Here is a 57,671-nt window from a genome sequence, read left to right as displayed (position 1 = left end):
CCTCGCCATTCACCGCGACCAGCTTGGCATCACGGGTAATCCCGGCCTGCCAGGCGGGGCTGCCCCATTCGACATTGGCCAGCGTGCCGCCCTTGCCGAGCATGATGCCCAGCGAGAAGCTGAAATCCGTCACATGGCGCATGGAGGCAACCGACGTGACATATTCGTTCGGCTTCTCGGTATAGACCAGCCGGTAGCCCCCGCGCGTAAACCCGTCCAGCGGCGCATGCTCCGACGTCTTGTCCAGCCGCTGGTGCAGGAACGTGGCCCAGTCATAAGGCTGGATGTCGTTCAGCGCCTTCACCACGTCGTCGAATTCATACGTGCTGGTCACGAAGCTGCCGTCATTGGTGCCGAAGAAGTGGCGGGCGACATCATCCAGCGAATGCCTGCCGCCCGAAAGCTGGCGGATCAGCGTATCGGCATCCAGCCAGACCAGTTGCCCTTCCGAATAATAATCCTCGCTCCGCTGCCAGCTCCGCCACGACAGCGGCGCGCGCCGTGCGATCACCGGGTCGTTCGTCGTGTCCAGCAGCGGCCGCCAGGTGCGTCCGCGCCTTGTGTCGTACATCGCCGCCACCTCCGCCAGCGCCTCGGTCACCTGCGGCACCGTCATCAGGCCCGAACGCGCCGCCAGCACATAGCCCCAATACTGGGTCTGCCCTTCATAGACCCACAGGCCCGACCCGCGCTGGGGCGTGTTGAAGTTCGGCGCCCACAAATCGGCCGGCCGGCGATATTTGCCGTTCCACGAATGGGTATATTCATGCGCCAGCAGGTCACGCGCCGCGAACGTCTTGTCCCAGTCCGTAAAATAGCCGCGCGGACCGCTGTTTTCGCTGGACTGGTGGTGCTCCAGCCCGATCCGCCCCAACTCCTCGGTCAGCGCCAGCAGGAAATCGTAATGGTCGTAATGGTGCGAGCCGTACAGCAGGTTCGCCTGCGTCACCAGGGCGCGATGCACGCCGATCTGCGCCTCGGTCGCCTCCAGTTCCCCCGGCTTGTCCGCCACCAGGTTCAGCGTCACCGGCACGGCGGCCCCCGGCGCCAGATCGATGCGGCGGAAATACCGCCCGGCGAACAGCGGAGAGTCGACCAGCGTATTGAACGGCACCAACTTGAAGGTCACGACATCGCCCGCCGCGGATTGCGCACGCAGCGCCGTCCCGTACTGCCAGCCACGGGGCAGGCGCAGGCTGGCTTCCACCGGAATCTGGCGCGTGAAATACCCGGCCGGGTACAGCGCCACCTGGTTCCACTGCACGTTCACGATCCCGGGCGTCATCACCACGCGCCCTTCCTCGGGCGAGACGGGCGACAGAAGCTGGAACGACACATCCAGCGCATGCGCCCCCTTGGGCACATGAATATGGAACGCGCTGACCGTCACGCTGTCGCGCACCCAGTCGATTGGCGCACCGCCGGCCTTGACGACCAGGCCGCCGAACTGGTCGAGCGCGCCGGTCGGCGAATGGTCGCCCGGCAGCCACATCGGGTAGAACAGCGGCATGTCCCCGCCGGTCGCCGCCAGCGCGGCCGGCACCGGCACGGTCTCATGCACGGTCATGATATGCCGCGCCAGGTCGGTGGCATCGACCGACAGCCGGATGGTGCCGCCGAACGGCACGTCACGCGGTACCGGAATGGAATCCGGGAGTGCCAGAGGCTGCGGCTGGCTGTCGGCCGCCCGCGCGCGCGGCGAGAGCCCCGTCAGGCTGACGGTGGCCAGGGCCGTGGACAGGGAAAGGGCGAGAATGCGTTTGGAAAGCGGACGCAAATGGACAACCTTTCAGAATTTCGGGAAATCGCAGGCCGCGCCGGGACGCATTGCCCGGCAATCACATTCCGCAATGACATGAAATCCATCCTCCGTCACGCGGGCCTCCCGCGGCCGGCCGCATCGGGCGAAAGCCTCTTTCGGAAGAGCACGGAAAAGGGATGTGAAATTTTCATGACAAATGCAGATTCCGCATTCTCTCACGGAACAATATTAAATAACGATCATCTTGCCGTTATGTTTTTGAAAAAAGTTTGTAATATTTAATCGACCGCCATACTGCCTGTCGTGCCCGTCCCTCCTGGCCGCGCGCCTCGGCCGGATCGGCCTGACCAAAAGCGAAAACCGTGCCTGACTTGATGCAGACAAATGTTTTTATGTCCTTTTTTTCACTTTCCCCCGACCCAGATCCAAACCGGCCAGCAAGCCGTTCCGATGCCCGCCACCGGCCGCGCCTCACACCTGCCCGGACCTCACGCACCGACGACGCGGCCCCCGCCGCGCCCCATGGACAATGATTCGGATCATCGCTAGTGGCTGCCCACGGTGTCGTGGCCCGATGGGCCCGGATCGCGCCATACGCCACGAGGGTGCACGCCCTCCATCCCTGAACGCCCCCCGATCCGGTATCCGGCCAGGATGTCAGGAGACGCAACCGCCGGATCGCCCCCTCCCGAAACGGCCCTCTTTTCCCCGTAATTCCATATTCTTGTACAGAAGCGGTCCCGGTCCGTTCCCCCTTCGAGGGATCAGCTCCCGCCTTCTCTGCCAAGATCTCAGGCTCAGGCCCATGCACCAGACCGCGCCCCTGATAAGAGACTGTCCGCCAAACCGCTCCACCGGGGTGCCGACGCGTGTTTCCGGTATCGTGGCCTCCACACGCCGCCCGGCCGCGCGCCTGGTCGCGGCGGGGGCCGTGTGTACCCTGCTTCTCGGGGCCGTCTCCTCCGCCATGGCTGCCGACGCCGCCATGGTCCGTAACGACCATGGCCAGTTGACTGTCGCGCCGGATTCCCCTCTGGCCGCGCGCCTGTCGGTAACGCCCGTGACGCTCGTATCGCCCAGCCGCACGATTCCCGTCCCGGGCGAGATCAGGGCCGAGCCGTCGCAGTCGCTTTCCGTGATGACGCCGGTCGCCGGCGCCATCGTCAGCCTGCCCGTGTCCGCCGGCGATCACGTGACCCGCGGCCAGGTCCTGGCCGAACTGGCATCGGGCGACATGGCCCTGGCCACGGCCGATGCCGGGAAGGCCCGCGCCGCGCTGGACTATGCCCGCCGCGCCCTGGTCCGCGCGCAGGGCGTCGCCAGTGCCGGCGGGGCCGCTACGCGCGATGTGGAATCCGCCCGCAACGCCTGGCTCCAGGCCCAGGCAGAAGATGATCGTGCCACCGCACGCCTGGCCGCCCTGCACGCCCAGCCCGGAGAAGGCGGCGTGATCAGGCTGACCGCACCGATCGACGGCGTGGTGTCGGCGGTCAATACCGGTGCCGGCGCGTTCGTCACCGACCCGACGGCGCCGCTGATGACGCTCACCGGCACGCAGCAGGTCTGGGCCGTCGCCGCCGTGCCGGAAAACCTGGCGGATGCGATCCATGTGGGGCAGCGGGTCGACATCACCGTCCCCGCCCTGCCGGATCGGACGGCGCATGGCACCATCGCCGCGATCGAGCCCGTACTGCGTGCCGATACCCGCACGCTGCAGGCGCGGGTGGTGCTGGCCAATGATGACGGCATGCTGAAGCCCGGCATGTTCGCAACCGTGACCATCCTGACCCCGCAGCCCCCGCGCATCATGGTCCCGCAATCGGCACTGCTGATGAACAACGATACCGTTACGGTGTTCGTCGAGGTCGCGCCCCATGCCTACAGGCGGCGCGCGATCGAGATCATCTATGACGACGGCGATCTGTGCGGGGTCACCTCCGGCCTGTCGGCCGGCGATCGCGTCGTGACCCAGGGCGCGGTGCTGCTGAACGATGATTAACCGCTTTATCGCCACCTGCCTGCGGCAGCGACGCATCGTCTTTGCCGCCATGATGATCCTGACCGCCCTGGGCGCGATCGCGTGGCACCTGATCCCGGTCGAAGCCTATCCCGACCTGGGCGCGGTCAACGTCCAGGTCACCACCCAGGTCCCGGGCCTGGCGGCCGAGGAAATCGAGCAGGAAGTCACGGTCCCGCTGGAACGGCTGCTGGCCAGCACGCCGGGTCTGGTGGACAGCCGCTCCAGCTCGACCTTCGGCCTGTCGCTGATCACCCTGATCTTCCGTGACGGCACCGATGTCTATGCGGCGCGCCAGCATGTCTCGGAACAGCTGGCGCAGGCGACACTGCCCACTGGCGTCGTCCCCTCGCTGGGGCCGATCACCGGGCCGTCGGGCGAAATCTATCGCTATACGCTGGAATCCGACGGCCGGAACCTGATGGAACTGTCCGATATCCAGAAATGGATCGTCATTCCGGCGCTGATGCAGGTCCCCGGCGTCGCGGCGGTCAACAATTTCGGCGGCTTCACCATCGAGTACCAGATCGTCCTCGATCCGCAGGCCCTGTTCCGCTACGGCGTCGGCGTCAACGACGTGATCGCGGCATTGCAGGCCAACAACGCCAATGCCGGCGGCGGCCGCGTCACGCGGGGCGACCAATCCTACATCGTGCGCGGCGTCGGCATGGTCCACACGCTCGCCGATATGGGCGCCATCGCCGTGACCCAGCGCAACGGCGTGCCGGTCCTGATCCGCGATCTGGGCGACTTGCAGCTCGGACACCAGGTGCGCGAGGGCATCCTGGGCCTGAACGGCAATCCGGACACGATCGAGGGTATCGTCACGATGCTCAGCGGGCAGAACCCGTCGCTGGTGCTGCATGACCTGCACGACACGGTCGCGCGGCTTCAGACCCAGCTTGCCTCGTCCGGCGTCAGGATCGTGCCCATCATCGACCGCGACAGCCTGGTGCGGACCACGACCGACAAGGTCACGCACACGGTGATCGAGGGCGTGGGCCTGGTGTTCCTGATCCTGGTCCTGTTCCTGGGCAGCCCGCGCAGCGCCATCGTCGCCGCCGTCACCATTCCGCTGGCCCTGGCCACGGTCTTCGTGCTCATGCACCTGCTGCACATGCCGGCCAACCTGTTCTCGCTCGGCGCCATCGATTTCGGCGTGATCGTGGACGGTGCCATCGTGGTGACCGAGGCCATCCTGCGCATTCGCGAAGAACATCCCGACCACAAGATGGACGAGGGCGATATCCTCGCCGTGACCCGGCATGTCGGCCGCGCGATCGTCTTCGCGACCCTGATCATCGTCATCGCCTACGGCCCGCTCTTCGCCTTCGAAGGCGCCGAGGGCCGGCTGTTCCGGCCGATGGCCTTTACCGTCAGCTTCGCCCTGCTCGGCGCACTGCTCTGCGCAACGACCCTGACACCCGCGCTGGCCTATCTGGCGATGCGCAAGCCGCACCGCCTGTTTCACAACGTGCCGCTGGAAAAGCTGCACCATGCCTATCGCAGGGGGCTGGGCCATATGGTGGACCGGCCCTGGGCGGCCTACCTGGCCGGGGCTGTCGCCTTCTGCCTTGTGGTGTGGCTGGGTGCGCGCACGGGGCGCGAGTTCCTGCCGGACCTCGATGAAGGCTCGCTGTGGCTGCAGATCCAGCTTCCCTCGGGCCTGTCTCTGGAAAAGGCCAGCGCGATGGCCGACGAGATCCGCGACGCGATCCGCGCCTTCCCCGAGACCAGCTACGTGGCCACGCAGATCGGCCGCAACGATTCGGGCACCGACCCGTGGAGCCCCTCGCATATCGAGGCCCCGGTGGGTCTCACCCCCTATGCGACCTGGCCGCACGGCGAAACCCGCGTAAAATTCATCAGCCGCCTGCATGAGCGGCTGGCGCAGATCCCCGGCATCAGCTTCGGCATCAGCCAGCCGATCGCCGACAACATGAACGATCTGGTCGGCGGCGCGCACAGCCCGCTGGTGCTGCGCGTCTATGGCGACGACCTGAAGGAACTGCGCCGGATCGGCACCCATATCGTGGACATCCTGCATCAGGTGCCCGGCACCGCCGACGCCTCGATCTTCCAGGAGCCCGAAATCCCGCAGTTGGACGTGACGGTCGACCGCGCGGCAGCGGCACGCTATGGCGTCAGCGGCACCGACATCATGAACGTGGTCCAGAACATGGTCGGCGACGCCCCGGTCGGGCAGGTCTATGTGGGCGACCGCATCTACGCCATGACCGCGCATATGCAACGGCGGCTGAACAACAATCTGTCCGGCATCCGCCAGATTCCGCTGACGGGCCTGAACGGCGCACGCATCCCGCTCGGACTGGTCGCCCACGTCTCGCTCCAGACCGGCGAGGCCAATATCGCGCACGAGATGAACCATCGGCAGATCACGATCCGCGTCGATAACGGCCAGCGCCCGCTGTCGCAGTATCTCGCCGACGCCCAGGCCCGCATCGCAGGCCAGGTACATTTCGACGCCGCCCGATACCGGCTGGAATGGGCTGGCACCTTCCAGCAGGAAGAACGCGCCCAGGCCCGGCTGAGCATCGCGCTGGCCATCATGTTCGCGGTGATGCTGATATTGCTGTTCGGCCAGTTCGGATGCCTGCGCCAGGCGGTGCTGGTGCTGGCGGTGGTGCCCATGGCCACGCTGGGCGGCCTGGTGGCCCTGAACCTGCGCGGCGAGACGCTGAACATCGCCACCGCCGTCGGCTTCATCGCCCTGTTCGGCGTCGCGATCCAGAACGGCATCATCATGATCTCGGCCATCAACCGGCTGCGCGACGAAGGCATGCCCCTGCGCGACGCGGTGCTGGAGGGGGCCGGCGAACGGTTCCGCCCCGTGCTGATGACGGCGACCGTCGCCAGCATGGGCATGCTGCCCGCGGCCCTGGCGACGGGCATCGGCACCGATGTCCAGCGCGGACTGGCCACGGTCGTCGTCGGTGGGCTGGGCATCGCCACCCTGCTGACGCTGTTCATCCTGCCCACCTATTATTGCGAGCTGGAAGCCTGGTACGCCCGCCGCGCGCCACGCCGGAAAGGAGACCCGACATGACCGCCGCATCCTGCCGCCCTTGGCGGCACCTGCTGTGCGGTGCAGGCCTGCTCGCCATGCTGGCGGATCTGGGCGGATGCGCGGTCGGGCCGAACTTCCACCACCCGTCGGCCCCGGCCACGGATTTCGCACAGGCCGGGCGCCCCACCCGCACCGACAGCGTGGCGGGCGCCGACGGGCAGGCCCAGACTTTCCATCCTGGCGCCGACATCCCGGCCCAGTGGTGGACATTGTTCCACTCGCCGGCGCTGGACCGGCTGGTCCGGCACGCGCTGGCCAACAATCCGAACCTGGACGCCGCGCGCCACGCGCTGCGCGTGGCGCAGGAAAATCGCGCCGCCCAGGCCGGGGTGCTGTATCCCAGCATCTCGGCCAGCTTCAACCCGGCGCGCTTCAAGACATCGCGCACCTATTCGCCGGTGCCCAGCAGCAATAGCTGGCTCTACACCGTCCACACGGCGCAGCTGAACATCTCCTACCAGGCCGACATCTGGGGCGGTCTGCGGCGCGGGATCGAGGCTTCGGGCGCCCAGCGCGACGCCGAACGCTACCAGCTCGAGGCCGCCTACCTGTCCCTGACGGGCGAGCTGGTCCAGGCGGCCATCGCCTATGCCGCGCTGCGCGCGCAGGTCGACACGGTGCAGGAGCTGATCGCCAGCCAGCATCAGATCCTGGATTCCGCAACCCGCCAGATGGCCCTGGGACAGATGGCCGAGGCCGATCTGGCGTTGCAGCGCGCTCAGCTTGCGCAGGACGAGGCCACGCTGGTTCCGCTGCGCCAGCAATTGTCGCAGCAGCACGACCAGATCGCGGCCCTGGCCGGCGACATGCCCGACGACCCGACGCCGGATTTCACGCTCGACGGCTTCACCCTGCCCCAGGACCTGCCCGTCAGCATCCCCGCCCGGCTGATCGACCAGCGGCCGGACGTCAAGGTCGCCGAGGCCGGCTGGCACGCCGCCTGCGCGCAGGTCGGCATCGCGATCGCCAACCGGCTGCCCAACCTGCAACTCAGCGCCACGCCGGGCCTGGCGGCAGCTTCGATCGGCCAGATGTTCGTCCCCGGCTACGGCCAGTGGATGATCGCGGGCATGGTCTCCCAGCCCCTCTTCCAGGGCGGCCAGCTGATGCATCAGGAACGCGCGGCCCGCGCGCAGTATGAGCAGGCCGCCGCCGAATATCGCGCCGCCGTCGTCGCCGCCGTCCAGGACGTCACGGACAGTCTGAACGCCGTCAGCGCCGATGCCACCGCCCTGGTCGCCGACAGCAATGCCGAACGCGCGGCCACGCGCGGCCTGGACATCGCCCGGGCACGCGTGACCTATGGCGACGCCTCGCGGGTGGAAATGCTGATGGCCACCCAGACCACGCTCCAGGCCCGCCTCACCCTCGCCCAGGCCCGCGCGGCGCGCCTGTCCGACACGGCCGGCCTGTTCCAGTCACTCGGCGGCGGCTGGTGGAACCGTCACGATGCGCCGCCCGCACGCACAGGCTGGCCTCCCTAAGGCACCCGCCAACCCTCAACAGGTCAGAACACCGCCGATTTCCCGGCACACGCCCTGGGTCGCGCCTTCCCCGTCACGCACGATCCATGCCCCCGGCCCGGTCGGCGTGACGGTCACGCCCCGGCGCTGCACCGCGATCCGCCGGTCGATGTCGTTCTGCAACGCCTGCTCGCGTTGCCATTGTTCCGGCGTCGCGGGGGACGACGCACCGCGCTGGCCCCGAGACGCATCCAGCGCCGCACGATCGCGTGCGATCGCCTGCTGCTGACGCGTCCGGGCGGCAAGGTCCTGCTGGCGGATCGCCGTCTCCGCCTCCATCCGCCGCCGCGCCCGATCGGCCGCCGACGCCACGCTGTCCCCCGGCACGATCCCGCCCGGTATGAATCCCCCCGGCGGAATACCGGGACGATATCCCTGCGACCACGCAGCCGACCGCCAGGGCAGCAGCGCCAGCCCCACCATCAGGGCCAGCCCATACCGCCGCGACAGCTTCGCCCTCACGGTCGCGCCTCCGCAAAATGCGTCGCCAGCCAGCCGCGCATCAGCTCATAGGATCGCCGGGCCGCATCTTCATTGTACCGGCACATGCCACTGGAAGCGGTCGCCTCGGCCTCGGTGAAGCAATGCACCGCGTGCCCGATCGCCACGAACTGCCACGCGGTGGGCGTCTGGCTCATTTCCCGCAGAAAGGCCGGCAGATCGGGCATCGTCCACTGATCGTCCGCCCCGTTCATGGCCAGCACCGACGCCCGGATACCCCGCGCCAGAGACGGGTCGTCGGTCGCCAGGTCCCCATGGAACGAGATCACCGCCCGCACATCCGCCCCGCTGCGCGCCAGGTCCAGCACCGCCGTGCCGCCGAAACAGAAGCCGATGGCCGCCAGACGCGAGAGATCGATCGGCGCCGATGCAGCCTGGGCCCGCAATTCCGCCAGCGCCCGCGCCATCCGTCGCCGCAGCAACGCCCGGTCGGCCATCAGCGGCTTCACCGCCGCCTTGGCCTGCGCATCGTCGGTGGGGCGAATGGCGGCGCCATACAGGTCGGTCAGCAGGATGACATAATCATGCCCCGCGATCATCCGCGCCTTGTCGATGGCGATCGCATTCACCCCATGCCAGTTGGGCACCATGACCAGCCCCGGCCGATGGCCCGAAACCGCATCGTCATAGACCAGCACGCTATCGAACCGCACACCGTCCTGTGTCCAGGTAACGGGCCGCGTCACCATCCGCGCCACGGCCGCGCCCGGCCTTCCACAGGAACCGGCCAGGACCAGACAGGCCAGCGCAACAAATCCCCACCAGCACCGCATCGTTTTCCTCCCCATGCCAGGCCGTCACCGATCCGCGCGGCGGAAACCCTCGAATTTCCCAAGGCGCCGGCCATAAGCGGCCTCGAGTCGGGCTTTCATGCGCATGGGGCCGCCGACGGAATCAGGATCGCGGCGGGCAGGATGTCCTGCCCGCCGCACGCACTCATTTCGCCGGCCCGACCACCGCGATCAACCGGTCCACGATCGTCGCGTCGGCCAGCGTCGACAGATCGCCCAGCCCCTCCAGTTCATGGCAGGCGATCTTGCGCAGCAACCGCCGCACGATCTTGCCCGACCGGGTCTTCGGCAGGTCGGGCACCAGATAGACCCGTTCGGGCACCGCATAGCGCCCGATCCCCTTGGTCACGGCCAGCGCCGCTGCCTCGGCCAGATCCGGCACGGACGCATCGCGCGCCACCGCGAACACGACCAGCCCCTGCCCCTTGATATCGTGCGGCACGCCGATCGCCGCACATTCGACGAAGCGATGGTCGGTCGCCACCACATCCTCGACCTCCGCGGTGCCGATCCGATGGCCGGAGACGTTGATCACATCATCGATGCGCCCGGTGATCCAGTAATAGCCATCGGCATCCCGCCGCGCCCCGTCGCCCGAGAAATAATAGCCGGGGCTGAAGCTGAAATAGGTATGGCGGAACCGTTCGTGACCACCCCAGATGGTGCGCGCCTGGCCGGGCCAGGAGCGGGCGATGCACAGGCAGCCCTCCCCTTCGCCTTCGATCAGTTCGCCCTTGTCCGTCAGCAGCACGGCCTCCACACCAGGCAGCGGCAGAGTGGCGGAACCGGGCTTCTGCGGCACCGCGCCGGGCACCGGGGCGATCAGGATGCCACCCGTCTCGGTCTGCCACCAGGTATCGACGACCGGGCAGCGCCCCCGTCCGACAGCCTCGTGGAACCACACCCAGGCATCGGGGCTGATCGGCTCACCCACGCTGCCCAGCAGGCGCAGGCTGTCCAGCGCATGGCGCTTCACCACCGCGTCGTCGTCACGCATCAGCGAGCGGATCGCCGTGGGCGCGGTATAGAAGGTCGTGACCTTGTGGGTGTCGATCACCTCCCACCACCGCCCCGGCGCGGGATAGGACGGCAGGCCCTCGAACAGCAGGATCGTGCCGCCATTGGCCAGCGGCCCGTAGACCACATAAGTGTGCCCGGTGATCCAGCTGATATCGGCCGTGCACCAGAACACATCTCCCGCCCGATGGTCGAAGACCAGCTCGTGGGTGAACGAAGCCCAGACCATGTAACCACCGGTGGAGTGGACCATGCCCTTGGGCTTGCCGGTGCTGCCGGAGGTATAGAGCAGGAACAGCGGGTCCTCGGCCTCCATCTCGGCCGCTGGGCAATCGGGCGCCGCCTGCGCCAGCAGCGGGGCCAGCGCCAGGTCGCGCCCCTCCTGCATCGGCACGTCCAGGCCGGTCACGGCCAGCACCAGCATATGGCGCACGCTGGGCACGCCCCGCGCCAGGGCCTCGTCCATCACCGTCTTCAACGCGATCCGCTTCGGCCCGCGCCGCGCCTCGTCGGCGGTGATCACCGCCACCGCCCCGCTATCGTTCAGCCGGTCGGCCAGCCCCTCGGCCGAAAACCCGCCGAACAGCACCACATGCAGGGCGCCGATCCGCGCGCAGGCCAGCATCGCCACCACGCCCTCGACCACCATGGGCAGATGGATCGCCACCCGGTCGCCCTTGCCGACTCCCAGCCCGCGCAGCACGTTGGCCATCCGGCAGACGCGCTCGTGCAGCGCGCGATAGGTCAGGCGCTCGACCTGCGCCGCCTCCTGCCCCTGCCAGATCAGGGCGATCTGCTCGCCCCGCTCGGCCAGATGGCGGTCCAGGCAGTTGACGCTGGCATTCAGCCGGCCGTCCGCGAACCAGCGGATCGACACATCGCCCGCGAAGGACGAGCCGGATGCGACCGTCGGGCGCTGCGTCCAGTCCAGACGCCCCGCCTCGCCGAGCCAGAATTGTTCCGGATCGCGCGCGGCGGCGTCGGTCATCTGACGCAGGCGGCCACCATCGACGCCGGCCTGCGCGGCGAAGGACGGCGGAATCTGGAAAATTTCTTTGTCTGACACTGTATTTTCAATCCGCCTGTCTGATCGGTTCGAATGCCGATTTCTTGGTTGGGGGAATGTACATTTCCCAATATAGAGAATTCATCTCCGCTGCACGAGCCCCATTTCAGAGCCCGCCCGGAAATGTTGTCCAAGGAGCGGGTACAGCCCCTATCACCGTGAGCGCGTCCGTTCTGTCGGGTCACCCTCCTCCGTTCGGGCGTTCCGGCCCGGTATCGAGCGTAAACGGCAGCGCATCCCGCCGGTTGATGTCCAGCGCCAGGCGATGATGCAGCGGCGGATGCGCGCGCGACCGGCATTCGGTCCAGTCGCACAGATGACAGGAAATGCCGACGGGAATGGCCGGCGCCTGCAGATTCAGCCGGTCGGAATACACGATTTCCGACGCGCGGGTAATATCGCACCCCATGGCGATGGCATGGATCGGCTGCACGTCATTCCAGCCGGTCGAAATGCCCGACACCGTCCGCGCGAAGCACAGGAACGTCCGCCCGTCGGTAAACTGGGCCACCTGCGCCTGCGTCACGCCGGGCGTGGCAAAACAGGTATTGGCATTCCATTGCGGGCAGGAATGTCCCTGCCGGGCCACCGGAAAACCACAGGCGGAAAAGCTCTTGGTGATATTGCCGGCCGGATCGGTGCGCACGAAGAAGAACGGCACCCCCCGCTCGCCCGGCTTCTGCAATGTCGACAGGCGCTGCGCCGCCTGCTGGTACGACACGCCGAACCGCGCCGAAAGCAGGTCCAGATCATAGCGCAGCCCCGCCGCCGCTGCCAGGAAGGACGAATAGGGCATCAACAAAGCGGCGGCGGCATAGTTCACCAGCCCGATCTGGATCACGATGCGCGCATCCTCGGTGCTGGGCGCGATCTCGTGCAGCAGCGCCTCGATCACCTCCCGCCCTTCCAGCAGCATCAGCTGAAAAGCCAGCTGGAATCCCCGGCTTTCCCGGGGCAGCAGGTCGGACAGCAGCAGCAGCCGGCTGTCCGGGTCATAGCGGCGGAACGCTCCGTCCAGCGCCGTGATGCGCACCACGATGCCGTGATGCTGGCGCAACCGGGTCGCGATCATGTGGTTGCTTTCCGACGGCGCCACACCCTCGCCATCCGGCAGGCGGGCCGTCCGCGCCATGTCCGCGCGCACCTGCTCCGCCAGTTCTTCCAGCTGGGGAAAATGGTTCAGCCGCTCGTCATAGACCAGCCGCGCCTCGTCCTGCGGCAGGATGACGCGCGTGCCCGTCGGCAGCATCAGCCTTGTTGCATCGTGATGGGCGGCCCGGAATGCCTGGTGCAGTGTCAGCACCGCGCGTGCTGCCTCGGGCTGCGCCGCCAGCGCCGCGATTTCCTGCGCCGGCACGCCATGCGCGCCCAGCAGCGGATCGGACAGCGCCTGGTGCAGCAGCCCCTCCATCCGCTGCTCGTCCACGCCCGACAGCGCCTCGATCGAGACATCCAGTGCCCGCGTCAGCTTGATCAGCAGCGACGCCGTCACGCTGCGCTGATCGTGCTCGATCAGGTTGAGATAGCTGGGCGAAATGCCCAGCCTTACCGCCAGCGCCTGCTGCGACAGGGACCGTTCGGTCCGAAGCCTGCGGATGATACGACCGATGCGGGTCGGGGACATGCTTATTTACCCGTTTTTACAAATACACAGATCAGTATGTAAATGGTTTTACACCATTCATGTCTTGGCGTCTTCTTTTGTCTGGCGTCGACTTCCCGGGTCTCCTTAACTGACGGCACAGGATGATCGAAGAGGAAGATTCGTCAATGCACGTCGAATCCATCGCCATTGCCAAGGCCGATCGGAACCACGCCGCCGGCCTGGGGCCGATGCATGATGCCCGGACCCCCTTCGGTCCCGCGGCCCGCTCCATGCCCGCCCCCCAATCGGCATGACCGCATTCTGAACAGAGAACAAGCCGGGCCCGACCCGGTCCGTACCATCCTATCAAGGGGAACCGCCATGTCCCGCCGCACGATTGGTCAGATTCAAGTCGATCACGCCCTCGATGAATTCGTCACGAACGAGGTCCTGCCCGGGACCGGCATCGCCCCCGACCGGTTCTGGGCCGGCCTGTCCGACATCGTCGCGCAGTTCACGCCCAAGGTGCTGAACGCACTGGCGCGGCGCCGGCTGCTTCAACAGGCCGTGGACCAGTTGCTGACCGCCCCGGGTTTCGATCCGGCGGATATCGAGGGCCAGATCCGCGTGCTGCGGACAACCGGTTATCTGGAGCCCCAGCCGTCCCATTTCGAGATCACGACCCGCGACGTCGATGCCGAAATCGCGCATGTCGCGGGCCCGCAGCTGGTGGTCCCCGTCACCAATGCCCGCTACGCGCTCAATGCCGCCAACGCACGCTGGGGCAGCCTGTACGATGCGTTCTACGGCACGGATGCCGAGCCGTTCGGCCCGTCCGGCATACCGGCGCGCGGCTATGACGAACAGCGCGGCGCGCAGGTGATCCGACGCGTGCGGCTGGTTCTGGATGAAATCACGCCCCTGTCCCAGGGTAGCCACGCCGATGCCACCCGCTATCACGTCGCGGACGGGCGCCTGTTCGCGACCCTCGACGGCATTGCCCAGCCGGTCGAACTGCGCCGCCCCGCCCAGTTCGCGGGCTTCCAGGGCACGGAAGAGGCGCCGGATGCGATCGTGCTGCGCAATCACGGGCTGCATATCGAACTGCGCTTCGATCCCGCATCACCCATCGGCAGCCGCGATCGCGCCGGCATCGCGGACGTGATCGCGGAATCCGCCCTGACCACCATCATGGATTGCGAGGACAGCGTCTCGGCCGTCGATGTCGCGGACAAGATCCTGGTCTATCGCAACTGGCTGGGCCTGATGAAGGGCACGCTCACAGCCTCCTTCCCCAAGGGCGGGCGGATGGTGGAGCGGCAACTGGCGCCCGACCGCCGCTACACCGCGTCCGACGGCACGTCGCTGGTACTGTCGGGGCGCAGCCTGATGCTGGTGCGCAATGTCGGGCACCACATGTTCACCGATGCGGTGGTGGACAGCACCGGCCATGCCATCCCCGAAGGCGTGCTGGACGCCGCGATCACCGCCGCCATCGCGCTGCACGATCTGCGCGGCAACTCGCCGACCATCAACAGCCGCACCGGCTCGATCTATATCGTCAAGCCGAAGATGCATGGCGGGGAGGAAGTCGCGCTGTCCAACGCCCTGTTCGATCGCGTCGAGCAATTGCTGGACCTGCCGCCCAACACGATCAAGATGGGCATCATGGACGAGGAACGGCGCACCAGCGCCAACCTGGCCTCCTGCATCCATGCCGCGCGCAACCGCGTGGTGTTCATCAATACCGGCTTCCTCGACCGTACGGGCGACGAGATCCATTACAGCATGCAGGCCGGCCCGGTGGTACGTAAGGGCGAAATGCGCGCCGAACCGTGGATGACCGCCTACGAGCAGCGCAACGTCGCCATCGGCCTGGCCTGCGGCCTGAAGGATCGCGCGCAGATCGGCAAGGGCATGTGGGCGATGCCGGACCGCATGGCCGACATGATGGACCAGAAGATCGCCCACCCCCGCGCGGGCGCGAACACGGCGTGGGTGCCCTCGCCCACGGCGGCGACATTGCATGCCCTGCACTATCATTTTGTCGATGTCCGCGCGGTGCAGACGCGGCTGGAGAGCACGGCGCCGGCTTCATTGCAATCGCTGCTGACGCTGCCGCTGGTCCGCCAGATCACCTGGTCGGCGGCCGAACGTCGGGCGGAGCTGGACAATAACCTGCAAGGCATCCTGGGCTATGTGGTGCGGTGGGTGGATATGGGGATCGGCTGCTCCAAGGTGCCGGACATCAACGATGTCGGCCTGATGGAAGACCGCGCGACGCTGCGCATCTCCTCTCAGCATGTCGCCAACTGGCTGCGCCACGGCGTGATCTCGGAAGAGGATGTCCGCACGTCGATGACGCGCATGGCCGCAATCGTCGACGCGCAGAACCAGGGCGAGGAAGGCTACCGCCCGCTGGCCGACAATCCCGACGGCCCGGCCTTCCGCGCGGCGGCCGAGCTGGTCTTCACCGGCGCCACCCAGCCCAACGGCTATACCGAGCCGACCCTGCACCGCTGGCGCCGCGTCGCCAAGGCGCAGGCGGCGGAAAGCCAGGGCGCACCCGCGCTGGAACAGACGGGCGCCTGAACAATCCTTGCCTCTGCCCCGTCCGGATCTCTCATCGGGGCGGGGCAGGCCATTGGATTGGGCCGCGCAAACCATGGCTATCCACACCGACGCACCGAAAGACCGAGGCGTGGATTACCCCTCCTTTGGCATTCCATCGGCCGTTCCGGCCGATGGAAACCAAATGTTGTCACACGATCGGGGATCAGGGCCGCGCGATGGTTAGCCGTCGATCTCAGGGCATCCGGCATGACAGGCAAGCCCGCTCACGGACCTCCAAGCCCCTGAACGTCCGGTCTTTTTCAAAAGGACCTGCCCACCGGCGATCCCGGCCCCTCCAGGGCCGCCAGGAGCCCCGCTGAAGACACCTGGCGATTATCCGCCTGTGCCTCAGGATGTCGCCCGTATGGCTGTCTCTTCAGCTGTTGCCAGATTTCAGCATCGCGATTGTAGAAATCCGGATGGAACTGCAAGACCCCGTCAGCATCCGGAAGCGCGGTCAGATAGACCACGAATACGGGCACGGGCACGGGTAGCGTATTGCGCGTGGTCGTGCCCTTCGCGATCCCCTGATTGATCACGTCGAGCGGCTGCCGCATCAGCAGGGCGGCGAAGTCGCGGGGGTTCTGTACCCTGATGCATCCATGGCTGATGCGACGGTTATCGCGCTTGAAGAGATCCTGATCCGGCGTATCGTGCAGATAGACATCGAACCGATTTGGCATGTCGAACATGATCAGTCCGAGCCCCGCATCGGGTCCCGCTCGCTGCTCTATTTCGCCATTGGCAAGCATGACCATCTTGTTCCGCGCCAGATAATCGGGGTCGCGGCGGATCTTCGGCAGAATCTCCCGCTCCACGATATCGCTCGGAACAACCCATGGCGGATTATACAGGCTTGCATCGATCAGGGCATGAAATTCAGGACTCTGGTTACGCTCCACATCCTGGCCGACAATGACCCGCGTGGAAAACACCGGCCGATCGGCCCGATAAAGGACCAGTCTTTCCTCGGCCACATTGACCAGCACACGATCTGGCGGCAGTGATCGCGGCAGCCAGCGTTGACGTTCGAGATTCACCGCGATCTTGCGCAAACACCCCGCCTCACCGCTGTCGCGGTCCGCAGGGGATCGGCGGCATGTGCGCAACGCCTGACGCAATGCCCGATAGGTCGGTGTCGATGGCGCCAGCGCATCAATGACCGCCGCCGGATCGGGGCTGTCGATCGCGGCATCGAGCCTGGCGGCCACGTCAACCGGTTCGGGCGTCAGCGCCTCATCGTCTTTCCGGCGTTCCACGGGCACGGCCCCTCGGGCCAGGGCGTCGCCATATGACAGGAAAGCATCGGACAGTAGCAATTCGCGATCAAGCGGCGATAAATTTGTCCCCTGCCGCAGCAGACCGGCATGGAACAATTCAGGGTCAAGACCGTTCTCTCCGGCACGCAGCACGGCCTTCAGGAGTGAATTCGCCTCTGCCTGCCGAGCTACCCATACGGGCTCGAAATCATGGCGCGCGTAGAAACGCCGCAGCAACACGACATTCACCGGTTCTCCGGCGACAGTCAGTTGCGGCGCGCTATCGATCAGATTGCCGAGTTCGGTATTGGCATGTTCCGGATTCGTGCCACACGCCGCAAGCGCGCATGTCACGGCGAGGCCGAGCAGGCTGCGTGCGACCGTGCCGCGGGTGGAGATCTGCGACCGAACGAGGGTCATTGACTTCTGCCGACCTGACCTGACCGTACACCATGGTACCTGCACGAAACATGACTCCAAGATCGTCGCGGATCACGCAAATAGTAGTTTGACTTTTTGTCAAGAGGTGTTGCTAATTACCCGTTATCTTCTGAAATTCCAATTGGGAGGTGCCTGATGTTCGCGGTTTCTGAAACATTGTCCCGTCATAAGCGTCTGCGTGCGGTCGCTATGGTTGCCGCAGCGCTGCCTGTGGTGCTTCTGGCGGCGTGTGCTGAAGACAAGCCCCCGCCGCCGCCCGCGCCGGTCGAAGCTCCGCCGCCGCCACCGCCACCTCCCCCGCCGCCGCCACCCGTTCCGCCGGCACGCGGCTAAGCCTGTCATTTTCAACGATCTGGCTTGTCTGGGCTTCCGCCTCTCCACGGAGAGGCGGAAGCTTATCTCCATCCGGCATTCCAACGCAGAAACAAATCCGTAGGAACATTCGGTCAGCCAGCCGATGGAGACTGCGTGGATGGGTCAGGACGCAGGCGGCACAGGATCAGGAGCACATCCGTGCTGGAACGAACGACCGCCTGAAGCCCCTGTCCCATCCGGACGGGCACGAGACAGGAACGTATCGGGGCTGGCCACTGTCCGGATACGGACACCTCACACCGAGCCTTCCTGAAAACCCTTTTTATTTCAGATAAATGCACGATTTTCCGTTTCATGTCAGACTGTCATTCCGGACGATCTGACAATGAAGAGACGGCATGATCCATTCTCTCCTGCGCGGCCTGGCACGGCATCCGCTCTATACGGCGATCAATCTTGCCGGCCTTTCGCTCGGCATCGCGGTCTTCCTGACGATGGCGCTGATCGTGCGCTACGAGACGGGATACGATACCGGCTTGCCCGAGACCGGCGGCCTCTACCGCCTCGACCAGATCTGGACGCTGCCCGGTCGCGCGCCCGACGAAATCCCCGGTGCCAGCTTTGTCGCAGCCCCTTTCCTGCATCAGGATTTTCCGGCCATCGCCGGCGTCCTGCGGCTGGTGATCCAGTCGCAACCGGTGCATGTCGGTGCGCGCGTCGAGCAGGAGGACACGAGTTTCGCCGATCCCACCTTCTTTTCCTTCTTCAGGCTGCGCGCACTCGACGGCGATCCGCGCTCGGCATTGGCCGGCCCCGCCGACATTGCCATTCCCGCCAGTATCGCCCTCAAATATTTCGGCACCATCCATGCGGTCGGCCGCACGATGCGCATCGCCCAGGATGCCAGACCCTTTGTCGTCACGCTCGTCTATGCCGACCCGCCCCCGAACGCGACGTATCATTTCGGAATTGTCGCGCGGATTCCACCCGAGGCCGCGGAATGGGAGGCCGTCACTCATTGGGGCTCGACCTGGGGGCCGCTCTTTATCCGGATACCGGACGCACGGGCCCTGCCGTCGATCCGCGCGGGCCTGCGCCATTATATGGCGCGCCATCCCGGCGCGAACACGCTTCAGACCATTCGCGACGATATGGGTGATGGCGGGCTGATACCGGTCCCCTTCCGCGAGATACATTTCCGCGATGCCGAGATCGGCGCGGGCACGATCAGCCGCACCCTGATCACGATCCTCGGCCTCGTCGGTCTCGCCGCCCTGTTCACGGCCGGCATCAACCATATCAACCTCGCGACCGCCTGCGCGTCCCTGCGCGCGCGCGAGGTCGCGGTCCGCAAGGTCCTGGGGGCGACCCGGGCCTCGCTGATCCGGCGCTTCATGGCGGAGGCGATGGTCCTGACGGCGGTCGCCGCCTTCTGCGGGCTGGCCCTGTGCGAGATGGCGATCCACCTGATCGGCACACTCGGTGGCTGGCAGCTCACGCTCGATCCCGTCTTCTGCGGGATCATGCTGGCCGCCATCGTGCTGGTGGTCGGCATGGGGGCCGGCTTCTATCCGGCCATGGTCCTCTCGGCCTATGCACCAGCCCCGGTCCTCGCGGCCAGCCGCATGCCCGCCGGGGGACGCATGGGCGCCAGACTGCGCGCACTCCTCGTAACCCTGCAATTCGGTTTCGCGATCGGGCTCGCCATCTGCACGCTTGTCATGACCGACCAGGCGCATTTCGTGCACATGATGGCGCGTGGCATCACGACCAGCGGCCTGATCGTCGTCACGTCGGCCGCCGATGACAGCCTGATCGATCGTCAGGGCGCCTTGCGTCATGCCCTCGGCGCAGTCCCCGGTGTCACGGGCGTGGAGCGTTCCGACATCTACCCGCATTTCGTGACCGACGGCGATGCGTTCAGCCTCGACACAACACAGCACAACCACGCATCGCTCAATTGGGGCTTCGCGACACCCGGCTATGCCGATCTCTACGGGCTGAAATTGCTGGCCGGACGATGGTTCGAACTACAACGAGGAGAAGATCTTCGCGGGACGCATCGCCTCTTGCCGTCCATCCGCAGCGTCGTACTCAGCCGTGCGGCGGTAGAGCGGCTGGGGATCGGGAGCCCACAGGCGGCAATCGGCCGTCTGGTACGCGAGGAAGATGCGGCACCGACCCTACGCGTGATCGGCGTGATCGACGATCTCCGGCTCAACGGCCCGCATGAACGTATCCGTCCCCTTCTGTTCTACGGGCTGCGCCCCGACGACCAGGCCAGAACGGCGGTCGCCATGCATGTGCGCTTCTCCGGCGTCTCCGCCCCGGACATGATCGCGCGTCTCCAGGCCGCATGGATCGCAACCGCGCCCGACGTACCATTCGCGGCCGAGACGGTCTCGGACATCCTGGCACAGGACAGCCGGAGCGACCGGGAGCATGGACTCCTCTTCGGTATGGGCGCCGGCATCTCGGTCGGCATCGCCGCCCTCGGCCTCTATGGACTTTCGCTCTTCACGGTCTCGCGCCGGCGGCACGAAATCGGAATCCGCAAGGTGCTCGGCGCGCGCACTGGGAATGTGCTGGCCTTGCTGGTCGAACATTTCCTTCGCCCGGTGCTGCTGGCGAACCTGATTGCCTGGCCGGTCGCCTGGGCATTGATGCGAATCTGGCTGAACGGCTTCGACCAGCGCATCGCCCTGACCCCCTGGCCATTCATCGAGGCGACATTGAGCGCGATCCTGATCGGATACGCGACAGTCATTGCCCAGACCCTCCAGGCGGCCCGCCAGCCTCCAGCCCGGGCATTGCGGGACAGATGATCATGCCCGGCGGCCAACCTCCCCATTTCGTGAAAAACGTCCCTCCTGCAGGATGACGCGGCCCGTCCCATTTGCAACGGCGTCGCGCGATTTGGCACATGCCGGGCGCGCGGACCTCAATGGGGACGACATCCATGATCGTCGAATCGCCCTTTCACGCCACGGGCAGTCACAAGATCCCCGACGCGCTCGTCACGGCCCTGCGTGAGCAATCGGAGCCCCTGCCCCCGCTGGAGGAACCCGAGCCCTTCGGCGCGTTTTTCGATCGCTTCGCCGACGCCCGGGTGGTGTTGCTGGGCGAAGCCACCCATGGCACGTCGGAATTCTATCGCGCGCGGGCCGCCATCACCCGCAGACTGATCGAACATCACGGCTTTACCATCGTCGCGGTCGAGGCCGACTGGCCCGACGGCAGCCGGATCGACGATTACGTGCGCCATCATGCGCCCCGGCCCTGGCGAAACCCGTCCTTTACACGCTTTCCCACATGGATGTGGCGCAACGAGGAGGTGGCGGCCTTCGTCCGCTGGCTCCATCATCATAACGAGCCCCTGCCTGGCGAAAGACGGGTCTCGTTCCATGGCCTCGATATCTACAGCCTGGATGAATCCATTCACGCCGTCCTGGCCTATCTCGACAAGGTCGACCCCGAGGCGGCCGCGTCGGCGCGGCAGCGTTATGCCCGTCTGGTGCAATGGCAGCATAATCCGGCCCTTTACGGCAGGGCGGCCGGCCGGCAAACGCACAGCGCCTCCGAAGACGCCGTGGTCGCGCAGTTGCGCGATCTGCTGCGCAACCGCCTCCGCTACCTTCAGCATGACGGAGAAGCCTGGTTCGATGCGGCGCAGAACGCGCGGATCGTGCGGGCGGCGGAGCAATATTACCGGATCATGTACAGAGGCGCGAACGAAAGCTGGAACCTGCGCGACCGGCATATGTTCGGAACGCTTCAGGCCCTGCTCGCCCATCGGGGCGATGCGGCCAAGGCGGTAGTATGGGCCCATAATTCGCATGTGGGCAATGCCGCCGCGACCACGATGGGATGGGAAGGACAATTCAATATCGGCGAGCTCTGCCGCATGGCGCATGGCGACGAAGCCATCCTGGTCGGCTTCAGCACCGATCGCGGCACCGTAGCAGCTGCCAGCGACTGGGACGGCGACCTGGAAATCAAGACCGTACGCCCGGCCCGGCCGGACAGTTACGAACATGCGTTCGTGCGCGCCGGATTGCCCCGGACGCTGACGGATTGGCGACACGGGCGTTCGACATTGCGCGAACATCTGCGCGCCCCTCTGCGTGAACGGGCGATCGGGGTGATCTATCGCCCGGAAAGCGAACTCTCCAGCCATTATTTCGAAGCCTCCCTCGCCGAGCAGTTCGATGCCTGGGTCTGGTTCGAACAGACAAGGGCCGTCACGCCTCTCGGCCACGCACACCCGCAGGGCGTCCCCGAAACATGGCCATTCGGCCTCTAGAGACATGAACCCGAGAGCGGGAGGGCAACATGCCGTCAGATCGCTCCATAGTCTTCAGAAACAGGCAGGAGGCCGGTCGGGCGCTGGGCGCGACCCTTCTGCCGCTGGCCTCCGCCCATCCCCTGGTTCTGGCGCTCCCGCGCGGCGGCGTGCCGGTCGCGTTCGAGGTCGCAAGGGCGCTCGATGCGGACATGGACCTGCTGTTCGTGCGCAAGATCGGCAGTCCGGGTCAGGAGGAATATGGTTTCGGCGCGGTCGTGGACGGCGCCGACCCGCAAATCGTGCTGGATGACGCCTATGTGCGGGTTTCAGGCATCAGTGCGGAAACGATCCAGGATATCGTGAACCGGCAATGTGCCGAAATCGACCGGCAACGTCGCCTGTATACACCGGACCGGCAGCCGGTGCCGGTCACTGGCCGCGTCGTGATCGTGGTCGATGACGGGATCGCGACCGGCGGCACGATGCGGGCCGCCCTTCGCGCATTGCGGAAAAATCACCCGGCCCGCCTGGTGCTGGCCGTACCCGTGGCGCCTTCCGACAGTGTCGCGACACTCCGCCCCGAATGCGATCAGATCGTCTGCCTGTTGCAACCACAATCGTTCTTTGCCGTGGGGGCCCATTATCAGGACTTCCCGCAGGTCGAGGATGCCGAAATCATCCGGCTGCTCGCCCAGGCCCACAGCCCGCACCGGAACCGCCCGACAGGAGAAGCTAGCCGGCATTTCGATGCCATCTGATTTTCCGTCAACCGACATCATGAATTTTTCGAATCCACCCTTGAGCCCACCGCGTTCGGAACCAGCTCATTCATGCGCCCGACGCCCCAGGCGGTCCGGGCGCAATTCCTCAAGACGGGAAAAAGTAGCGAACAGGAGAATGACCATGGCAACCCTCGAAAAAACCCAGGAAAAAACGGAAACGACGACGAGTACGCCCGTAGCCCGCTCACCTTCAGGCTCAGCACTGGATGCGCTGCGATGGGAATTCGATCGCCTCTTCGATGATTTCCGCTCATCCGTATGGCGGCGTCCCGCAAGCCGTATCCCCGGTCTCGACCGTCTTTGGCCGCGCGAGGACACATTCAATGTCGTTCCGGCGATCTCCGTGGTGGAAAAGGACAATGCCTATGACGTCGTTGCGGAATTACCCGGCATAGACGAGAAGAATCTGGAAATTAAGCTTTCCGGAGGAGTCCTGAGCATTTGCGGCGAAAAATGCGAACAACGCGAGGACGAGCAAAAGAACTATCATTACTCGGAACGCCGCTTCGGCTCATTCATGAGGTCGTTGCCGGTCCCCGAAGGCGTCGATACGACGAAGATCGACGCCACGTTCGATAATGGGCTGCTGACGATCACCATGCCCAAAACGCCGGAGGCCCAGAAGAACGAGAAGATCATCCCCGTCAAACATGCCTGACAGGGCAAGCCACGATGCGCGACCCGGCCCCCCATCGCGGGACGGCCGGGCCGCGGCACTATCGGGACAGCGGAAGAGCCGATGCCGGACGGTTCTTGTCCCGCAGAATATGGATCGTCATGATCTCACCGATATTCGCCCGGGAAATCAGGCCGATGAAACGTCCCTGCGCGTCGTTCACCCCGATCGCCGGCACCTGATTTTCCTCCAGCAGACGCAGCGCCTCATCCACCGTCTGATAGGGGTGCAGGCAGGCGATGTCGGACATCATGACATCCGCGGCCATCGCGTCCGCCTTGCCGGCATGCATGGCCTGCAGGATGGTCGCGTGCGTCAGCAGGCCGCAGAGCTTGCCCTGGCCATCCACGACCGGGAATTCCTGCTGTGACGTATGGATCATCCTCAGCGCCGCCTCATCCATCCGGCTGTCGGGTGACAGCATCTCCAGGCGCGTGGTCATGACATCCGCCACGATCATGCCATGCGCCAATTGCCGGAACAGCGCACCCTGCGCTTCGCCGGCGGCGCCCAGATAGACGAAAAGGGCGATGAACAGCAGCAGCGGATTGCCCATCAGCCCCAGAAATCCAAAGAGAAAGGCAATCCCCTGCCCGACCGAAGCTGCAAGCTGGGTCGCCCGCGCATAGTCCATCCGATAGGTCAGCAAGGCCCGCAGAACCCGCCCGCCATCCATGGGAAAGGCCGGGATCAGGTTGAAGACGGCCAGAAACAGGTTGATGCTCGACAATCGGGGTATCAGCCCGACGCCCGGGTCCTGGAAATCGACACCGGACAGATGGGGCACGGTATCCGTGATCCCATACAGGATCGCGGCGATCACGAGATTCACCGCCGGGCCCGCCAACGCGATGAGCAGTTCCTGCGTCGGCTGTTCGGGAATGTGCGTCATCCGCGCGACCCCGCCGATGGGCAGGAGCGTTATGTCCGGCGTGCGCACGCCGTACCGGCGCGCGACGAGCACATGGCCGAATTCATGCAGAACGACGCAGGCGAACACGGCAAGAATGAGCAGGACGCCGTCAATCGCCGCCTGCATCCCGGATCGCATGCCATAGGCCGCGCCAATCCAGATCAGAAAGAGCAGGAAGGTGACGTGAAGGCGAACGGTCGTACCGTAGAACCTCCCGATCGGAATGGACCAGGTCATACCATGCCCTCGATGCGCGACGCTTGCCGCACGAGCACGGTTAACACAGCCGCGCGGCATAAGTTCGCTCAGGCAGCGCGCGACGCATCCCCGCTACCCGCCATCACAGAGTCCGGAGGCCTATTGTTCCCCCACCCGCCTGTCCGCATGTCTCGGGGGACATGAGCCCGTTTGGCATGAGGATCGAAGAAAATGACCGCCAGGCATGGTACTCTTATCGTTATCGCGGATGGCGAGCATGCCCGTTTCGTGCAACCGGCCGAAAATCATGCTCTGCATACCGTCGCATCCTTCGATGCGCTCACCGCTCATCAGCGAACATCCGACCTGGGCGATGACGCACCGGGCGCCACGTACCACACCGGTTCGACCGCCCATCATGCCCTCAATCCGCATCATGACCGCCACAGGCTGGAAATGGAATCCTTCGGGAAGTTTGTCGCCAGACAGATCAACGAATGGGATCAGGCTTATGAAAAGCTTCTGGTCATCGCCCCATCGCACAGCAATTCCAGCATCACCAATCATCTCAAGGCCGAGGCCAAGGCAAAGATCATCGGCATCATCAGGAAAGATCTCACAAAAACGCCGGACAGCGCCCTGAAAGATCACATCGAATATATTGTCTGATTTGTTTTATATCGTCGGGGAACATGACCGGGCCGGATTCCTCGTCGGACTCCTGCCCCCGGCCCGTTCGTCCAGCAACCAACGCCCCAAAACAACAAACCCCGCCACACGGGCGGGGTTTGCCGGCAATCCGGGCTGCCCCTTGCGGGGCAGCCGTTCGTCCAATCCGGTCGAAATCAGGCCGACTTGGCCACGATCTCTTCGGCCACGTTGCGCGGCACCGGGTCGTAGTGATGGAACTGCATCGTGAAGGACGCACGGCCCTTCGTGATCGAACGCAGGTGCGAGATGTAGCCGAACATTTCCTTCAGCGGCACCAGCGCGCGGACCATGACGGTCGAGCCCGAGCTTTCCTGGTTCTGGATCATGCCGCGACGACGGTTCAGGTCGCCCACCACGTCGCCGACATGGTCGTTCGGCGTCGTGACTTCGACGTCCATGATCGGCTCCAGGATCACCGGGCCGGCCTTCTTCATGCCTTCGCGGAAGCAGGCCTTGGCGGCGATTTCGAACGCCAGCGCCGAGGAGTCGACGTCATGGTACTTGCCGTCCAGCAGCGTGAACTTGAAGTCCACGGTCGGGAAGCCCGCCAGCACGCCCGTCGAGGACTGCATCCGGATGCCCTTTTCGACCGCCGGAATATATTCCTTCGGCACGGTGCCGCCGACGACCTTGTTCTCGAACTGGATCTCCTGGTTCCGCTCCAGCGGCGCGAACTCGATCTTCACTTCGGCGAACTGGCCCGAACCACCCGACTGCTTCTTGTGGGTGTAGATCTCGACATGCGGCTGGGTGATCGTCTCGCGATAGGCCACCTGCGGCGCACCGATATTCGCATCCACGCCATATTCGCGGCGCAGACGGTCGATGATGATGTCCAGATGCAGCTCGCCCATGCCCGACAGGATGGTCTGGCCGGTTTCCTGGTCGGTCTTCAGACGCAGCGAGGGGTCTTCGCCCGCCAGCTTCTGCAGCGCCAGGGTCATCTTCTCGACCCCGTCCTTCGTCTTCGGCTCGACCGAGATGTCGATCACCGGCACCGGGAAGCTCATGCGCTCCAGCACCACCGGATCGGCCGGGTCGGCCAGAGTATCACCGGTCTGCGTGTCCTTCAGGCCCACGAAGGCAGCGATGTCGCCGGCGTGAACTTCCTTCACTTCCTGGCGCTTGTCGGCATGCATCTGGAAGATACGGCCGATACGCTCCTTATGGTCCTTCGTGGTGTTCAGGACGCTGTCGCCCGAACGCAGTACGCCACGATAGACGCGCACGAAGGTCAGGGTGCCGTACTTGTCGTTGATGATCTTGAACGCCAGGCCGGCGAACTTGCCGTCCGGATCGACCGGGATGATCGGCAGTGCGTTCTCGTCGACTTCCTCGCCCTCGGGCGGCGCGATGCGGATACCCGCCACGTCGTCCGGCGCCGGCAGGTAGTCGATCACGCCGTCCAGCAGCGGCTGCACGCCCTTGTTCTTGAAGGCCGTGCCGCACAGGACCGGACGGAACTCGCCCGAGATCGTGCCCTTCTTGATGCAGCGCTTCAGGGTGGCGACGTCGACTTCACCCTTCTCGAAATATTCTTCCATCGCCGCGTTGTCGACGGCCAGCGCCGTGTCCAGCAGCTCCTGGCGGGCCTCGTCGGCCTTTTCCTTCAGCTCGGCCGGGATCTCGGCATAATGGAACTTCGCGCCCAGCTCGCCGCCTTCCCAGATGATCGCACGCATCTCGACCAGATCGACGACACCGATGAAGTTTTCCTCGGCGCCGATCGGCAGCTGCAGCGGGATCGCGACGATGTCCAGCTTCTCCTTCAGCGTGTCGAACGCGCGGTAGAAGTCGGCGCCGGTGCGGTCCAGCTTGTTGATGAAGATGATGCGCGGCACGTTGTAGCGGTCGGCCAGGCGCCAGTTCGTCTCGGACTGCGGCTGCACACCGGCCACGCCTTCGATGATGAACACCGCACCGTCGAGCACGCGCAGCGAGCGGTTCACCTCGATGTTGAAGTCGATGTGGCCCGGGGTATCGATGATGTTGATGCGGTGGCCGCTCCACTCGCAGGTCACGGCGGCCGAGGTGATCGTGATGCCGCGCTCACGCTCCTGGTCCATATAGTCGGTCGTGGTGTTGCCCTCGTGGACTTCACCGATCTTGTGCGACACGCCGGTGTAATACAGGATCCGCTCGGTGGTCGTGGTCTTGCCGGCATCGATATGCGCGGTGATGCCGATATTACGGATCAGTGAAAGATCGGACTTTTCAGACACGGGGGAACCTCCACAAAACAATTCAGGCGCGAACGGAACCTTTCCCCTCGCGCCTGTCGGAGCCGGAAGCCCCCCACCCCATCACCGGGGTCGAGGAAGATGCGGACCGGCTGAATAGACAGATGGCCCTGACATGCGTCAGGCACCTGAGACATGCAAGCCCGGCCCGGCCGAAAATCGGGCCGGACCGGCACAGGATCTTCAGGCTGCCGCGGCGGCCTTCTTTTCCTGGGCGCGCAGGATGCGACGCTTCAACGCCTGCGCCTCGACAGGCAGCTTGCGGTTCGGCGTCGACAGCAGGAACGCGTCCAGGCCACCGTTATGCTCGACCGTGCGAATGCCGTTGGTGCTCAGGCGCAGGCGTACCGCGCTGCCCAGGATATCGGACAGCAGGGACGTCTCCTGCAGGTTCGGCAGGTAGCGGCGGCGGCTCTTGTTGTTGGCGTGGCTGACGTTATTTCCCGTCAGCACGCCCTTGCCCGTGATCTGGCAACGGCGAGACATGGTATCATCCTCGGATAACTGGGGCCGAGGCATAATGCCCGGCAACGATCGTCAAGATTAGGCGCGGCTTATGGCCAAGGTACCGCGCCCAGTCAAGCCGAAAGGCACGATTCGAGGCGTTTTCGCCCGAATCTCCTCCCGGCCCATCCCCTTACTCGGAGCGCGTGACCTTGTCACGGTCGGGGTGCAGGTCGCCGGAACGCACGCTGTGGATGGCGTTTTCCAGCATCGCCAGCATCGTCCCCTGGTCCATGGTGCGCGACAGCAGGCCCAGCGAGCCGCCCAGCAGCGCCGACGCGATGGCGATCGGCGGCAGGTTCTCGCCCAGCATGTATTCGATGGCCTTGTCGACCACCGCCCCGCAATGGCTCAGTTCCTCGGGCACCGATCCGTCCTGGCCCAGCGCGGGTCCTTCGCCTTCCGTCTCCGCCATGTCATCCTCTCCCTAACGTCAATGCGCGTCTCAAAACTGCGTCTCGTTCCTGCGTCCCGGGGACGCGGCGGGCGCAAGGTGCCTCCGTTCAGGCCGGAAGACCAGCCCCCACCGCCGCGTGGCCGGCATCCTCGCCACGCTCCTCGGCCTGGGCGGCCCACATGCCGGCATAGAGTCCGTCGCGGGCCAGCAGGCTGCGATGGGTGCCGCGCTCCTTGATCACGCCATCCCCCATCACAAGGATTTCATCCGCGTCGATCACGGTGGAGAGCCGATGGGCGATGATCACGGTCGTCCGCTCCGCCGAGACCGTGCGCAGCGCCACCTGGATCTCCTGCTCGGTATGGGTGTCCAGCGCGCTGGTGGCCTCATCCAGGATCAGGATGCGCGGATTCTTCAGGATGGTCCGGGCAATGGCCACGCGCTGCTTCTCGCCGCCCGACAGTTTCAGCCCCCGCTCGCCCACCCGGGTCGCATAGCCGTCCGGCAGGCTGACGATGAAATCATGGATCTGCGCCAGGCGCGCCGCATGCTCGATCTCGTCCTGCGACGCCCCGCGCCGGCCATAGGCGATATTGTAGCCGATCGTGTCGTTGAACAGCACCGTATCCTGCGGCACCACGCCGATCGCGGCCCGCAGCGCGGCCTGATGATAGTCGCGCACATCGTGCCCGTCGATCACGACCCGGCCCGAGGTCACGTCATAGAAGCGGAACAGCAGCCGGCTGATGGTCGATTTGCCCGCCCCGGTCGGGCCGACAATGGCCACCCGCCCGCCGGCCGGCACGCTGAAGCTGACATCGTGCAGGATCTCGCGATCGGCCCGATAACCGAACCGCACATGCTCGAAGCGGATCGCCGCCGCCGGCGCCTCGTCCAGCCGTGCCGGCAGGCCGATGGCATCCGGCCGGTCCTTCACATCGGGCGCCTCCTCCATCAGCCGGAACATATGCTCCAGATCCACCAGCGAGGTACGCAGCGACGAATAGATGCTGCCGAGGAAATTGAGCGGCAGGTAGAGCTGCATCAGATAGGTGTTGACCAGCACGAACCGCCCCACCGTCAGGCGCCCCTGCCCCACATCATGTGCCGCCAGCAGCATCACCACCGTCAGCGTCACGGCGATGATCGCCGCCTGGCCGAAATTCAGCCCGTTGAGCGAAAGCTGGGTCTTGACCGCCGCACGCTCATAGCGGCGCTGGGTCTCCTCATACCGGCGGCTCTCATGCTCCTCATTGCCGAAATACTTGACCGTCTCGTAGTTCAGCAGACTGTCCAGCGCCTTCCAGCTCGCCTCGCTGTTGATCTCGTTCATCTCGCGGCGGATGCCGATCCGCCAGGACGTGAAGCTGATCGTGAAGGCGACATAGGCGACGACAGCCAGCAGCATGATCGCCGCATAGCGCCAGTCGAACAGGCGCCAGATCACCACAATCACCAGCAACGCCTCGATCAGCGTCGGCACGATGTTGAACACGCCCACCCGCAGGATGGTCTCGATCGCCTCGGTCCCCCGCGCGATCGCCCGCGTGACGCCGCCCGACTGGCGGTCGAGGTGAAAGCGCAGCGACAGCGCATGCATGTGGCGGAAACTGCGCACCGCCGCCACGCTGCTGATATGAAAGCGCACCGGGGCGAACAGTGCATCGCGCCACTCCCCCATCCCCGCCGACATCAGGCGCAGCGTCCCGTATCCGACGATCAGCGCCATCGGCACCGTCATTTCATTCATGGCACCGGAACCACCCGCGCCGCCGGGGGCACGATGCAGCGCATCGACCACCAGGCTGTAGACATAAGGCACGGCGATCGTCGCGATCTTGGCGGCGACCAGCAGCAGGCAGGCGCCCACCACCCGCGCACGGGTGCCGAAATCGTGACGAGGCCAGAGATAAGGCAGCAGGGCGCGCAGGGTGGCATGCACGGGGCGCTCCAGCGCGGCCCGGGCGGAGGATGAGGGCGGTGTCATGCCACTGGATGTGGCATGCGAGGGCGAATTTGCAAACCGCCAGCCCCGCTCGCACCGCTGGCGCGGCAGGATTGTCACACTCCTTGCCACCCGGTATGCCATCCCCACGCACAAGGAGCAGACCGGCATGTCATCGGACGCCGCCCCCTTCATCCGGCATCTCGATTCCTGCAACACCGCACGCCTGCCCGGCGACCGCACCCCCTTCCGCCTTGGGAATGCCCCGGCCGGCTGGATCGCGCCCGCCCTGGTGCCCGAGCTGGAACGGCGCGGCCTGCACCGGCAGGACGGCGCGCTGGTGCTGGACGACCCCACCCGGCTGGAAGGGCTGGGCGAGGCGCTGGCCGCCGACGGCATCTACCGCTCCCACCACGAACTGTTCGACGTCGCCCCCATCGCGGAGGGGCCGCCCATCGCACGCATCGACCGGGGCGCCCTGCCCCTGTTCGGGCTGATCGCCCATGGCGTGCACATGAATGGGCTGGTCCGGCGCCCCGACGGGCTGCATCTGTGGGTCGGCCGCCGCGCCATGAACAAGCGCCTGGACCCCGGCAAACTGGACCATCTGGTCGCCGGCGGCATTCCAGCCGGCCACACGCCCCGCCAGGCGCTGGAAAAGGAGGCGGCCGAGGAAGCCGGCATTGCCCCCGCCCTCATCGCCCGGGCCACGCCGACAGCCACCATCCGCTACGCCATGGAGCGGCCCGAAGGGCTGCGCCGCGACGTGCTGCATTGCTACGAACTGGACCTGCCGCCCGATTTCGAACCCGTCCCCACCGATGGCGAGGTCGAATTCTTCACGCTGATGCCCCTGCATGAAGCCTGGCGGATCGTGCGGGAGGGCGACGCGTTCAAGTTCAACGTCAATCTGGTGCTGATCGACCTGTTCCTTCGCCACGGGCTGATCGATCCCGACAGTCCGGACGGGCGCCGCCTGCGTGCGGGACTGTCCGGGCTGGACAATCCGGCTTTCGCCTGATGCGGGCAGCGCCAAGCCTTCTGGCGGCATCGCTCACGCTGGCCGCCTGCGCGCCGGCAACCCCTGACAGGCCGGCGACCGGCGCCCTGGCCTGCGCGCGATTCGGCGCCCGGCCGGGTATCGAAATCTCGCTGCTGTTCGGCCTGACCCGCCCTGACGGACGGCCGGTCACCGACGCGCAATGGCACGATTTCCTGGCCCGGTCGGTCACGCCGCGCTTTCCCGACGGGTTGAGCGTGTTCCAGGCCAGCGGCCAGTGGCGGGACCGGACCAGCCAGCAGATCACCTCCGAACCATCGCGCATCGTCTGGATCGCCGCCGAGGCCGACACCCCGGACCTCGCCACCAGGCTGGACGCCATCCGCGCGGACTATCGCCACGCCTTCCAGCAGCAATCCATCGGACTGGTCATTCACCCCAACTGCCAAACCTTCTGAGAACCTGCCTGGAAATGCGCGCTGGTGGCGATCCGACGCGCGTTTCCTGCGCTCCGATGCTCATGACCTGAAGGTCGCTCCGCTTCGGTGCTCGGAAACACACGACGGGCGTGCCGCTTTGCGGCACTCTCGCTCACCAGCCCACATTTCCAGGCAGGTTCTGACGGGCTCGCGCGACGCCCGCCGGCGGCAATGCGCCCGTCTGTCGTGTCCCCCTCTGTCCCTTCCACAGGCGGTCTTGTATGCTCGCGGCTGGTCCCGGCTTCCGGTCGGACAGCGATGGAGAGAGACGATGACCACCGCCCCGGTCGCCCGCAAGGAGCCCCAGACGATCACCCAGCTCGGCCGCGTGCGCGTGGACGAATATGGCTGGATGAAGGACGAGAACTGGCAGGCCGTCCTGCGCGACCCATCCCTGCTGCGCGCGGACATCGCCGCCCACCTGCGGGCCGAGAACGCCTATACCGCCGCCATCCTGGCGCCGACCGAGGCCCTGCAGGCCACCATCGTCGCCGAAATGCGCGGCCGCATCCGCGAGGACGAAACCTATCCCGCCCTGCCGCACGGCCCCTGGCGCTATTACATGCGCTACAATGCCGGTGCCCAGCACCCCATCCACGCCCGCCATCCGGCCGGCCGGCCGGATGAGGAGACCATCCTGCTCGATGTCGAGCGCGCGGCGCAGGGCCACGACTATTTCGCCGTCGCCACCGCAGCGCACAGCCCCGACCACCGCCTGTTCGCCCATGCGGAAGACAATCAGGGCTCCGAAGTCTATCGCGTCATCATCCGCGACATCGCCAGCGGCGCGTCAGTCGGGCCGGCCATCGAAAGCTGCAGCGGCAATTTCGCCTTCTCGCCCGATGCGCAATACCTGTTCTGGACCTGGCGCGACGCGCACGGCCGCCCGACGCAGATCTATCGCCGCCGCATCGGCTCCGACGCGGACGTGCTGGTCTACCAGGAATCCGATCCGGGCTTCTTCATCGGGGTCGAGGCCAGCCGCTCCGGACGGTGGATCGTCATCTCCGCCAGCAACCAGGACACGTCCGAATCCTGGCTGGTCCCCGGCGCACGCCCCGAGGCCGAACCCGTCTGCGTCGAGCCACGCCGCAGCGGCGTCCTCTATACGCTCAGCCACTGGGGCGACCGGTTCGCGATCCTGACCAACGCCGACGGCGCGGTCGATTTCAAGCTGATGGAAACGCCCGACACCGCCCTGTCAAGGGAAAACTGGCGCGATCTGGTGCCCCACGAGCCCGGCCGCTACATCACCGACTGCGTCGCCTTCGCCGACCACCTGGTCTGGCGCGTGCGCCGCGATGCCAACACGGCACTGGTGATCCGCCCCACGGACGGCGTGGACCATGTGCTGTCCTCCGACGAGGACGCCTATGTGCTGTCCTTCTCGGGCTCCTACGAATACGACACGACCGAACTGCGCTACGTCTACCAGTCGCCGACCACGCCACGGCAATGGTACGCCTACGACATGCACAGCCGGAGCCGCCACCTGCTGAAAAGCCAGGAGGTCCCGTCGGGCCATGATCCCGCGCAATATCGAAGCTGGCGCCTGACCGCCACCGCCCCCGACGGCACCGAAGTCCCGATCACCGTGCTGGGGCGGCACGACACGGCGCTGGACAGCTCCGCCCCGCTGCTGCTCTACGGCTATGGCTCCTATGGCCATGCGATCGAGCCGACCTTCTCCACCGGTGTCTTCAGCCTGGTGGACCGGGGCTGGTTCTACGCCATCGCCCATGTGCGGGGCGGGTCGGAGAAAGGCTGGAACTGGTTCCTCGGCGGACGCGGGCGCAACAAGCCCAACAGCTTCACCGATTTCATCGCCTGCGCCGAACATCTGGTCGCCACCGGCTTCACCCGTGCCGGACGGATCGTCAGCGACGGCCGTTCGGCCGGCGGCATGGTCATGGGCGCGATCGCCAACATGCGCCCCGACCTGTTCGGAGGCATCGTGGCGGTGGTACCCTTCGTGGACGAGCTGAACACCATGTCGGACACCAGCCTGCCCCTGACACCGCCGGAATGGCCGGAATGGGGCAATCCGCTGGAGGACCCGGAAGCCTATGACCTGATCGCCGGCTACGCCGCCTACGAACAGGTGGGCCCGCGCCCCTACCCCGCCATCCTGGCCATCGGCGGCCTGTCGGACCCGCGCGTGACCTATTGGGAGCCGGCCAAATGGGTGGCCCGCCTGCGGGAACATACCATTTCGTCCCGCCCCATCATGCTGCGCATCAATATGGAAGCCGGCCATGGCGGCGCGTCTGGCCGTTTCGACGCGCTGAAGGAGGCCGCCCTGATTCAGGCCTTCGCCATCTGGGCGGCGGATGGCACGAAGCTGCCGTGACGCCCGAGCAAAGGATCATGATGACGGACCACGCCAGCCCCGCGATCGCCCCCCCCATGGACCGGTCGCCGTTCCGCCAGATGCGCGAACGCCACAAGGTGCAGCGCATCGCCCGCGGGCTGCTGGCCACATCCTTCGTTGTCCTGGGGCTCTATACGGTCCGGGGGTTCCTGCCGTCGCTGATCTGGGGCGTCATCTTCGCCATCGCGGCATGGCCCCCCTATGTCACCATCCGCGATCGCTGGAAGTTCCGGCCCGGCGGCATCACCCTGCCGCTGCTGTTCACGACGGCAATCGCCCTCATCTTCCTGATTCCGATGGGCCTGTTCGCACTGGAGGCCGGGCGCGAGGCCCAGGGCGTCCTGAACTGGGCCGACATCGCGCGCCATTCGGGCGTGCCGGTGCCGGGCTGGCTCCGCCGCCTGCCCGCCGGCGCCTCGGCCATCACCAACTGGTGGCAGCAGCATCTGCAGGACCCGGAGGATGTGTCGGAACTGCTGCATTCGTTCAATATCGGACGCAGCGTGCGCATGACACAGCAGGTGGGGACGCAGGTCTTCCATCGCGGCCTGCTGTTCATCTTCACCATCCTCACCCTGTTCTTCCTGCTGAAGGATGGCGACGTGGTGACCCGCCAATGCCTGGTGGTCTCGCGCCGGGCCTTCGGCAAGCGGGGCGAGACCATCGCCGAACAGATCGTGGCCTCGATCCACGGCACGGTCGCCGGTCTGGTGCTGGTGGGTCTGGGCGAAGGCGCGCTGATGGGCGTCGCCTACCTGATCGCCGGCGCCCAGCACCCGTTCCTGTTCGGCGTCTTTACCGCCGTGGCGGCCATGATCCCGTTCTGCGCCGTCATCGCCGTCACGCTGGTTGCGCTGGCCCTGCTGGTCAAAGGGACGGTCATCGCCGCCCTCGTCATCTTCTGCCTGGGCATGGCCGTCATCTTCTTCGCCGACCATTTCGTCCGGCCCGCGCTGATCGGCGGATCGACCCAGATGCCCTTCCTGTGGGTCCTGGTCAGCATTCTGGGCGGAGTGGAGAGCTGGAGCCTGCTGGGCCTGTTCATCGGGCCCGCCATCATGTCGGTCCTGCACCTGATCTGGCGCAACTGGACGCGCGACCGCCTCCAGGACCCCACGCGCGCCGAGCGCGAGGAGATCGACGACCTGTCGGACCCAAGCCTGGGCTGAACCGGCCGGCGTCAAACCGGCGTGAACCGGTCCCGCGTCATCTATCCGTCGATTTTACAAAGGGGAATGGTCGCAGACGGGAATATCGGGCAGGCGGGATTCGAACCCACGACCCCCAGTCCCCCAGACTGATGCGCTACCAGGCTGCGCTACTGCCCGTCCGTCTGCGACGACACGCCGTGTAGCAGCGCGCGCCATACTCCGCAACCCATGAGTGCCACCAATCTGGCACCAAATCCGGTTCAGACCGGAATCAGCCGCCTCAGGGCCTGCAATTCCACCAGAATCCCGCGCAGACTATCCTTCAGGATCAGGTTCTCGCGATGGATTCGCTCGATCTCCGAGGAGCCTGCGGCCGTTTCCTCAACCGGAATCGCAGGAGCCGGCTCAGCCGATTCGGCCTCCGCCGTCACGACCACGACCGATTCGACCACGCTTTCCACCACAATGCCGGCATCCACCCGCTCCACCGCCACAGGCGCGGCGCCAGCTGCCGGCTCCTCGGCGGCAGCGGCCGGCGAATCGTGAGGTACCAGATCAAGCTCTTCCGCCGCCTCGGCGGGCGTCGCGCCATAGGGTGCGCCGGCGTCTCCGCCCTCGCGCAGCATGCGCTGCACCCCCTTGATCGTATAGCCCTGCACATAGAGCAGGTCCGAGATCCGGCGCAGCAATTCGATATCGTCGGGACGATAATAGCGCCGGCCACCGCCCCGCTTCAGCGGGCGAACCTGGCTGAACCGCGTCTCCCAGAAGCGCAGCACATGCTGCGGCACATGCAGTTCGTCCGCCACTTCGCTGATGGTGCGGAACGCATGGGGCGCCTTCTTCAGGCGGCCGGCACCGGCTGCGTCATCGAGCACGTGGGGATCGGCACCCTCGCCGGGCTCCGGCATGCCGGAATCCGGCCAGTCCTCCTGCCCGGTGCTGAGAATGTTCATTCACCGTCATCCTCGATGCCATCGACCTGCCGGCCATTGACGCGCGCCCGCAGAAGCTGGCTGGGGCGGAAGACGAGGACCGATCGCGGCAGGATCGGCACTTCCACGCCCGTCTTCGGATTGCGGCCGGTCCGGCGCCCCTTCTGACGGACAGAGAACGTCCCGAATCCGCTGATTTTGACGGTATTCCCGCCCTCGAGCTCCTTCGCGACACGCTCGAGCACATGTTCGAGAAGGTCGGCCGACTCATTACGGGAGAGTCCGACCTGACTATAAATATGCTCTGCCAGACTGGCGCGGGTCACGGTGCTCATGCCGCAAAACTATGGCATGCGACGAGGACGCGTCAATTCAATGCGTTAAGCCGCACTATTTTTTCACGTTCGGTGCCCTGCAGGCCACCATAGAGGCCCCCTCCCTGACGGCGTGGGGGTCGTGGAGGCTGACCGGAAATGCGCGCGGGTGAGCGAGAGTGCCACAAAACACAGGAAACGCGCGCCGGATCGCCACCAGCGCGCATTCCCGATCAGCCTCCTAGATCCGTGCCAGGGCCGATCCCCAGGTCAGGCCACCGCCCAGCGCTTCCATCAGCACCAGGTCGCCCTTGCGGATGCGCCCGTCGCGCACGGCCTCGTTCATCGCCAGCGGGATCGACGCCGCCGAGGTATTGGCATGCCTGTCGACCGTCACCACCACGCGCTCGGGCGGCAGTTCCAGCTTGCGGGCGACAGCCTCGATAATCCGCAGATTGGCCTGGTGCGGCACCAGCCACGACACGTCGGCATAGGCCAGGCCATTGGCCTGCAGCACCTCGTCCACCGAGGATGACAGCTTCGCCACCGCGTGGCGGAACACGTCGCGCCCCTGCATACGCAGGAAACCGGACTGCTCCCGCAGTCCCACCGCGCCATCGACATAGAGCAGGTCGCCCGTCGTGCCGTCCGAATGCAGATGCGTGGACAGAATGCCGGCCGGCTGCGCGGCATCCCCGGCCTTCAGCAGCACGGCGCCCGCGCCGTCGCCGAACAGCACGCAGGTGCCGCGATCCGACCAGTCCAGAATGCGCGAATAGACTTCGCTGCCGATCACCAGGGCCGAATCCGTCTGGCCGCTGCGGATCAGCGAGTCGGCCACGGTCAGCGCATAGATGAAGCCCGAACACGCCGCCGCGATATCGAAGCCGAAGCCGCCGCGCATTCCCAGTTCGGCCTGCACCCGGACAGCGGTGGCGGGAAAGGCCTGGTCCGGCGTGCTGGTCGCGACTATGACGGCGCCGACATCCGCCGCCGCCATGCCGGCATAATCCAGCGCCTGCTTCGCGGCGGCCGCCGCCATGCTGACGGCACTGTCGCCCGGGCCGGCAATATGACGCTGGCCGATCCCGGTACGGGCGCGGATCCAATCATCCGAAGTCTCGAGGCGAGCCGCCAGCTCGTCATTGGTCACGATCCGGTCCGGCAGATACCCGCCAAACCCGACCATCAGCGAACGTCTCGCCATCATTCCCATCATTCCAAGCCCGGCCCTCGCCCCCGCGATGGAGACGCACCGCCCCGGCGGGGCGGGTCAGCTTACGGCTGCGACCGCCGGCTGTTCCTTTTCCACGCCCGGCCGCATGACCGACAGCGTCTCCAGTCGGGAGATCTGATCCCTTATGCTCTCGTTGAACCGGTGCGATACCATATCCATGGCAACATCCACCGCCGATGCAAAGCCTTCGGCGTCGGTCCCGCCATGCGATTTGACCACGACACCATTGAGGCCGACGAATACCGCGCCATTATACCGCCGCGGGTCCAGCCATTCGCGCATGCGCTCCAGTCCCGGACGCACCAGCAGGTAGCCCAGCTTGGCCAGCAGGCCCGAGCGGAAGACCTGGCGCAGCAGGACGAACGCCATCTTCAGCGCGCCCTCGCCGGTCTTCAGCGCGACATTGCCGGTAAAGCCGTCGGTCACCACCACGTCGGTGGTGCCGGCGGTGATGTCATGCCCTTCGACGAAGCCATGGAACTGCGCCGCCAGGGGGCTGTTGCGCAGGGTCTCGGCCGCCTGGCGCAGCCTCTCGTCGCCCTTCACCTCTTCGGACCCGACATTCAGCAGGCCGATGGTCGGCGCGGGCAGGCCCAGCACCGCCTTGGCGAAGGCTTCGCCCATCACCGCGAATTCGACGAGGTTGCGCGCGTCGCAGGCGACATTGGCGCCCAGGTCCAGCATCACGACATCGCCCTTCAGCGTCGGGCTAATGGCCGCCATGGCGGGACGGGAGACGCCGGGAAGGGTCTTGATGACAATCTTGGCCAGCGCCAGCATCGCGCCGCTGTTGCCGGCCGACACCACGCCCAGGGCCTCGCCCTGCGCCACGGCATCCATTGCCAGCCGCATCGACGAATCCCGCACGCGCAGCGCGGCCGTCGGCTTCATGTCCATGGGGATGGCACTGCCGGCGGGGCGCACCGTGCAGATCGCGGCCGCCTTGGGGTGGCGGGCCAGTGTCTCGGCCAGACGGTGCTCGTCCCCGATCAGCAGAACCCGTGTGCCGGGGTGCCTGTCGGCAACAATCGCCAAGCCGGCCACCACAACTTCCGGACCGCCGTCCCCCCCCATGCCGTCAACCGCCAGCGTGAAGGGCTCTGCCCCGGAAAAAGAGGAACCTGTCTCGCTCATGCCTGCCTTCTGCCGGGTGAACACCAAATTCGCAAGGCCGTCACGGAATCGTGTCGCATGAACGCCTGGCCCGCCATCTGACGGGCCAGGCTATCGCATCCGCACGGCCATGCGCCGCGGGTCAGGCCCGGACGGCGGTCTTCAGCGTCTTGCCAGCCGCAACGACCTCACGGCCGTCATAATGGCCGCAATGGCTGCAGACATGATGCGGGCGCTTCAGTTCGCCGCAATTCGCGCATTCGGCATGTGCCTGCACGCTCAGCGCCTCGTGGCTGCGGCGCATGCCGCGACGGGACGGCGAGGTTTTTCTTTTGGGTACAGCCATGGGCCCGGGCCCCTCCGATCTGGGATCTTAACCGGGCCCGGCTGGAACCCGATCAGTTATCGATAATGAGGGGGCGCCTCTAGCAGGAAGAAAGCGAACTCGCAAGATATCTTCTCACCGTGGCACCCCCGGCACACACCTTGTGCCTCCGTTATGCATTGCCCTTGCGCAGCGCGGCCAGCCCGGCGAACGGGGACGGACGCCCCTCTTCCGCCTCTTCCGCCGCCTCGGGACTCGTGGGCGGCACGTCCACATATCCCACCTCGTCGGGCAGCATGGCCCCCGGGCTGCGCGGATAGGGATCGAGTGCCAGCGACAGCTCCTCCGCCGTCAGTTCACCCAGGTCGATCGTATCGTTCTCATACGGGATCTCGTCCACCGCCTCGGGGTCCAGTTCCTCATCCTCGCGAAACCGCTCGGCGGGCACCAGGCGGGCGATGACCTCGGTAGTCAGCACGCTCACGAACGGCTCGGCCGTCAGCACGCACACCTGCTCCACCTCGGCCGCCAGCCAGCCTTCGGCCAGCACCTCCTCCCGCCGGCCCACCGTCAGGCGGTAGCGGCAGGACAGCGCATGGATGGCCGGCAGCCCGAAACGGCGGGCCAAGGCCGCGCGCTCCGCCGCATCGGCCTCGATCTCCATCTCGCGACCCGCCGCGCCGATTCGCCCAACCGCGAGCTTGCGGGAAAATTCCGTCTTCATCCTGTCCTGCTCCCGCATCCTGTCCTGCTGCCGCCCCGTGGGCGGCCCGGTAATCCGCGCGCCCGATGCTGATAATGCTCCCTGTATGGCGATGAAGAATTGACTTAGCCACCCCAATCGGGCACCGGACGGAAGAGTTTTCCCCGGATCAGGACGCCCCACAGGCCATGCGGTCATCTTCGGACACGACCATCCGCCCGATCGGGCGTCTTCTTCCTTGCGCGGTCGTGGGACTGGGCCTGCTGCTATCCGGCTGCTCGATCTTCTCGCCCCGGCCGAGCCAGCGCGGCTCGCTGATCGAGCCCGACGATTACAAGCAGCTCAAGCCCGGCGTCAGCACCCGCGCCGAAGCGATGGACCTGCTGGGCTCGCCCACCACCCATGCGACGTTCGACGACAACACATGGATCTACATCTCCATGCGAACGGTGCCGGCGCCACTGGATTTCCCGGCCGTCCGCTCACAGGATGTCGTGGTGCTGAGCTTCGACGACAAGGGCGTGCTGCGCACACTGCAGACCCTGGACAAGAGCAACGCGCGCGCCACCAGCATGGCGCCCGGCGCAACCCCGACCCCGGGCACCAAGATCAATGTCCTGCAGCAGATCCTGGGCAATGTCGGCCGCTACAACCCGCTGAGCAACATGAACAGCACATTCGGCGGCAGCAGCGGGCCGATGAGTTCCAACAGCGGTCCGGGTCATGCCGGCTCGGGCAACAGCCTCCCCTAAAAGTCTGTTTGCAAAGCGGCCCTGCCGACGACCCGACGCGCATTTCCTGCGCGCCGGGTCGCCGGCAGGGCCGCTCCGCTCGATCAGCGTCTGACCGACCTTACGCCGGCAGCACGATCCGGACCTGCAGGCCGCCAAGGCGGCTCTGCCGCAGGGCGATGTCGCCGCCATGGGCGCGCACGATATCGCGCGCGATGGTCAGGCCCAGCCCGGTCCCACCATCCTGCCCGCTCTCGAACGGGCGGAAGACCGCCTCCATCCTGTCGCGCGGGATGCCCGGCCCGTCATCATCGACGCAGATCACCACACCACGCTCGTCCTGGCTGGCACTCAGGGCCACGCACGCCCCATGCCGCCGCGCATTCTGCAGCAGATTGTCCAGCACGCGGCGGATCGCACCCGGCCGCAGGACAGCCTCGATCGCCTCAGGCACCGAAACGGAGAGGATCGTCCCGCCCGCCCGGCGAAAGGCGGATGCCACCTCGTCCAGCATCTGGCCGATATCGACCCCGACCGGCGTCTCCGCCCCCTCGCCCCGGGCGAAGGACAGATAGCTTTCGATCATGCCCTCCATTTCCGCGATGTCGCCGATCATGTCGGTCACCTCGGCCTGGAACTGCGCGGCATCTATGGAGCCCTGCGGCGGGATCATCGCCAGTGACAGGCGCAGGCGGGTCAGCGGCGTCCGCAGATCGTGCGACACGCCGGCCAGCACCGCCGTGCGCTGCGCCACGAAACGGAAGATACGCTCCTGCATGCGGTTGAACGCGACCGCCGCCTTGCGCACCTCCTGCGCGCCCTCGGGCCGGATGGGCCCGATATCGCGCCCCAGGCCGAACAGCTCGGCCGCCCGGGCCAGGCGGCGGATCGCACGGATCTGGTTGCGCATGAACAGGCTGGCGATCGTGAACAGCAGGAACGTGCTCCCCACCGCCCAGGCCACGAACAGCCAGATGGGCGCCACGGCCAGCCGCTTGCGCGGCGCGCCGACATCCAGCACGCCGTCGGACATCTGGATACGAATATGCACGGTCTGCGGATCGCCGGTCCAGTCGACATGGAACGGCCGGCCGATCGAATTGTCCAGCGCATAGGTCAGGTCGTCATCCATGGGGCCCAGCACATGGGTCGACCCGGTGCGCGCCAGGCGCTGTCCCGGGTCCCAATCCATGTCCAGCTGGGTGCGCACCCGGGCCTGGTTCATGATCCAGGCCCTGTCCCCCGGCGCCTGATACCGTTTCAGCAGGTCCAGGGTCAGGACGATATCCGCCGCGACACTGCCCGACATGCGGCGCGACACGACCTTGAGGTAATTGCCGTAGAACAGCTCCAGCGAAATCCCCTGCGTGACCAGGAGCGGGATCAGCACGATCAGCAGCATCCGCCCGAGCAGCGAACGCGGCAGGACCCGGCGTACCGGCCGATCCATCCGGCGATACAGCCCCGCCATGGAGCGGGACCGTCCCGCCCGCCGCGGCCTGTCATCCACCGCCATGGATGGCCTCCTTCCCGCCTGCCCTCACATGCCCGGCTTCAGCACATATCCCTTGCCACGGACGGTCTGGAGAAAACGCGGCTCGCGCGGGTCGGGCTCGATCCGGCGGCGCAGGCGCGTCACCTGCACGTCCACCGCGCGTTCGCCGATTTCCTCCATGTCCAGCAGGCGGGCGATCTCATCCCGGGCCAGCACTTCATTGGGGCGGCGCGCCAGCGCGCTCAGCAGCGCAACCTCTCCCCCCGTCAGGTGCACGCTGCCTTCGGGGCCGGACAGCAGGCCGCGCGCCGGGTCGAATTCCAGCCCGCCCAGCCGCACCACCCGCAGATTGTCCGACGGCGCGGGCGGCGCGAAACGCCGCAGATGCGCCTTCAGCCGCAGCAGCAATTCTCGCGGCTCGAACGGCTTGCCCAGATAATCGTCGGCCCCCGCTTCCAGCCCCGTGATCCGGTCCTCGGGCTCGCCGCGCGCGGTCAGCAGCAGAATCGGCAGGTCCTGCCCCTCCTGCCGCAGGGCTCGGGTCAGCGCCAGCCCGTTCTCGCCGGGCATCGTCACGTCCAGCACCATCGCGTCGGGCTGCATGAAGCCCAGCACCTGTCGCGCCTCGGCGGCCGACGAAGCCGCGCTGATACGAAACCCATGCTCGGTCAGGTAGCGTTGCAACAGACGCCGCAGGCGCGGATCGTCATCTACCACCAGAATATGCGCTCCCGCCACCGATCCGTCCCGCCCGTCAAGTCCCATCATCGTCCGTCCCGGCTCATGCTCCGCCACGATGCGCCCGCTCCGCCGCCGCAGCCACGTCCTCGAGTATCAGGCGCGTCCGATCGTCCATAAGTCCCTGCACGACCCGGCGAAACCCATCGATCGCCGCGGCCCCCACATCGCGATACACACCCATCAGTTTCTCCCGCTGCAGGTCGAAGAGCTGCCGCTCCACCGCCGCCCCGTTCTCGGTCAGCGACAGCAGGCGCAGCCGTCGGTCCCGCCGCCCCACTTCCTGCACCACATAGCCCCGCGACTGCAGGTCGGTCAGCGCGCGCCCAAGGCTCTGCTTGGTAATGCCCAGCAGATCGATCAGCGCGCCGACGGCAATGCCGGGATGATGGCCGACAAGCTGCAGGATGCGATGATGGGCCCGCCCCAGACCCAGCGTCTCCAGCACCGGATCGACCACTCCGCCGAAATCCCGCCACGCCAGCATCATCAGCTCCTGCGCCTGCCGCATTTCCTCCTCGCGCAGGAACAGCAGGCCGGCGCCCGCGGCATGGCGCCGGCTCGGCGCCTTCTGTTCGCTCACGCGGCCTGGGCCCGTCCGGGCCGCAGCCGCGCCAGCAGGGCCTGCTTCGCCCGGCCCAGGCGCACGACCCCGGCCAGCCGCCGGTCCAGGAAATCTGCTACCGCCTCGCTGTCATCCCCCCGCGCCAGCCAGAACAGCAGCACCTGGCCGTAGATCGTGCCCAGGCTCATCCGCTTGGTCTGCCGGGTCATGCCGGTCGCATGGTCCCCCGCGGCTTCCCAGATCGCATCAACCGTCCGGCCCATGACCCGGGCCAGCAGGCCCGCATGGCCCGGAGCGAGCAGCACGGCAAGCGCCCGGCGCACCGCATCGCGATCCGGCGCGATCACCCCCAGCCGCAACAGGATGACCGCGCGCACCCGCCGCCCCAGGCGCGGCTCGTCCAGCCCCCGAGCGGCTTCGATCATGATCCGATCGCCAAGATCGAACCAGGCTTCGACCAGTTCGGCCGACCCGCCGGGAAACAGCAGGTCGGTATCCGGACCGGCGACATCCCGCAGAACATCCAGCCCCCATCCGCGCCCGCCCGCCACCGCGCCCAGGCGGCTCACCGCCTCATCCCGCGCCAGGCTGCGTTCCGGCCGTCCCGGCCGCCCGCAGGCGACAGCGCATCCGGCCAACCGGCCCGCCAGCGCCGCGACAGCGCCTATCCCGTTCATCCCCGCACCCCGTAGCGCCCGATTTCCTCGTCGAATCCCATCTGGCCCAGATCCTTCATCCGCATCGGATACAGAATGCCCTCCAGATGATCGTATTCATGTTGTAACACGTTGGCCAGAAAACCCGTCGCCACGCCCTGCACCGGCTGACCGGCCCGGTCCACGCCCGAATAGGCGACACGCACATGGCGCGGCACCATGCCCCGCAGGCCGGGAATCGACAGGCAGCCCTCGGGCCGCAGCACCATCTCGTCACCGACCGGCCGCAGCACCGGGTTGATCAGCACACTGGCCTCGCGCGGCGGGTCGTCCTCCCCTGCACTGCGCTCGGCCGGCACGCGATAGACGAACAGCCGCTGCGAGACATGGACCTGCGGCGCCGCCAGGCCGGCGCCGCGCGCATCTTCCATCGTCTCGATCATGTCGTCGATCAGCCGGCCGATCTCCGGCGCGGTGGGGTCCGGCACGTCGTCCGCGCGACGCAGCAGGACGGGATGGCCCATCCGGGCGATCTTGAGCAAGGTCACGGTCTCTGCCTATCCTCCGTCCAGCCGCGTCGCGGCCCGGAATCCTCACGGAATCATCCACCCCCGCGTCTGGCGCGAGGCGGACCTGTAAAATAGTCCGCCCCCGCCCCGCAGGAAACGGGCGGAATGATTTGTATTTCGCGCAAAGCCCATGTTATAGCTCCGCGCCATTCGGGAATCGCGTGCAGGGCCGGGCCTTGGGCGGTTATCCCATCCATGGTTTTCGTGGTTAACCCCAAGGCAGCCACAAACAGGAGTTAGCGACCAAGTGCAGGTTCTCGTTCGCGACAATAATGTCGACCAGGCTCTCAAGGCACTCAAGAAGAAGATGCAGCGTGAAGGCATCTTCCGCGAGATGAAGCTGCGTCGCCACTACGAAAAGCCCTCCGAGCGCAAGGCGCGCGAGGCTGCCGAGGCCGTGCGCCGCGCCCGCAAGATGGAGCGCAAGCGTCTGGAGCGCGAAGGGTTCTGATCCGCCGTCAGGCGTCGATCCCCGCAAGAAAGCCGGTTTCCCCTCGGGAAGCCGGCTTTTTTCATGCTTGCTTCAGATGCGGCTCCTCCTCGCCCTCGTCAGCTCGGATCGTCCGGCGGTATCGGTGCATCGAGCAGCCGCAGAAGCTCCTCCGGGATGGGCTCGTCCGCCACCGACCCCGCCATTCTGGAGAGTGCGTCCCTCAACCATGCCTCCAGCACGATTTCTTCCCCCGATCGCCTGGTCCCGGCCGGCCGCTTGCTACTCCGCTCCCCCGGATCTCCTTCCATTGCAGAAGCTCGACCTGGTTGCGCACCCGTAGCCAGAACTCGAGATCTTGCCTCGGGAGGCCGGCTTTCTTCATGCCGTGGCATGATCCCGGGACAGCTTCCCGGACTGCCCCGTCACTTCGGATCGCCTTCGGGAATCGGCAGTCCGACCAGCCGTAGAAGCGCCTCCGGAATCGGCTCATCCACCACCGATCCCGCCATCCGGCACAGCGTCTCCTTCAGCCATGCCTCCAGCACGACCTCCTCGCCCTGCCGCCCGCTCCCGGCGGCAGGCCGCTTCCGGTCCTGCCCCGCCCATGTCGCGCCCCATTGCAGACATTCGATCTGATTGCGGACCCGCAGCCAGAATTCGACATCGTCGACCAGATTATCTTCCAGGCTGCGCGCGATATGACGCCGGACGACGGCAATGGCGTCCTTGCCATGGGTCCGCACCATGGCAGAGGCCATGGCAGGGGCCATCATAGGCGATTCGCCTGGTTCATCCTGTATCACGTACCCATCCCGTTCGCATTCATTCCGAAACGCCATCGCAACGGTAAGGGCACGCCTCCGCGTGCCGCTCCTGGCGTCGGGCGGGTAGCAACGTGTTCCAAAAAGGGCAAAAGCACGCCCTGCCTATTTCCATGGCGATAAACAGCATGACCCGTTCACCGCTGGACATAGTCCGGGTGTTATATTCGGCAGGCCACCCGACAAGGAGGCCACCCTTTTGGAAAAAGCGTTGCTACACGCCATGTTCAAGATATCACACAGGATTTTTCGACGCCACCCCGAAGGGTGATCAGCCCTTGCGCGCAAGCGTCTGGAGCGCCAAGGGTTCAGCGATCCGCTCTCAGGCGTCGATCCCCGCAAGAAAGCCGGATTCCCTCGATAGGCCGGCTTTCTTCATGCCGTCTTTCAGATCTGGACGCTTCCCCGGATCACCGCGTCACCGGATCGCCCTGTGGAATCGGCGTCCTGGCCGCACCTGGCGTCGGGCGGTTAGCAACGTGTTTGCATGAGGCATAGGCACGTCCTGCCTATTCCCACTACGGCAACAGGTCTCCCCGTTCACCGCTGGACAAAGTCCGGGTATTATATTTGGCAAGCCACCCGACAGAGGGGCCGCCTCAATGCAAAAGAGCGTTGCTACACGCCGCTACCGGCGTATCACGCAGAACTTTCCCACGCCACCTGATGTGCGATTATTTCTGCGACCAGAAACAATCGCCTCAATGGCCCCGATCCATCAGGCGACTCAGATACACCGCCTCCAGCGCGCGCTCGCGCGCGACCTCGTTCGCATTCACCGTCCCGGAATGACCGCCTTCGGTATCCTCGTAATACAGAAAGGGCACCCCGAGCGCCTGGAGCCGCGCCGCGAACAGCCGCGCATGCACCGGCCCCACCCGGTCATCGAGGGTCGAGGTAAAGATGAATGGCTCGGGATAGCGCACCCCGGGGCGCAGCGCCCGCAGGGGCGAAATCCGTTCCAGGAACGTCCGCTGCTCCGGTACCGCCATGCTGCCATACTCCCCGGCCCATGAGGCCCCGGCAGCCATGGTCTCGAAATGCTCCATGTCCAACAACGGTACGCCCACGATCACCGCCCCCCACAGATCGGGATGCTGGGTGAATTCCACCCCCATCAGCAGCCCGCCATTCGAACGCCCGCGAATCCCCAGATGGGCCGGCACAGTGATCTTTCGCGCGATCAGGTCGCGCGCCACGGCGGCAAAATCGTCGAAGACATGCTGGCGGCCGGCCATCCGCCCCGCCTCGTGCCAGGCCGGCCCGAACTCGCCGCCGCCCCGGATATTGGCCACGACATAGACACCACCCCGATCCAGCCACAGCCGCCCCGCCACCGGGTCGTAATCGGGCAATGACGAGAGCTGGAATCCGCCATAAGCGGTCAACAGGGTCGGATTGCTGCCATCGGCCCGCATATCCGCCCGATGCACGATGAAATAGGGAATCCGCGTCCCATCGCTCGAAACCGCCCATTCCTGCCCGACCACCAGCCCGGCCGAATCGAACTGGGGCGGCAGTTCCATGATCTTCCGCGCGCTGCCGTCAGTGCTGTCGGCCAGCCAGAGCTGCTGCGGCGTCAGGAAGCCCGAGACCGAGAGAAACGCCCGCCCCGAACGACGGTCGGCATCCATGATATGGACCGACATCATGTCGGGCAGCTTCAGCCGCGTACCACGCCAGCCACCGGCCGCATCGGGCCGGTAGACCCACCCCTGGCCGCGCACCGAGTCGAGCACCGTCATCACCACGCCCGTCCCCGTCACCGCGACTTCATCGACCGCCTGACGCGCGCCGGGCGTAAACAGGAGCTGAACCGGCGTGCGCCCGTCCGGATCGACGGCGATGACGCTGCCGGCCGGAACCTTCACGCCGTCCGACAGCCAATCCTGATTGGCCGACAGAATCAGCCGCCCGGCCAGCAGGCCATGCAGGTCCATGCGCGCAGGCAGGTCGAGCGCCCGCGTGCCCCCATCGGTCACAAGGCTGTAGCGATCCTCGAAGAAGGTCACGGCGCGACGGATCAGCACCAGCCGGTGCCCCTGCCCGTCGGCCAGCGCAACCGGCGCCACCAGCACGTCATCGCGCTGGCCGCGCATCACCTCCACCGCGCTATCCAGCGCCTGCCCCCGATACAGGCGGCGCACCACGAACGGATACCCCGAACGGGTCATCGCCCCGCCAGAGACGCCACTCGGGCCGTCACCCCAGTCGCGCGCCACCAGCAGCGTGTCCCGATCTTCCCACGCCACGGTCTGCTTGGAGTGGGGCAACAGGAAACCATCGGGCGTGAACCCGCCAGACAGAGGGGCGAATTCACGCAGGGTCGTCGCGTCCTCGCCCCCTTCCGAAAGCTGGATCAGACAGGGCGAATCGTCGGGCGCCAGACAGTCCGCGCCCTGAAACACCCAGTTGCGATGCTCGCGCCGGGCCAGTTTGTCGACATCCAGCCGGGTGGTCCACACCGGATGCCCGGCCAGGAAGCGCTCCGGCGCGGTTTCGCGCCAGATCCCGCGCGGATGGGCCGCGTCCTGCCAAAAATTGAAGATTTCCCCGCCCAGGAAGGTCGGCACCGGTATGCGGTGCGCATCCTGCCGAATCCGCAGCACGGAATCATGAAAGACACGATAGCGTGGATCGGCTTCCAGCCCCACGAAGGTCCGCCGGTTCTGCTCATCCACCCACGACAAGGCGGCCTTGCCGCGCACTTCGGACAAGGCGTCGGGGAGCGGCGCGGAAGAAGAAGAGGCGACAGCCGGCATGGCGGCCAGCATCGCAAATCCAGCGATGATGATTCGAAACGAGCGCATGGCCGGAAGCATTCCAGATGTTCCAGCCCGTGGGAAGCCCGATACCGTCCCCCCCAGCGGGGGGACGAGTGCCGGATCGGATCAGCCGTTCAGCTTGTCCAGTTCGCGCACCACGGCCTCGCCCATCACGGTGGTACCGACCTGGGCCATGCCGGGGCTCATGATATCGGCGGTGCGCAGGCCGCTGGCCAGCACATTGGCCACCGCCTGTTCGATCAGCGCAGCCTCGGCTTCCATTGCGAAGGAGTAGCGCAGCAGCATCGCAAATGAGAGGATCTGCGCCAGCGGATTGGCGATTCCCTTGCCGGCGATATCGGGCGCGCTGCCATGGATCGGTTCATACAGCGCCGGACGCCGCCCGTCCTCATCCACCGCGCCCAGCGTGGCCGAAGGCAGCATGCCCAGGCTGCCGGTCAGCATCGACGCCAGGTCGGACAGCAGGTCGCCGAACAGATTGCCGGTCACAATGACGTCGAACTGGCGCGGATTGCGCACCAACTGCATGGCGCAATTGTCGGCCAGCATGTGGGTCAGCTCCACATCCGCATAGTCGCGTGCATGCAGCGCGGTCACGACCTCCTTCCACAACAGGCCGCTTTCCATCACGTTGCATTTCTCGACCGAACAGACGCGGTTGCCGCGCTGCCGCGCCAGGTCGAAGGCAACCCGCGCCACGCGCTCGATCTCCGACGTGGTGTAGATTTCGGTATTGATGCCGCGCTTGCTGCCATCGGGCAGCGTCTCGATGCCGCGCGGGGTGCCGAAATAGATGCCGCCCACGGACTCGCGCACGATCATGATGTCCAGCCCGGCCACCACTTCGGGCTTCAGCGTGCTGGCCTCGGCCAGCGCGTCGAACAGCTTCGCGGGGCGCAGGTTGGCAAACAGCCCCAGCTCCTGCCGCAGCTTCAGGATCGCGACCTCCGGCCGCAGATCGAAGCCGACCGACGCCCATTTCGGATCGCCGACCGAGCCGAACAGCACCGCGTCCGCGGCCTTGGCCGCCGTGATCACCTCGTCACGGATCGGCACCCCATGCACCGCCAGCGACGCGCCACCAACCAGATCCTCGGAAATATCGAAGGCGACGCCGCGCTTGCGGCCCATCCACGCCACGACCCGCGCGACCTCGTTCATCACCTCGGGGCCGATCCCGTCGCCGGGCAGGACAAGGAGCTTCTTGGTAACGGTCATTTCTCGTCTTCCTGTCGTGACAAAGAGGCGGCGCGCAGCCGTCAGTCGATGACGATGCGCGGCTGCCAGGGCTGGTGGCGGGCACGCGCAGCCTCGAACGTGCTGATCGCGCCTGCGTGCTGAAGGGTCTGGCCGATATCGTCCAGCCCCTCCAGCAGCAGACGCTTGCGCAGCGGATCGATCTCGAATGCGATTTCCTCGCCATCCGGGCGCACGACCACCTGCCGCTCCAGATCGACCGTCAGCCGGCCATTGGCGCCCAGCCGCGCATCGTCCATCAGCGCATCGCAGATCTCGCGCGGCAGGCGGATCGGCAGAATCCCGTTCTTGAAGCAGTTATTGAAGAAGATATCGGCGAATGACGGCGCGATCACGCAGCTTATGCCGAAATCCAGAAGCGCCCAGGGCGCATGCTCCCGCGACGAACCACAGCCCAGATTGTCATGGGTGATCAGGATGCCGGCCTTGCGATAGGGCTCCCGGTTCAGCACGAAATCCGGCTTCTCCGATCCGTCTTGATTGTAGCGCATGCCATCGAACGCATGCACGCCCAGGCCGGAACGCTTGGTGGTCTTGAGGAACCGCGCCGGAATGATCTTGTCGGTGTCGATATTCGCTTCCGGCAGAGGCGCCGCGATCGCGGTCAGGACGGTGAATTTATCCATGGCTCAGATCAGCTCCCGCACGTCCGTCAGATGTCCCGTCACCGCCGCCGCCGCCGCCATCGCGGGCGAAAGCAGGTGGGTACGCCCGCCCGGCCCCTGGCGTCCTTCGAAATTGCGGTTGGAGGTCGAGGCGCAGCGTTGCCCCGGCGTCAGCCGGTCGGGGTTCATGCCCAGGCACATCGAACATCCCGCCTCGCGCCATTCGAAACCGGCATCGAGAAAGACCCGGTCCAGCCCCTCGCGTTCGGCCTGCGCCTTCACGATGCCCGATCCCGGCACCACCATGGCGCGCACGCCCGCCGCCACATGCCGCCCCGCCACGATCGCCGCCGCCGAACGCAGATCCTCGATCCGGCTGTTGGTGCAGGAGCCGATAAAGACGACATCGACCGGCACGCCGGCGATCTTCTGCCCCGCCTCCAGCCCCATATAGTCGAGCATGCGCTGCAACTGCGCGCGCTTCGCCCCGTCGGTTTCCGCCGCCGGATCGGGAACGGTGCCGGACACCGGGATCACCGTCTCGGGGCTGGTGCCCCAGGTCAGGACCGGCGGAATATCCTCGGCCCGCAGTTCCACGATCTTGTCGTACTGCGCGTCCTCATCGCCCACCAGCGTCTTCCAGTAGGCCACCGCCTGCTCGAACGCCTCGCCCTGCGGGGCGAAGGGCCGGCCGCGCACATACTCAAAGGTTGTTTCGTCCGGCGCCACCAGCCCGGCGCGCGCTCCCGCCTCGATCGACATGTTGCAGATCGTCATCCGCCCGGCCATGTCCAGCCCGCGAATGGTCGAGCCCGCGAATTCGATCACATAGCCGGTGCCGCCGGCGGTGCCGATGGTGCCGATAATGGCCAGCATCACGTCCTTGGCGGTCACCCCCGCGCCCAGCGTGCCCTCGACCACCACTTTCATGTTCAGGGCGGGCTTCTGCAGCAGGGTCTGGGTCGCCATCACATGCTCGACCTCGGACGTGCCGATGCCGAACGCCAGCGCCCCCATTGCGCCATGGGTCGAGGTATGGCTGTCACCGCAGACGATGGTCATGCCGGGCAGCGAAATCCCCTGCTCCGGCCCCACCACATGCACGATGCCCTGCCGTTCCGACAGAAGCGGGAAATACGGCACGCCGAATTCGCGCACATTGCGCTCCAGCGTCTCGATCTGATTGCGGCTTTCCGGCTCCTCGATCGGCAGGGTGCGGTCGGAGGTCGGCACGTTATGGTCCACCACCGCGATGGTGGCGTCCGGCCGGCGCAGGCGGCGGCCGCTGATACGCAGCCCCTCGAACGCCTGCGGGCTCGTCACCTCATGCACGAGGTGCCGGTCGATATAGAGAATGGCCGTGCCGTCCTCGAGCCGTTCCACGACATGACTGTCCCAGATCTTGTCGAACAGCGTGCGTGCGGCCATCGGTCTTTCCCCTTCGGAACGGCATGGCGTGGAACGGCCCCGCCATCCGCGAAGCCACGCGGACGGCGAAGGAACGAACCCGTAGAATCAGGACGATGCGCCACCCATCGGCCGTGGCCGGAGGCGACGCATCGCGGTATCGGATGGCGATCAGGCCGTGGCCGTCACCGTCTCGCGGGCGCGCTCGGCGATACGCGCCGACTTGCCGCGACGGCCACGCAGATAATACAGCTTCGCACGACGCACGGCGCCGCGACGCACGACCTTGATCTCGGCGATCGTGGGGGAATAGAGCGGGAACACGCGCTCGACGCCTTCGCCGTTCGAGATCTTGCGCACGGTGAAGTTGCTGTTCAGCCCCTTGTTCGAACGGGCGATCACCACGCCTTCATAGGCCTGGACGCGCTTACGCTCGCCTTCGACAACGCGGACCGACACGCGGACCGTGTCGCCGGGGCCGAATTCGGGGACCGCACGCTCGGCGGAGAGGCGGGCAATCTCACCGGCCTCGTACTGCTGGATAATGTTCATGATCGGGTTCCTCGTTTCAAAACAGTCTAATCAGTGCAGCCGGTCGGGATCAGCCGCATGGCTGACCGGATCGGACGTGTCTTGGCCGGTGCGGCGCCGATACGCGGCCCAGAGGTCGGGCCGGCGGACGCGGGTCGCCGTCTCGGATTCAGTCTGCCGCCAGCTTGCGATGGCGGCGTGATGACCGGACAGCAGGATGTCGGGGACATCGCGCCCCTCCCAGCTCGCCGGCTTGGTGTAATGCGGATATTCCAGCAGCCCGTCGGAGAAGCTTTCCTCCGTGCCGCTGGCGTCCGAGCCCATGACGCCGGGGATCAGCCGGACGCAGGAATCCAGCAGCACCAGGGCCGCCATCTCCCCGCCGGAGAGGACATAATCGCCGATCGAGACCTGCTCGACGGCGCATTCCTCCAGCACCCGCTCATCCACCCCCTCGTAGCGCCCGCACAGCACCACGATTCCGGGGCCACTGGTCAGGCGACGGACGTCATCCTGGCGCAGCAACCGCCCGCGCGGAGTGGGATAGATCACCGGGCGCCCGGCCGCCGCCACGTCGCGGATCGCGGCGGCCACCACATCCGGACGCATGACCATGCCGGCCCCGCCGCCGAAAGGCGTGTCGTCCACCACCCGGTGCCGCCCCAGGCCGTATTCCCGCAGGTCGCGCAGATCGAGCGACCACAGCCCGTCCTCCAGCGCCCGCCCGGCCAGCGACTGGCCAAGCGGACCGGGAAACATGCCGGGAAACAGCGTCAGGATAGTCGCCTGCCAGGTCATGACGCCTCTCCGACGGCAGGGGAAACCTCCCCGGCCTCCGGCGACAGCTCGCCCTGTATCTCGACCTCATCCGGCAGAACCGCTTCGATCCGGCCGGCGACGATGTCGATCACCGGGAAACAGGCCTGGGTAAAGGGCAGGATCAGGGGCGCACGCCCCTCCCCGCCGATCTCCAGGCTGACCCCGGCACCATAATCATGGACGACCAGGACGCGCCCCAGCGACCTGCCACCCTGCTCGTGAACCAGCAGCCCGATCAGGTCGGCAAAATAGAATTCGTCCTGATCGGGCTCCGGCAGGCTGGCCCGCGCGATGTACAGGCGGCGGTTGACCAGGGCCTGGGCGGCTTCCCGCCCTGCCACAGGCTGGCCCGCCGCGTCGCGCAGTTCGGCAATGCCGTCACCGCGCCAGCGCAGGGTCCAGACCTGTCCCCGGTCGTCGGTCAGCGTTCCATAGGCAGTCAGGTCTTCCGGCACGGTGGCGTAGCTGTGCACGCGCACCAGCCCCCGCACGCCATGCGGCCGCCCCACCACACCCATCAGGATACGATCGCGATCCACCGGTTCAGCCCGTCCGTGTTCCTATCCGCCCGTTGGCTCAGGCCGTGGCGGCAGCAGCGGCGGCGGCAGCGGCGGCGCGCTCCTGCGCACGCTTCTTCGGCGCGGACTGCTTCGGCTGCTCGGTATAGACCGGCTTCGCGATCAGGCCGGCATTGCCCAGGAAGCGGACAACGCGGTCGGTCGGCAGGGCACCCTGCGACAGCCAGTACGTGATGCGCTCACTCGTCAGACGGATGCGGTCGGCATGGTCGGAGGGCAGCATCGGGTTGTAGGCGCCCACCTTCTCGACGAAACGGCCGTCGCGGGGCGAACGGCTGTCGGCCACCACGATGTGGTAGTAGGGGCGCTTCTTCGCGCCGGCGCGGGCGAGGCGGATCTTCAGGCTCATTGAGGCAATTCTCCGAAATGAAAATGTGCGGAATGCGGACAGGGACGAAACGATCAGGTCGATCGCGTCAGCCGAACGGACGGCCGCCGGGCGGTTTCGGCCCCTTGGGCATGAGAGCGGACATTCCCTGGCGCATGAGACCTTTCATGCCGAGCTTGTTGATCCGCTTCATCATCGTGGACATGTCATCGAACTGCTTCAGCAGCCGGTTGACGTCCTGAACAGTGCTGCCCGACCCGGCGGCGATGCGCTTTTTGCGCGACGCCTTGATGATGGCGGGCGTCTTGCGCTCCGCCCGGGTCATGGACGAAATGATGGCCTGGTGGCGCTTCAGGACCGACGTATCCAGGTCCTTGTCGCCCAGCGCCTGCTTGACCTTGCCCATGCCGGGCAGCATGTCGAGAATCCCCGACAGCGAGCCCATCTTCGCGATCTGGCGGATCTGCGCGGCATAGTCGTCCAGGTCGAACTTGCCCTGCATCATCTTGAGGGCGATCTTCTCGCTCTCTTCATGATCCAGGGTATCGGCGGCCTTTTCCACCAGGCCGGCGATATCGCCCAGGCCCAGGATACGGCCGGCCACGCGCTCGGGATGGAACTCCTCCAGCGCGTCCAGCTTCTCGCCCGAGCCGGTCAGCTTGATCGGCGCGCCGGTCACGGCCCGCATCGACAGCGCGGCGCCGCCTCTTGCATCGCCGTCCATCCGGGTCATGACCACGCCGGTCACGCCCACGGCCTCGTTGAACGCGCGGGCGGTGTTGACGGCATCCTGGCCGGTCATCGCATCGACGACCAGCAGGGTTTCGGTCGGCGACGTCTCGGCGCGGATCTCCCGCACCTCGTTCATCAGCGCCTCGTCGATCGACAGGCGGCCGGCGGTGTCGAGAATGACGACGTCGAAACCCTCGCGCCGCCCGGTATCCATGGCCCGCCGCGCGATCTCGACCGGCGTCTGGCCGGGCACGATCGGCAGCGAGGGCACGCCCGCGCGCTCGGCAAGCTGCTGCAACTGCAACTGCGCGGCCGGGCGCTGGGTATCCAGGCTGGCCAGCAGCACCTTCTTGCGCTCGCGGGTCGCCAGCCGCAGGGCGATCTTGCCCGAGGTCGTGGTCTTGCCCGAGCCCTGCAGGCCGACCATCAGGATCGGCACCGGCGGGACGGCATTCAGGTTCAGCGGCACCGCGCCCGCGCCGCCCAGCGCGTCGATCAGCGCGTCATTGACGATCTTGGCGACGGCCTGGCCGGGCGAGATGCTGTCCAGCACCTCATGCCCCACGGCGCGCTCGCGGACCTTGGTAACGAAGTCCTTGACGACCGGCAGCGCCACGTCGGCGTCCAGCATCGCCAGACGCACCTCGCGCATCGCCTCGGCCACATCGGCCTCGGACAGCGCGCCGCGCTTGGCGAGGCCGTCGAACACACCGGAAAGCTTACCTGACAGCGCCTCGAACAAAGGACGTTCACCCCAAAAGATATCGCGCCACTGCGCGAACACTCGCGAGGCGGCGGTCCTGATTTCGGGGAGGCTTTACGCCCCTCCCCTCCCGCTGTCAACGATTCCGGTCCGGAGCGGCCAGGGAATGGCCACCCCGGTGGAATCGCGACTGTCTGGCCATCTTATTCCGGGCGCCTCATTCCTCGCCGTCTTCCTTGGGCGCACCCTTGGCCGGCGGCGGGGGCGGGGGCGGGGCCGTCAGCTCGTCCAGCTGCTCGTGCAGCGAACGGATCTTGTCCTCGCGTGCCTTCGCATCAGCCAGTTGCTCCGGCGTCAGAATGTCATGGATCTTCACCGCCACATCCAGCCGGCTGTCGATGGCGGCCTGATGCAGGGCTTCGACCTGCTGGGTCAGCGACGTCAGCTTCGCCCGGTCGACCGGGCCGGGCGTCAGCAGCAGGTCGCGGATCTGCTCATGCAGCGCGCCTTCCTGCTTCCAGTCCGCGCGCTTGTCCTTGCGCGCGGCGGCCAGGATTGCATGGATCTGCTTGTGCTGTGCCGGGGTCAGCTTCAGTCCGGCCAGAACCTCCAGCCCATGATGCGCTCTCCAGCCGCCATGGAAACCCGGGCCGGGAGGCGGCGGCGGCATATCATGGGCCTGGGCCGCCGTTGCCGACAGGCCGGCCAGGACCGTCACCGCCAGGATCGTCTTCTTGAACATGTGTGAGCCTCTCTTTCCGTAACCGGCCCGGGGTCACCCCCGGTCCAACCATGAAATCTAACCATGCAAAGCCGGTTCGAAATCAGGCGTTTGTGCTACGAAATGTAAGCATGCCAGCCCTCACCATCCGACATGCAGGCGGGTCGTCCGCTAACGGACGGAGGCACCCCCGCGCGGCCTTTCCGTCGGCAGCATCTCACCCGTGGCGGCGTAATAGACGCGCTCGGCGATATTGGTGGCGTGGTCGCCGATCCGCTCCAGGTTCTTGGCGATGAACAGCAGATGGGTGCAGGAGCGGATCGTACGCGGGTCCTCCATCATGTAGGTCACCAGCTCGCGGAACATGGCGGTATACAGCTCGTCCACCGCCGCGTCCGACCGCCAGACCTCGACCGCGCGCTCGCTGTCCTGCTGGCTCATGGCGTCGACGGCCCGGCGCAGATTCTCCTGCACCAGCCGGCCCATGCTGCGCAGGGCCCCGGCCGGGACATCGGTTGGCACGGTATCGACCTTCAGCGCGCGCTTGGCCACGCTGGCGGCGCAGTCGCCGATCCGCTCCAGGTCGCCCGAAATCTTCATCGCCGCCACGATCTCGCGCAGATCGCCCGCCATCGGCGCCCGCAGCGCCAGCAGGCGGATCGCCAGCCTCTCGATCTCGCGCTCCAGCTCGTCCACCTGCGGATCGAGTGCCTGGGCCGTCCGGCCGGCCTCGATATTGCCCTCCACCACGGCGGCAACCGCCTGTTCGGTCTGCCGTGTGACCAGCCGCCCCATGGCGACCATCATTCCGCGCAACTGCGAGAGCTGCTGCTCGTAGCTGCTGACGGTGTGCGCCTGTTCCTTGACCACGGTGCTTCTCCCCCTGCCCGCCGAACTCAGCCGAACCGGCCGGTGATGTAATCCTGGGTGCGCCGCTCG

The 57,671-nt window shown here is 66.3% G+C and carries 50 protein-coding genes and 1 tRNA gene (1 of these 51 running past the window's edge); 16 read left to right on the top strand and 35 right to left on the bottom strand.

Features of this window, described 5'->3' with window-relative positions; genetic code table 11:
* On the bottom strand, window positions 1-1,777 hold the 5' portion of the coding sequence (locus tag HLH29_RS10525; RefSeq protein ID WP_182966534.1) for a M61 family metallopeptidase. It extends 200 nt beyond the left edge of the window; only the first 1,777 of its 1,977 coding nucleotides appear in the window; its start codon is at window positions 1,775-1,777; its stop codon lies off the left edge, out of view.
* An 844-nt stretch (window positions 1,778-2,621) separates the two neighbouring features.
* Here HLH29_RS10525 and HLH29_RS10520 point away from each other — a divergent pair.
* From HLH29_RS10520 to HLH29_RS10510, 3 genes are read left to right on the top strand one after another with little or no spacing between them, the layout of a single operon-like run.
* Window positions 2,622-3,761: an efflux RND transporter periplasmic adaptor subunit gene (locus tag HLH29_RS10520; protein ID WP_338030218.1), complete on the top strand. Its 1,140-nt coding sequence runs from the start codon at window positions 2,622-2,624 to the stop codon at window positions 3,759-3,761.
* Complete coding sequence (locus HLH29_RS10515) at window positions 3,754-6,846, top strand: efflux RND transporter permease subunit (protein ID WP_182966530.1); 3,093 nt, start codon at window positions 3,754-3,756, stop codon at window positions 6,844-6,846. The genes HLH29_RS10520 and HLH29_RS10515 overlap by 8 nt, the downstream gene beginning before the upstream one ends.
* A complete protein-coding gene (locus HLH29_RS10510; protein ID WP_182966528.1) occupies window positions 6,843-8,351 on the top strand; it encodes an efflux transporter outer membrane subunit in 1,509 nt (502 codons plus the stop codon). The genes HLH29_RS10515 and HLH29_RS10510 overlap by 4 nt, the downstream gene beginning before the upstream one ends.
* A gap of 15 nt (window positions 8,352-8,366) precedes the next feature.
* On the opposite strand, the gene HLH29_RS10505 is transcribed toward HLH29_RS10510, so the two are convergent.
* From HLH29_RS10505 to HLH29_RS10490, 4 genes are all read right to left on the bottom strand, one after another.
* Window positions 8,367-8,852 (bottom strand): hypothetical protein, encoded by a 486-nt coding sequence (locus HLH29_RS10505; protein ID WP_182966526.1) that lies wholly within the window; start codon window positions 8,850-8,852, stop codon window positions 8,367-8,369.
* Window positions 8,849-9,664, bottom strand: coding sequence for a dienelactone hydrolase family protein (locus HLH29_RS10500; RefSeq protein WP_182966524.1), 816 nt, complete (start codon window positions 9,662-9,664; stop codon window positions 8,849-8,851). The genes HLH29_RS10505 and HLH29_RS10500 overlap by 4 nt, the downstream gene beginning before the upstream one ends.
* Window positions 9,665-9,827: 163 nt before the next feature.
* Window positions 9,828-11,765, bottom strand: coding sequence for an acetate--CoA ligase (gene acs, locus HLH29_RS10495; RefSeq protein WP_182966522.1), 1,938 nt, complete (start codon window positions 11,763-11,765; stop codon window positions 9,828-9,830).
* Window positions 11,766-11,946: 181 nt separating this feature from the next.
* Complete coding sequence (locus HLH29_RS10490) at window positions 11,947-13,389, bottom strand: helix-turn-helix domain-containing protein (RefSeq protein ID WP_182966520.1); 1,443 nt, start codon at window positions 13,387-13,389, stop codon at window positions 11,947-11,949.
* 146 nt (window positions 13,390-13,535) lie between these two features.
* Between HLH29_RS10490 and HLH29_RS19875 the strand changes: the two genes are divergently transcribed.
* Both HLH29_RS19875 and HLH29_RS10485 read left to right on the top strand, forming a co-directional pair.
* Window positions 13,536-13,664, top strand: a complete 129-nt coding sequence (locus HLH29_RS19875) for a hypothetical protein (protein ID WP_275944167.1) — start codon at window positions 13,536-13,538, stop codon at window positions 13,662-13,664.
* 67 nt (window positions 13,665-13,731) lie between these two features.
* Window positions 13,732-15,942, top strand: coding sequence for a malate synthase G (locus HLH29_RS10485; RefSeq protein WP_182966518.1), 2,211 nt, complete (start codon window positions 13,732-13,734; stop codon window positions 15,940-15,942).
* A gap of 281 nt (window positions 15,943-16,223) precedes the next feature.
* Here HLH29_RS10485 and HLH29_RS10480 read toward each other — a convergent pair whose 3' ends face one another.
* On the bottom strand, window positions 16,224-17,642 hold the full coding sequence (locus HLH29_RS10480; RefSeq protein WP_182966515.1) for a L,D-transpeptidase scaffold domain-containing protein: 1,419 nt from the start codon (window positions 17,640-17,642) through the stop codon (window positions 16,224-16,226).
* Window positions 17,643-18,376: 734 nt separating this feature from the next.
* On the opposite strand from HLH29_RS10480, the gene HLH29_RS10475 reads away from it, so the two are divergent.
* The 4 genes from HLH29_RS10475 to HLH29_RS10460 all read left to right on the top strand — a co-directional run bounded on the left by HLH29_RS10475 (window position 18,377) and on the right by HLH29_RS10460 (window position 23,703).
* Window positions 18,377-20,803: an ABC transporter permease gene (locus HLH29_RS10475; RefSeq protein WP_182966513.1), complete on the top strand. Its 2,427-nt coding sequence runs from the start codon at window positions 18,377-18,379 to the stop codon at window positions 20,801-20,803.
* A gap of 134 nt (window positions 20,804-20,937) precedes the next feature.
* A complete protein-coding gene (locus HLH29_RS10470; RefSeq protein WP_182966511.1) occupies window positions 20,938-22,281 on the top strand; it encodes an erythromycin esterase family protein in 1,344 nt (447 codons plus the stop codon).
* A gap of 29 nt (window positions 22,282-22,310) precedes the next feature.
* Window positions 22,311-23,021, top strand: coding sequence for a phosphoribosyltransferase (locus HLH29_RS10465; RefSeq protein WP_182966509.1), 711 nt, complete (start codon window positions 22,311-22,313; stop codon window positions 23,019-23,021).
* 145 nt (window positions 23,022-23,166) lie between these two features.
* Window positions 23,167-23,703 (top strand): Hsp20/alpha crystallin family protein, encoded by a 537-nt coding sequence (locus tag HLH29_RS10460; RefSeq protein WP_182966506.1) that lies wholly within the window; start codon window positions 23,167-23,169, stop codon window positions 23,701-23,703.
* A gap of 58 nt (window positions 23,704-23,761) precedes the next feature.
* Here HLH29_RS10460 and HLH29_RS10455 read toward each other — a convergent pair whose 3' ends face one another.
* Window positions 23,762-24,871 carry a site-2 protease family protein gene (locus HLH29_RS10455; RefSeq protein ID WP_182966504.1) on the bottom strand — a complete coding sequence of 370 codons (1,110 nt, stop codon included), beginning with the start codon at window positions 24,869-24,871 and terminating at the stop codon, window positions 23,762-23,764.
* A gap of 192 nt (window positions 24,872-25,063) precedes the next feature.
* On the opposite strand from HLH29_RS10455, the gene HLH29_RS10450 reads away from it, so the two are divergent.
* Window positions 25,064-25,501 carry a host attachment protein gene (locus HLH29_RS10450; protein ID WP_182966502.1) on the top strand — a complete coding sequence of 146 codons (438 nt, stop codon included), beginning with the start codon at window positions 25,064-25,066 and terminating at the stop codon, window positions 25,499-25,501.
* A gap of 176 nt (window positions 25,502-25,677) precedes the next feature.
* On the opposite strand, the gene fusA is transcribed toward HLH29_RS10450, so the two are convergent.
* The 4 genes from fusA to HLH29_RS10430 all read right to left on the bottom strand — a co-directional run bounded on the left by fusA (window position 25,678) and on the right by HLH29_RS10430 (window position 30,671).
* On the bottom strand, window positions 25,678-27,765 hold the full coding sequence (fusA, locus tag HLH29_RS10445; protein WP_182966500.1) for an elongation factor G: 2,088 nt from the start codon (window positions 27,763-27,765) through the stop codon (window positions 25,678-25,680).
* Between the two features lie 201 nt (window positions 27,766-27,966).
* Window positions 27,967-28,269 (bottom strand): 50S ribosomal protein L28, encoded by a 303-nt coding sequence (gene rpmB / locus HLH29_RS10440; RefSeq protein ID WP_114729372.1) that lies wholly within the window; start codon window positions 28,267-28,269, stop codon window positions 27,967-27,969.
* A 151-nt stretch (window positions 28,270-28,420) separates the two neighbouring features.
* The gene (locus HLH29_RS10435; RefSeq protein WP_182966498.1) at window positions 28,421-28,702 is read right to left on the bottom strand and encodes a hypothetical protein; all 282 of its coding nucleotides are present in this window, start codon (window positions 28,700-28,702) and stop codon (window positions 28,421-28,423) included.
* Window positions 28,703-28,790: 88 nt separating this feature from the next.
* Window positions 28,791-30,671, bottom strand: a complete 1,881-nt coding sequence (locus HLH29_RS10430; RefSeq protein WP_182966496.1) for an ABCB family ABC transporter ATP-binding protein/permease — start codon at window positions 30,669-30,671, stop codon at window positions 28,791-28,793.
* Between the two features lie 127 nt (window positions 30,672-30,798).
* Here HLH29_RS10430 and HLH29_RS10425 point away from each other — a divergent pair, with 127 nt between their 5' ends.
* The 4 genes from HLH29_RS10425 (at window position 30,799) to HLH29_RS10410 (ending at window position 35,648) form a co-directional block, all read left to right on the top strand.
* Window positions 30,799-31,650, top strand: coding sequence for an NUDIX hydrolase (locus HLH29_RS10425; protein ID WP_182966635.1), 852 nt, complete (start codon window positions 30,799-30,801; stop codon window positions 31,648-31,650).
* Window positions 31,650-32,087: a DUF3574 domain-containing protein gene (locus tag HLH29_RS10420; RefSeq protein ID WP_182966494.1), complete on the top strand. Its 438-nt coding sequence runs from the start codon at window positions 31,650-31,652 to the stop codon at window positions 32,085-32,087. Before HLH29_RS10425 ends, HLH29_RS10420 begins: the two co-directional genes overlap by 1 nt.
* A 292-nt stretch (window positions 32,088-32,379) precedes the next feature.
* Complete coding sequence (locus HLH29_RS10415; protein ID WP_182966492.1) at window positions 32,380-34,458, top strand: S9 family peptidase; 2,079 nt, start codon at window positions 32,380-32,382, stop codon at window positions 34,456-34,458.
* 20 nt (window positions 34,459-34,478) lie between these two features.
* Window positions 34,479-35,648 carry an AI-2E family transporter gene (locus HLH29_RS10410; RefSeq protein WP_182966633.1) on the top strand — a complete coding sequence of 390 codons (1,170 nt, stop codon included), beginning with the start codon at window positions 34,479-34,481 and terminating at the stop codon, window positions 35,646-35,648.
* A gap of 85 nt (window positions 35,649-35,733) precedes the next feature.
* On the opposite strand, the gene HLH29_RS10405 is transcribed toward HLH29_RS10410, so the two are convergent.
* The 7 genes from HLH29_RS10405 to HLH29_RS10375 all read right to left on the bottom strand — a co-directional run bounded on the left by HLH29_RS10405 (window position 35,734) and on the right by HLH29_RS10375 (window position 40,278).
* Window positions 35,734-35,807: transfer RNA gene (locus HLH29_RS10405), tRNA-Pro, on the bottom strand.
* Between the two features lie 83 nt (window positions 35,808-35,890).
* The gene (locus HLH29_RS10400) at window positions 35,891-36,586 is read right to left on the bottom strand and encodes a MerR family transcriptional regulator (protein WP_246374114.1); all 696 of its coding nucleotides are present in this window, start codon (window positions 36,584-36,586) and stop codon (window positions 35,891-35,893) included.
* Window positions 36,583-36,900: an integration host factor subunit alpha gene (locus tag HLH29_RS10395; RefSeq protein WP_182966490.1), complete on the bottom strand. Its 318-nt coding sequence runs from the start codon at window positions 36,898-36,900 to the stop codon at window positions 36,583-36,585. Before HLH29_RS10395 ends, HLH29_RS10400 begins: the two co-directional genes overlap by 4 nt.
* Window positions 36,901-37,120: 220 nt before the next feature.
* Window positions 37,121-38,089, bottom strand: a complete 969-nt coding sequence (locus tag HLH29_RS10390; RefSeq protein ID WP_182966488.1) for a beta-ketoacyl-ACP synthase III — start codon at window positions 38,087-38,089, stop codon at window positions 37,121-37,123.
* Window positions 38,090-38,152: 63 nt separating this feature from the next.
* Window positions 38,153-39,250, bottom strand: coding sequence for a phosphate acyltransferase PlsX (gene plsX / locus HLH29_RS10385; RefSeq protein ID WP_182966486.1), 1,098 nt, complete (start codon window positions 39,248-39,250; stop codon window positions 38,153-38,155).
* Between the two features lie 121 nt (window positions 39,251-39,371).
* Window positions 39,372-39,575: a 50S ribosomal protein L32 gene (rpmF, locus tag HLH29_RS10380; protein ID WP_012554867.1), complete on the bottom strand. Its 204-nt coding sequence runs from the start codon at window positions 39,573-39,575 to the stop codon at window positions 39,372-39,374.
* Between the two features lie 151 nt (window positions 39,576-39,726).
* On the bottom strand, window positions 39,727-40,278 hold the full coding sequence (locus HLH29_RS10375) for a YceD family protein (RefSeq protein ID WP_182966484.1): 552 nt from the start codon (window positions 40,276-40,278) through the stop codon (window positions 39,727-39,729).
* Window positions 40,279-40,445: 167 nt separating this feature from the next.
* On the opposite strand from HLH29_RS10375, the gene HLH29_RS10370 reads away from it, so the two are divergent.
* Window positions 40,446-41,009, top strand: a complete 564-nt coding sequence (locus HLH29_RS10370) for an outer membrane protein assembly factor BamE (protein ID WP_182966482.1) — start codon at window positions 40,446-40,448, stop codon at window positions 41,007-41,009.
* 100 nt (window positions 41,010-41,109) lie between these two features.
* Here HLH29_RS10370 and HLH29_RS10365 read toward each other — a convergent pair whose 3' ends face one another.
* From HLH29_RS10365 to def, 5 genes are read right to left on the bottom strand one after another with little or no spacing between them, the layout of a single operon-like run.
* A complete protein-coding gene (locus HLH29_RS10365) occupies window positions 41,110-42,504 on the bottom strand; it encodes an ATP-binding protein (RefSeq protein WP_408871962.1) in 1,395 nt (464 codons plus the stop codon).
* A gap of 24 nt (window positions 42,505-42,528) precedes the next feature.
* Window positions 42,529-43,251, bottom strand: coding sequence for a response regulator (locus HLH29_RS10360; protein ID WP_408871961.1), 723 nt, complete (start codon window positions 43,249-43,251; stop codon window positions 42,529-42,531).
* A 13-nt stretch (window positions 43,252-43,264) separates the two neighbouring features.
* Window positions 43,265-43,804 carry a MarR family transcriptional regulator gene (locus HLH29_RS10355; protein ID WP_182966480.1) on the bottom strand — a complete coding sequence of 180 codons (540 nt, stop codon included), beginning with the start codon at window positions 43,802-43,804 and terminating at the stop codon, window positions 43,265-43,267.
* On the bottom strand, window positions 43,801-44,463 hold the full coding sequence (locus HLH29_RS10350) for a ubiquinone biosynthesis protein COQ9 (protein WP_182966478.1): 663 nt from the start codon (window positions 44,461-44,463) through the stop codon (window positions 43,801-43,803). The genes HLH29_RS10355 and HLH29_RS10350 overlap by 4 nt, the downstream gene beginning before the upstream one ends.
* The gene (def, locus tag HLH29_RS10345; protein ID WP_182966476.1) at window positions 44,460-44,990 is read right to left on the bottom strand and encodes a peptide deformylase; all 531 of its coding nucleotides are present in this window, start codon (window positions 44,988-44,990) and stop codon (window positions 44,460-44,462) included. The genes HLH29_RS10350 and def overlap by 4 nt, the downstream gene beginning before the upstream one ends.
* Window positions 44,991-45,258: 268 nt before the next feature.
* Here def and rpsU point away from each other — a divergent pair, with 268 nt between their 5' ends.
* Window positions 45,259-45,462: a 30S ribosomal protein S21 gene (rpsU, locus tag HLH29_RS10340; RefSeq protein ID WP_010506446.1), complete on the top strand. Its 204-nt coding sequence runs from the start codon at window positions 45,259-45,261 to the stop codon at window positions 45,460-45,462.
* 404 nt (window positions 45,463-45,866) lie between these two features.
* On the opposite strand, the gene HLH29_RS10335 is transcribed toward rpsU, so the two are convergent.
* The 12 genes from HLH29_RS10335 to phoU all read right to left on the bottom strand — a co-directional run bounded on the left by HLH29_RS10335 (window position 45,867) and on the right by phoU (window position 57,602).
* Window positions 45,867-46,217, bottom strand: a complete 351-nt coding sequence (locus tag HLH29_RS10335; RefSeq protein ID WP_182966474.1) for a hypothetical protein — start codon at window positions 46,215-46,217, stop codon at window positions 45,867-45,869.
* Between the two features lie 749 nt (window positions 46,218-46,966).
* A complete protein-coding gene (locus HLH29_RS10330) occupies window positions 46,967-49,087 on the bottom strand; it encodes a prolyl oligopeptidase family serine peptidase (protein ID WP_182966472.1) in 2,121 nt (706 codons plus the stop codon).
* Between the two features lie 69 nt (window positions 49,088-49,156).
* Window positions 49,157-50,269 carry a 3-isopropylmalate dehydrogenase gene (gene leuB / locus HLH29_RS10325; RefSeq protein ID WP_182966470.1) on the bottom strand — a complete coding sequence of 371 codons (1,113 nt, stop codon included), beginning with the start codon at window positions 50,267-50,269 and terminating at the stop codon, window positions 49,157-49,159.
* Between the two features lie 41 nt (window positions 50,270-50,310).
* Window positions 50,311-50,934, bottom strand: a complete 624-nt coding sequence (gene leuD / locus HLH29_RS10320; RefSeq protein ID WP_182966468.1) for a 3-isopropylmalate dehydratase small subunit — start codon at window positions 50,932-50,934, stop codon at window positions 50,311-50,313.
* A gap of 3 nt (window positions 50,935-50,937) precedes the next feature.
* Entirely contained in the window at window positions 50,938-52,341 is a 1,404-nt protein-coding gene (gene leuC, locus HLH29_RS10315; RefSeq protein ID WP_182966466.1) for a 3-isopropylmalate dehydratase large subunit, read from the bottom strand.
* Window positions 52,342-52,491: 150 nt separating this feature from the next.
* Window positions 52,492-52,872, bottom strand: a complete 381-nt coding sequence (gene rplS, locus HLH29_RS10310; protein WP_182966464.1) for a 50S ribosomal protein L19 — start codon at window positions 52,870-52,872, stop codon at window positions 52,492-52,494.
* Window positions 52,873-52,902: 30 nt separating this feature from the next.
* Window positions 52,903-53,649: a tRNA (guanosine(37)-N1)-methyltransferase TrmD gene (trmD, locus tag HLH29_RS10305; RefSeq protein WP_182966462.1), complete on the bottom strand. Its 747-nt coding sequence runs from the start codon at window positions 53,647-53,649 to the stop codon at window positions 52,903-52,905.
* The gene (gene rimM, locus HLH29_RS10300; RefSeq protein ID WP_182966460.1) at window positions 53,646-54,209 is read right to left on the bottom strand and encodes a ribosome maturation factor RimM; all 564 of its coding nucleotides are present in this window, start codon (window positions 54,207-54,209) and stop codon (window positions 53,646-53,648) included. Before rimM ends, trmD begins: the two co-directional genes overlap by 4 nt.
* Before the next feature lie 37 nt (window positions 54,210-54,246).
* Window positions 54,247-54,597: a 30S ribosomal protein S16 gene (gene rpsP, locus HLH29_RS10295; protein ID WP_182966457.1), complete on the bottom strand. Its 351-nt coding sequence runs from the start codon at window positions 54,595-54,597 to the stop codon at window positions 54,247-54,249.
* Between the two features lie 67 nt (window positions 54,598-54,664).
* Complete coding sequence (gene ffh, locus HLH29_RS10290; protein ID WP_182966455.1) at window positions 54,665-56,050, bottom strand: signal recognition particle protein; 1,386 nt, start codon at window positions 56,048-56,050, stop codon at window positions 54,665-54,667.
* 178 nt (window positions 56,051-56,228) lie between these two features.
* Window positions 56,229-56,753: a Spy/CpxP family protein refolding chaperone gene (locus HLH29_RS10285; RefSeq protein ID WP_182966453.1), complete on the bottom strand. Its 525-nt coding sequence runs from the start codon at window positions 56,751-56,753 to the stop codon at window positions 56,229-56,231.
* A gap of 150 nt (window positions 56,754-56,903) precedes the next feature.
* Window positions 56,904-57,602 (bottom strand): phosphate signaling complex protein PhoU, encoded by a 699-nt coding sequence (gene phoU / locus HLH29_RS10280; RefSeq protein WP_182966451.1) that lies wholly within the window; start codon window positions 57,600-57,602, stop codon window positions 56,904-56,906.
* Window positions 57,603-57,671 lie beyond the last annotated feature (69 nt).

The sequence above is a fragment of the Gluconacetobacter tumulicola genome (assembly GCF_014174215.1).
In the GTDB taxonomy this organism is placed as follows: domain Bacteria; phylum Pseudomonadota; class Alphaproteobacteria; order Acetobacterales; family Acetobacteraceae; genus Gluconacetobacter; species Gluconacetobacter tumulicola.
Note: the sequence above shows the minus strand (reverse complement) of the source record. Positions and strands in the feature narration are given on the sequence as shown.

Coding starts and splice junctions, on each gene's coding strand:
- HLH29_RS10515 (WP_182966530.1), top strand. CDS start 3,754: ATGATTAACCGCTTTATCGCCACCTGCCTGCGGCAGCGACGCATCGTC.
- HLH29_RS10510 (WP_182966528.1), top strand. CDS start 6,843: ATGACCGCCGCATCCTGCCGCCCTTGGCGGCACCTGCTGTGCGGTGCA.
- HLH29_RS10500 (WP_182966524.1), bottom strand. CDS start 9,664: ATGCGGTGCTGGTGGGGATTTGTTGCGCTGGCCTGTCTGGTCCTGGCC.
- HLH29_RS10490 (WP_182966520.1), bottom strand. CDS start 13,389: ATGTCCCCGACCCGCATCGGTCGTATCATCCGCAGGCTTCGGACCGAA.
- HLH29_RS19875 (WP_275944167.1), top strand. CDS start 13,536: ATGCACGTCGAATCCATCGCCATTGCCAAGGCCGATCGGAACCACGCC.
- HLH29_RS10485 (WP_182966518.1), top strand. CDS start 13,732: ATGTCCCGCCGCACGATTGGTCAGATTCAAGTCGATCACGCCCTCGAT.
- HLH29_RS10480 (WP_182966515.1), bottom strand. CDS start 17,642: ATGACCCTCGTTCGGTCGCAGATCTCCACCCGCGGCACGGTCGCACGC.
- HLH29_RS10475 (WP_182966513.1), top strand. CDS start 18,377: ATGATCCATTCTCTCCTGCGCGGCCTGGCACGGCATCCGCTCTATACG.
- HLH29_RS10470 (WP_182966511.1), top strand. CDS start 20,938: ATGATCGTCGAATCGCCCTTTCACGCCACGGGCAGTCACAAGATCCCC.
- HLH29_RS10465 (WP_182966509.1), top strand. CDS start 22,311: ATGCCGTCAGATCGCTCCATAGTCTTCAGAAACAGGCAGGAGGCCGGT.
- HLH29_RS10460 (WP_182966506.1), top strand. CDS start 23,167: ATGGCAACCCTCGAAAAAACCCAGGAAAAAACGGAAACGACGACGAGT.
- HLH29_RS10455 (WP_182966504.1), bottom strand. CDS start 24,871: ATGACCTGGTCCATTCCGATCGGGAGGTTCTACGGTACGACCGTTCGC.
- HLH29_RS10450 (WP_182966502.1), top strand. CDS start 25,064: ATGACCGCCAGGCATGGTACTCTTATCGTTATCGCGGATGGCGAGCAT.
- rpmB (WP_114729372.1), bottom strand. CDS start 28,269: ATGTCTCGCCGTTGCCAGATCACGGGCAAGGGCGTGCTGACGGGAAAT.
- HLH29_RS10435 (WP_182966498.1), bottom strand. CDS start 28,702: ATGGCGGAGACGGAAGGCGAAGGACCCGCGCTGGGCCAGGACGGATCG.
- HLH29_RS10430 (WP_182966496.1), bottom strand. CDS start 30,671: ATGACACCGCCCTCATCCTCCGCCCGGGCCGCGCTGGAGCGCCCCGTG.
- HLH29_RS10425 (WP_182966635.1), top strand. CDS start 30,799: ATGTCATCGGACGCCGCCCCCTTCATCCGGCATCTCGATTCCTGCAAC.
- HLH29_RS10420 (WP_182966494.1), top strand. CDS start 31,650: ATGCGGGCAGCGCCAAGCCTTCTGGCGGCATCGCTCACGCTGGCCGCC.
- HLH29_RS10415 (WP_182966492.1), top strand. CDS start 32,380: ATGACCACCGCCCCGGTCGCCCGCAAGGAGCCCCAGACGATCACCCAG.
- HLH29_RS10410 (WP_182966633.1), top strand. CDS start 34,479: ATGACGGACCACGCCAGCCCCGCGATCGCCCCCCCCATGGACCGGTCG.
- HLH29_RS10400 (WP_246374114.1), bottom strand. CDS start 36,586: ATGAACATTCTCAGCACCGGGCAGGAGGACTGGCCGGATTCCGGCATG.
- HLH29_RS10395 (WP_182966490.1), bottom strand. CDS start 36,900: ATGAGCACCGTGACCCGCGCCAGTCTGGCAGAGCATATTTATAGTCAG.
- HLH29_RS10390 (WP_182966488.1), bottom strand. CDS start 38,089: ATGATGGCGAGACGTTCGCTGATGGTCGGGTTTGGCGGGTATCTGCCG.
- plsX (WP_182966486.1), bottom strand. CDS start 39,250: ATGAGCGAGACAGGTTCCTCTTTTTCCGGGGCAGAGCCCTTCACGCTG.
- rpmF (WP_012554867.1), bottom strand. CDS start 39,575: ATGGCTGTACCCAAAAGAAAAACCTCGCCGTCCCGTCGCGGCATGCGC.
- HLH29_RS10375 (WP_182966484.1), bottom strand. CDS start 40,278: ATGAAGACGGAATTTTCCCGCAAGCTCGCGGTTGGGCGAATCGGCGCG.
- HLH29_RS10370 (WP_182966482.1), top strand. CDS start 40,446: ATGCGGTCATCTTCGGACACGACCATCCGCCCGATCGGGCGTCTTCTT.
- HLH29_RS10365 (WP_408871962.1), bottom strand. CDS start 42,504: ATGGCGGTGGATGACAGGCCGCGGCGGGCGGGACGGTCCCGCTCCATG.
- HLH29_RS10360 (WP_408871961.1), bottom strand. CDS start 43,251: ATGATGGGACTTGACGGGCGGGACGGATCGGTGGCGGGAGCGCATATT.
- HLH29_RS10350 (WP_182966478.1), bottom strand. CDS start 44,463: ATGAACGGGATAGGCGCTGTCGCGGCGCTGGCGGGCCGGTTGGCCGGA.
- HLH29_RS10335 (WP_182966474.1), bottom strand. CDS start 46,217: ATGATGGCCCCTGCCATGGCCTCTGCCATGGTGCGGACCCATGGCAAG.
- HLH29_RS10330 (WP_182966472.1), bottom strand. CDS start 49,087: ATGCTTCCGGCCATGCGCTCGTTTCGAATCATCATCGCTGGATTTGCG.
- leuB (WP_182966470.1), bottom strand. CDS start 50,269: ATGACCGTTACCAAGAAGCTCCTTGTCCTGCCCGGCGACGGGATCGGC.
- leuD (WP_182966468.1), bottom strand. CDS start 50,934: ATGGATAAATTCACCGTCCTGACCGCGATCGCGGCGCCTCTGCCGGAA.
- leuC (WP_182966466.1), bottom strand. CDS start 52,341: ATGGCCGCACGCACGCTGTTCGACAAGATCTGGGACAGTCATGTCGTG.
- rplS (WP_182966464.1), bottom strand. CDS start 52,872: ATGAACATTATCCAGCAGTACGAGGCCGGTGAGATTGCCCGCCTCTCC.
- trmD (WP_182966462.1), bottom strand. CDS start 53,649: ATGACCTGGCAGGCGACTATCCTGACGCTGTTTCCCGGCATGTTTCCC.
- rpsP (WP_182966457.1), bottom strand. CDS start 54,597: ATGAGCCTGAAGATCCGCCTCGCCCGCGCCGGCGCGAAGAAGCGCCCC.
- HLH29_RS10285 (WP_182966453.1), bottom strand. CDS start 56,753: ATGTTCAAGAAGACGATCCTGGCGGTGACGGTCCTGGCCGGCCTGTCG.